A 55,592-nucleotide genomic window follows, 5' to 3' on the forward strand; every position below is an offset into this window, starting at 1 on the left:
CTGGGTGGCGGCGGCCGTGATGGCGGCGAACTGAAGCTCCAGGATGGAGGTCGTTTCGGCCAGAGTGGTCATGTCGGCGGCTTCGTCGGTCAGCGCCGAGATGTCGATGGTGGCCAGCGACACGGTGGTGCCGCCGACCGTCACGTCCCCGTCCAGGATGCCGGCGTTGCCGTTGGCGTCGTAGAGGACGATGTTGGTGATGTCGATGCCGATGTTCTGCACCGAGACTTCGCCGGCCGGCGTGCGGATGAAGGACGACAGGATCTGCTTGACGGCGCCGTAGCCGGCCGTGCTGCTGTCGACCGAAAGCCAGTTCTGGCCGTTGAAGATGGCCGAGTTGGCGATGGTGGAGAGCTGGCCCTGGAGCTGGGTGATGTCGGCCTGGATCTTGGTGCGGTCGATGCCCGGCTGGGCGGCGGCCACGAGCTTGGCCTTCATCTCCTTGACGATGTCCACGGTCGCGTTCAGCGCCGTGTACTGCACGTCCACGGTGGCGGCGCCGAGGCCGAGGGCTTCCTTCACCGCGCCGAGGGCCATGTTGTCGGACCGCATGGTGGTGGCGATCGACCAGTAGGCGGCGTTGTCGGCCGCCTCGCCGACCTTGAGGCCGGTGGAGACGCGGCTCTGGACGACGTCCATGGACTGGGCGATGGAGGAGAGGGTGCGCAGCGCGGTCTGCGCCGAGGCATTGGTCAGAAGGCTTGCCATGAGATGTATGTCCCTGAATTTTAATCACTTTGGGACATACCGGATTGGTCACTACCGGCACGACGGAGGCGGCTTCATGCCTCGAGCCCGCTTCTCTTCGCTGGGGCGTCCGTCGTGATGTCACCCTACCGGTGTTAAGCTTGACACAAGGTTAAGCGCGACGGACGAAATGCGTTTTCTTGCTTGCCGTCCGCCGGATCGCTCCGCGCCTCGCCCCAAACGCGGACCGGCCGCGCCCTTTGCGAGGGCGCGGCCGGAGATGGTGTGAAGCGGCTTCCGCCGGATCAGCGGAACAGCGACAGGATGTTCTGCGTGTTGCCGTTGGCGATCTGCAGAGCCTGGATGCCGAGCTGCTGCTGGACCTGTATGGCCTTGAGGCGGGTGGATTCCGCGTCGAGGTCGGCGTCCACCAGCTGGCCGATGCCGCGGTCGAAGGCGTCGATCAGCGAGGTGACGAAGGTCTTCTGCAGGTCGATGCGCTTCTTGGCCGAGCCGAGCTGGGTGGCGGCGGCCGTGATGGCGGCGAGCTGGGTCTCCACGATGGAGGTGTTCTCCGCCAGCGTGGTCATATCGGCGGCGGAATCGGTCAGCGCCGAAATGTTGATGGTGGAGACGTTGGCGGTGGTGCCGCCCGAGGTCACGTCAACGTCCAGGATGCCGTCGCCCGCGCCGGAGTCGAAGAGCGCCACGTTGGTAATGTCGACCGTGATGGTCTGCACCGAGACGGCGCCCGCCGACGAGCGGGTGAAGGACGACAGGATCTGCTTGGTGGCGCTGTAGCCGGCCGCGCTGCTGTCGACCGAAAGCCAGTTCTGGCCGTTGAAGATGGACGAGTTGGCGACGGTGGAGAGCTGGCCCTGCAGCTGGGTGATGTCGGCCTGGATCTTGGTGCGGTCGACGCCCGGCTGGGCCGCGGCGACGAGCTTGGCCTTGATCTCCGTCATGATGCCCACGGTGGCATTGAGGGCCGTGTACTGCACGTCGACGGTGGCAGCGCCGAGACCGAGGGCGTCCTTCACGGTGGCGAGGGCGGCCGTGTCGGAACGCATGGTGGTGGCGATCGACCAGTAGGCGGCGTTGTCGGCCGCTTCGCCCACCTTCAGGCCGGTGGAGACGCGGCTCTGAACCACGTCCATCGACTTGGCGATGGACGACAGGGTCTGCAGCGCCGTCTGGGCGGACGCATTGGTGAGAAGACTTGCCATGGAGATGTATGTCCCTTGACGCAAAACAGAAGGGGACATACCGGATTGAACACTACCGGCACGAGGGAAGCGGCATCATGCCTTCGTCCCGGGCCCAACAGGCAATCCGGAACGACCATCGTGCCGTCACCCTAGCGATGAGCCGTTGCGGAACCGTTACGCGGCTCCGACGGCAGCGGGGAAACCCGCGCGTCCACCGGCGTGGACGCGCGGGTTTCGATCAGTTGCGGAAGAGCGCCAGGATGTTCTGGCTGTTGCCGTTGGCGATCTGAAGCGCCTGGACGCCCAGCTGCTGCTGCACCTGGATGGCCTTGAGGCGGGTGGATTCCGCGTCGAGGTCGGCGTCCACCAGCTGACCGATGCCGCGGTCGAAGGCGTCCATCAGCGCCTTCACGAAGGTCTGCTGCAGCTGGATGCGCTTCTTGGCCGAACCGAGCTGGGTGGCCGCCGCCGTGATGGCGCCGAGCTGAAGCTCCACGATGGAGGTGGTCTCGGCCAGCGTCGTCATGTCGGCGGCGGAATCGGTCAGCGCCGTGATGTTGATGGTGGCCATCGACACGGTGGTGCCGCCGACCGTCACGTCCTTGTCCAGGATGCCGTCCGCACCAGGGGTGACGCTGGCGTCGTAGAGGCTGACGTCGGTGATGTCGACCGTGATGGTCTGCACCGACACCGCACCGGTGGAGGTGCGGATGAAGGACGACAGCACCTGCTTGTTGGCGCTGTAGCCCGCCGCGCTGCTGTCCACCGAGAGCCAGTTCTGGCCGTTGAACATGGCCGAGGTGGCGATGGTGGAGAGCTGGCCCTGGAGCTGGGTGATATCGGCCTGGATCTTGGAGCGGTCGATGCCCGGCTGCGCCGCGGCCACCAGCTTGGCCTTGATCTCCTTGACGATGTCCACGGTCGCGTTCAGCGCCGTGTACTGCACGTCGACGGTGGCGCCGCCGAGGCCGAGCGCGTCCTTGATGGCCCCGAGCGCCATGTTGTCGGACCGCATGGTGGTGGCGATCGACCAGTAGGCGGCGTTGTCGGCGGCGGTGTCGACCTTGAGGCCGGTGGAGATGCGGTTCTGCACCGTGTCCATCGAACGGGAGATGGCGGCGAGGTTCTGCAGCGCGGTTTGCGCGGAGGCATTGGTCAGCAGGCTGCCCATGGCAGGTTATCCTTGGCGAAGGGAAGATCGCATACCGGATTGCGGTGAGGTACCGGTCCGACGGTGCGGCGTCATGCCGACGGGAGCGCCGGTCGGCGCCTGCCCGTTCCGTCGGTGGGCCTGACCGCCGCCTTGAGGCGGCGGGCGGAAGGCCCGGGATCGTGGGACGGCCGGCCCGGTCGCTTGCGCGACCGTCGGCGTCAGCGCTCGGTGAACAGCGCCAGGAGCGTCTGCGGCGCTCCGTTGGCGATGGTCAGCGATTCCAGGGTCAGTTGCTGGCGGACCTGCAGCGCCTTCTGGCGCGTGGACTCCGCCTCCATGTCGGCGGCCACCAGGCCGGTCGTCACCTCGTCCAGCGTGGCCTTCAGGAAGTCGACGAAGGTGCTCTGCATGTCGACGCGCATCTCGGTGGATCCGAGGATGGACCCGGCCTCCGTGATGTCGACGAGCGTCGCCTCCACGATCGAGAGATAGTTGTCGAGGACCGCAAGGTCCGCCGGCGCGTCCGTGAACCCGCTGATGTCGAGGGTGGCGACGGCGGCCGTGTCGCCGATCGGCAGCGGATGGGTGCGCGGCCGGTCGAGAATCCCGAGGGCGGGGCCGCCCGGCGACTGCGGGTCGAACAGCTTCAGCTGGTCGAGGTCCACGGTCACGAACTGCAGCTCGAAGGCGCCCGTGACCGGATCCCGGCCGGTGCCGCTGAGGATGCGGCGGGTGCTGTCGAAGCCCGGCGCGCCGCTGTCCACCGACAGCCACGGGTCGCCGTCGGCGGCGACGGTTGCCGTGGCGGCGAGCTGCAGCTGCAACTGCGTGATGTCGCTCTGCACCCGCGCGCGGTCCACCCCGACGGTGCGGGCGATCATCAGCTTCCCCTTGATCTCGGTGAGAAGCTTGACGCTCGCGTCGAGGGCGATCGCCTGCGCGTCCACACGGGCGGCCGCCAGGCCGAGGGCGTCGGCGATCGACGACAGGGCACCGGTCTCGGCGCGCATGGTGGTGGCGATCGACCAGTAGCTCGCGTTGTCGGCCGCCGTCTCGATCGCGTAGCCGCTGGACGTCCGCCGGACCGACGCCTCCAGCGCCCGGTCGGTGCTGGCAAGCGTCTGAAGGGCGATCTGGGCGGCGGCGTTGGTCAGGAGGCTCGGCATTGGTCTGGTCCGTTCGTTGCCGGTCTGTCGCCGTAGGATGGGTGTGGCGCCGTCGCCGGCTCGTGTCTTGGTTGCCACCCTAGGCTGCCAGCCTTGCGTGAGGCTGGCGCTTCCTGGCGCGGCTGCCCATGGGCTACCAGTAGGAGCGCACCAACCCGGCGATAAGGATGTTCCACCCGTCGATCAGCACGAAGAAGAGCACCTTGAAGGGCAGCGCCACCACCGCGGGCGGCATCATCATCATGCCCATGGACATCACCATGGTGGCGACGATCAGGTCGATCACCAGGAAGGGCAGGGCGATGAGAAAGCCGATCTCGAAGCCGCGCCGGAGTTCCGACACCATGAAGGCCGGGATGAGCACGGTCAGCGACGGGTTGGCCTCGCTGCCGGGCGGTGGTCCCTCCACGCCGGGGCCGTATTGCAGGTCCTGGAAGAGCGCGAGGTCCTTCTCGCGCACGTGCGCCAGCATGAAGGCCCGGAAGGGATCGACGATCTTGCCGAACGCCTCCTCCTCGTCGATGCGGTTCTCCAGCAGCGGCTGCAACCCGTCCCGCCAGGCCGCCTGGAAGGTCGGCTGCATCACGTAGGCGGTCATGAAGAGGGCGAGGCTGATCAGGATCAGGTTCGACGGCGTGCTCGGCAGGCCGAGGCCGGAGCGCAGGAACGAGAAGGCGATCACGAAGCGGGTGAAGCTCGTCACCATGACGAGGATGCCGGGCGCCAGGGAGAGCACGGTGACGAGCGCCATCACCTGGACGAGCCGCCCGGCCACCGAGCCCTCGCCCGGCGGCAGCACGTCGGAGAGGTCGAACGCCTGGGCCGACGCCGTCGCGGCGGTGAGGCCGAGCATCGCGCCGGCGAGCCCGAGGGCGGCACCCGCGGCGGCGAGCCGGCGCGTCCAGAACCGGGCCGGCGCAGGGGCGGCGTCCGCCGGGACGGCGGCCGGCAACGGATTGCGGGGCATGGGATCGGTCCTCATTGGATCACCAGGGCATGCACGACCACCTCGCGCACCAGTCCGCCGGACTTGGCGGCCGCCCGGATCTCCAGGTCTTCCTTGAGACCGGCGAGGCCGACCGCGCCCTGGATGTCCTGCAGCGACAGGGTGCGCACGAAGGTCAGAAAGTCGCTTTCGATCACCGCCTGGGCGGCCGAACCGCTCTCCGGCGGCCCCTCCAGCAGCAGGCTGGTCTCCAGCCGGATCCAGGCGTTCTGGGGCGCCTTCAGGTTGGCGATGATGGGCTGCAGGCGGACCAGCCGGCTGTCCGTGCCGAAGGTCGTCGGCAGTTGGGTCTTCTCGCGCTCCTCGCGCTGCTGCTTGGCGAGTTCGGTCTTGGCGAACTCGATCAGGTAGAGGCTGGAGCCCACCCCGGCGCCTGCCGCCGAGAGCGACAGCACCACCAGCCAGACGACGGCCATCAGGCCCATGCCCTTGCCGTCCGATGCGCCGCTTGCCGTTGCCATGGGAGATGCCCTCAGTAGGGGGACAGGGTGTCGAAGATCTGCTGGCCGACCGCCGGCTGCTGCACCTCGCTCAGCCGGCCGCGGCCGCCGTAGGAGATGCGCGCCTCGGCGATCTTGTCGTAGGCGATGGTGTTGTCCGACTTGATGTCGCGGGCGCGCACGATGCCGGAGAGCTGGAGCACCCGCATCTCGGCGTTCACCCGCACCTCCTGCACGCCGGAGATCAAAAGGTTGTCCGCCGGCAGCACCTCCACAACCGTCGCCGCCATGGAGAGCTTGATCTCCTCGGACCGGTCCACCGAGCCCTTGCCGCGCGACCGGCTGCTGCCGCTGAGATTGACCTCGCCGTTGGCGCCCACCTCACCGATGTCGTTGCCGAACAGGAAGTCGAGGCCGAACTTGCTGTCGCCGCTGCGCTCCCGGTTGGAGGCGTTGTCCAGGGTGGCGCGGTCGTCGATGGAGATGTTCACCGTCACCACGTCGCCCACCTGGCGGGCGCGGCTGTCGGTGAAGAAGTCCTGGCCGCGCCGCGTCCAGAGGGAGTTGAACGAGCGCAGGCCCGCCGCCTCCACCGGGGCGGGCATGTCGTGGCGGGCAAGCGCGAAGCCGGTGCCGACCGGCGAGAGAGCCGGCTCCTTGCCGATCTGCCGGTCCGTCTGGCAGCCGGCGAGCGCCAGGCTCGCCGCGAGCGCGAGGCCGGGGCCGAGGGGGCGGCTCACGAGTTGTTCTCCCGGGCCCGGTCGTCCTCGCGCCGGAGCTTGGCGACCGCGGTCGCCAACACGCCGGCGCGCGTCGTGTCCATCTCGTTCATGATCGGCCCCACCGCGCGCGGCGGCAGCTTCATCAGGATGGCGACGGCCAGGTCGTTGCCGAGGGTGGAGAGTTGGGCGGCGGCGGCGTCCGGCCGCATCCGGCTGTAGATCGCCACCAGCTTCTCGTCGGCGCGGCCGAGGAGTTCGTGCCGCTTGGCGAGCCAGCCCCTGGCCTCGTCGGTGGCGGCCTTGAGGGCGGTGATGCGCGCCTCGATGCGCTGCTCGGCGAGGATCAGCCGGCGGATCTGGAGCTCCCGGCGGATGTCGTCGGCGCCGCGGCCGTTGCGCAGGCAGAAGTCGCGCGCTTCCACGGCGCCCGCCTCGTCGGCCGCAAGGGTCGGCGCGGCCCCGCCGAGGCCAGCGCCGACGAACACCGCGAGCGCCACGCCGGCGGCGCGGATGGTTGGCCCGCGGCCGGCGGGCCGGCGGTCGGCTCTCTTCTGTCGCATGGGTCAAGGGCTCCGGTTGGGAAGGGCGCCTGCGCGAGGGGCATGGGGTCGCCCGCGTTCGGTCACTGCACCACCAGGTCCGCCTGGAGGGCGCCGGCCGACTTGATGGCCTGGAGGATGGCGATGATGCCGTTCGGCTTCAGACCGATGCGGTTGAGGCCGGAGACGAGGGTGCGCAGGTCGGTGCCGTTGACGAAGGCGATCTGGCCCCCGGCCTCGTCCACGTCCACGAAGGTGCGCGGCACCACTTCGGTCACCCCGTCGCTGAACGGCGCCGGCTGGGACACCATGGGCGTCTCCGTCACCCGCACGGTGAGCGCCCCGTGCGTCACCGCCACCGGCGACACCTGCACGTTGGCGCCGATCACCACCGTCCCCGTTCGCTCGTCGATGACGATGCGGGCCGGCGTGTCGGCGTCCACCTGCAGAAGTTCGATCTCCGCCACGAAGCGGCTCGCCGAAACGCCCGGCGGGATCTGCAGCGCCACCGAGCGGAGGTCGCGGTCGATGGCCATGTTGCCGCCGTAGACCCGCCGGGTGTGGAGGTTGATGGCGTCGGCGATGCGGGCCGCGGTGGCGAAGTCCGGGTTGCGCAGCTCCAGCGTCAGCGCCGGCAGGTCGAGGAAACGGTCCGGCACGGATCGCTCCACGATCGCCCCGTTGGCCACCCGGCCGCTCGTCGCCACCCCTTGCGACACGGTCTCCGCCTCGCCCTCGGCGACGAAGCCGCCGACCGCGACGGGGCCCTGGGCCATGGCGTAGACCTGGTCGTCGAGACCGACGAGGGGCGTCGCGATCAGGGTGCCGCCCTGCAGCGACGAGGCGTCGCCGAGGGAGGAGACCGACACGTCCACCCGGGTGCCCGGGCCGGCGAAGGCCGGCAGTTCGGCCGTCACGGTGACGGCCGCCACGTTCTTCGTCCGCAGCTGCGCGTCGCGCACGTTGACGCCCATGCGGTCCAGCATGGACTGCAGCGCCTGGCCGGCGAACGGCACGTTGCGGATGCCGTCGCCGGTGCCCTTCAGGCCGACCACCAGGCCGAAGCCGACGAGCTGGTTGGAGCGGACGCCCTGCACCTGGGTGATGTCCTTGATGCGGGAGGCGTCCGCCGGTCCGGTCGCCACGAGGCCGAGGAGGAGGGCGAGGGCGGCGCGCATCAGTTGATGCCGATCCGCACGATGCCGTCCTGGCCGACCGTGCCGCTCACCACCACGCCGCTGTCGAGGTTGCGCACCCGGATCATGTCACCGGCCGCGCCGCTCTCCAGGCTCTGGGCCGGGGTGGAGATCTGCAGGCCGCCGTCGACCAGGACCACGGTCACGGTGGCGCCGCGTGCGATCACCGTGGCGGCGGCGGTGGAGCGCATCGGGATCGGCCGGTTCGGCAGGAGCATCCGCTTGGCCGCCCGGCCGACCACGTCGTCGGGCGAGCGGGCGACCGGGTCCCGCTCGGCCACCAGGGCGGCGAACAGGCCGTTGTCCAGCATGTCCTCGGTGATCACCTCGCCCGGATAGATGACGAGGCGGGGCACCGGCAGGGTGAGCGGCTCGTCGGCGAGCGCCGGCACGCCCAGCATCAGCAGCGTCGCGGCGCCGCGCACCGCGGTGTTCAACAGGCCGATCATCGGCGTTTCTCCTCCGGCGGTCAGCGCAGACCCTTGCTGACGACCCCGGCCATTTCGTCGGATGCCTGGATCACCTTCGAGTTCATCTCGTAGGCGCGCTGGGCGGCGATGAGTTCGGTGATCTCCTTCACCGGGTCGACATTGGAGGCCTCCTTGAAGCCCTGGCGCACCCGTCCGAAGCCGGGGTCGCCGCCGAAGCCCGCGATGGGCGCGCCGGAGGCGCCGGTCTCGCGGAAGAGATTGCCGCCGAGGGCCTCCAGGCCCGTGTCGTTGATGAAGACCGCGAGGTTGAACTGGCCGAGCTCCAGCGGCACCCGGCCGTCGCCGTAGCGGGCGAACACGCGGCCGGTCTCGTTCACGGTCACGCCCACCGCGTCGGGCGGCACCGTGATGGCCGGGTCCACCACATAGCCGTCCGCGGTCACCACCTGGCCGGCGTCGTTGGTGTTGAAGGTGCCGGCGCGGCTGTAGAGCATCTCCGCGTTGGGGCCGACCACCTGGAACCAGCCGCGCCCGTCGAGGGCAAGGTCCAGCGGGTTGTCGGTCTGGGCGAGCGAGCCTTGCCGGTGCAAGGTGCGGATCGCCACCGTGCGGGTGCCGAGGCCGATCTGCGCGCCCTCCGGCACCTCCCCCTCGGCGCCCCCGTTCGGCACGCCCTGGAGGCGTTCGGTCTGGTAGATCAGGTCGGAGAACTCCGCCTGCGCCCGCTTGAAGGCGGTGGTGTTGATGTTGGCGATGTTGTTGGCGATGACCTCGACGTTGGTCTGCTGGGCCGCCATGCCCGTCGCCGCGATGGCCAGGGATCTCATCGGTCAAGGCTCCTCAGATCGGCATCCGGGTGATGTCCTGGTAGGCGGCGATCGCCCGGTCGCGCACGGCGACGCCGGTCTGGAGGGTGAGTTCGGCGGCCATCACGGCCTGCGTCACCTCCTGGGCCGAGGCCTTGCCGTTGAGACCGGCGAGGCTGACGCTCTCGGCGGTGCGCAGCTGGTCGTAGGCCGCGCTCGCCACCTCGCGGAACACCTCGCCGAAGCTGGCCTGCGGCGCGCCCGGTGTCTGCACGGGGGCCGCCTGGCCCACGGTGCCGGACAGCTGGCGGAATACCTTCATCACGGATTCGATCATGATCCACTCCTCATGAGGTCGATGATGCGCATCGTCATCGTGCGCGCCTGTTTCATGACCTCCAGATTGGCCTCGAAGGTGCGGTTGGCCTCGCGCATGTCGGCGAGCTCCAACAGCGGGTTGACGTTGGGAAGCTTGACGTAGCCGTCCGTGTCGGCGGCCGGGTGTCCGGGGTTGTGCACCCGCTGGAACGGCTCCGGGTCGCGGCCGATGTCGCCGACCCGGACGAGGTTCGCCTGGACGAGGCGGTCGAACTCGTTGGTGAACGAGATCATCTTGCGCCGGTAGGGGTCGCTGCCGGGGGTCGTGCCGGTCGACTGGGCGTTGGCGAGGTTCTCCGAAACCACGCGCAGGCGCGTCGACTGCGCCCGAAGCCCGTGGGCGGCGATCTGCATGGTGGCGTTGAGCGGATCCTGCATCGGTCAGCCTCGGGTGGTCATGAGCAGCATGCGGTGGAAGGTGCGCATCGACGCGGTGGCGAGGTTCTGCTCCTCGGCGACCCGGGCCTGCTTGATCATCTCCTGCTCCAGCGAGACCGAGTTGCCCGACGCCGACACCGCCCAGGCGCTCGTGTCGGCGCTCACGTCCTCCTCCACGCCGGACCGGCCGCCGGTCATGTGGAGCGGCCGGGTCACGGCCATCTTCAGCCGGTAGCGCCGCAACTCCTCGCTGAAGGGCTCGATCTCCAGGGCGCGGAAGCCCGGCGTGTTGGCGTTCGCCACGTTCTCGGCGACCGCCGCCTGGCGGGTGGAGAGCCACGAGAGCTTCTCGAACCCGAGCTTGAAGAGAAATATGGGCTCCATCGCCTCGCCTCACCGGTCTCATCTGCGGGCACTATGGCGGCACCACCTTGTCCGAGGCTGGCCCGCCCGCTCCCCCGGCCATCCCCTGGTTTGCCCGCGCCTTTGACCCAACCGGCCCGAGCACCGGCACGGCCGGCGGCGCTCAGGTGAGCGCGGCCGCGAGCTCCCGGTAGGCGTCCGTCGAGGGCGGGTCCGACGGGGCCGGATTGAGCGCGTCGTAGAGGCGCGGCACCAAGGCCAGGGCCTGGTCGAGGTCCGGATCGTTGCCGGGCGTATAAGCCCCCATGGCGCGGAGGTCGCGGCTGTCCTCGTAGCGGGCGATCAGGCCGCGCAGGCGCGTGGCGAGCTTCTGCTCGTCCACCGTGCGGGCCTTGGCCGAAAGGCGCGACACCGACTTCAGCACGTTCACGGCCGGAAACCGGCCGGCCTCGGCGATCGCCCGGTCGAGCACGATGTGGCCGTCGAGAATGCCCCGGATGGCGTCCGCGACCGGGTCGTTGTGGTCGTCGCCGTCGACCAGCACCGAGATCACCGCCGTGATCGAGCCCGCGCCCGGACCGCCCGGGCCGGCCCGCTCCATCAGGAGGGGCAGTTCGGTGAAGACGCTCGGCGGATAGCCCCGGCTCACCGGCGGCTCGCCGGCGGCGAGCGCCACGTCGCGGGCGGCGTGGGCGAAGCGGGTGGCGCTGTCGACGACGAGGAGCACCCGCTCGCCCCGGTCGCGGAAGTATTCCGCCACCGTCATGGCGGTGGCGGCGGCGAGCCGGCGGCGCATGGGGCTCTCGTCCGCCGTGGAGACGATCGCCACGGCCCGGTCGCGGTTCAAGGCGAGCGCGTCCTCCACGAACTCGCGCACCTCCCGGCCGCGCTCGCCGACGAGGGCCACCACGATGGTGTCGAACGAGGCGGCCGCCGCCAGCATGGACAGGAGCGTCGTCTTGCCGACGCCGGAGCCGGCGAAGACGCCGATCCGCTGGCCGGCGCAGAGCGGCGTGAAGAGGTCGATCACCCGAAGGCCCGTCCGGACCGGCTCCTGCACCCGCTCGCGGTGCACCGCGGCCGGCGGGGCTGCTCGCAGCGCGCGGGCTTCGGCGCCGACGGAGAGCGGCCCGAGGCCGTCCAGCGGCGCCGCGAAGACGTCGAGGATGCGGCCGCGCCAGGACGGGTCGGGGTGGATCCGAAGGTCGCCCAGCCGGTGGACCGGGTCGCCGATGCGCACGTCGATGCGGGTGTCGAACGGCTTGACCACCGCCACGCCCGCGTCGATCCGCACCACCTCGCCGGCGGCCACGCGGTCGCCGATCGCGCAGCCGAGCCGCTCCTGCAGCCGCACGAAGCGGGAGACGCCCGCCACCGTGAACGAGGACGGGCGCACGTCCACCACCCGCCCGGAGATCGAGAGCGCGGGTTCCGCCGCCATGGCTGTCATGGCGTCGGCGAGGCGGCCGAGGTGGCCGGCCGGCGCGCCGGTCACGAGGCGGCGCCCAGTTCACGTACCACGCGGCCCTGGGTGGACTCGGCGGTTTCCAGCGCCGAGGCGGCGGCCTCGAAGGCGCGCTGGACCATGATCAGACGGGTCATCTCCAGCACGGGCGAGACGTTGGAGGTCTCCACGAAGCCCTGGTGCACGCTGATGCCGGCGAAATCCGTCACCGGCTGTCCGGGCTGGTCGGACACCACCGCGGAATTCTCCGACCGGGTCAGCACCGCGTCCGCCGGTAGTTGGAAGAGGCCGATGGACCCGGTGCGCTGCCCGGCCTGGAGGATCTGCCCCTGGCTGCCGATGGTCGGCGGCCCGCCCGCCGGGTCGATCTCGATCCGCTGGCCGCCGGCGTCCACCACCGGATGGCCGAGCAGCGTCACCAGGCCGCCGGCGGCGTCCAGCTTGAAGCGGCCGTCGCGGGTGTAGACGAGACCGTTCGGCGTCTGGACCCCGAGCCAGGCGTTGCCCGTGATGGCCACGTCCAGTTCGTTGCCGGTCGGGTTGAGGCCCCCTTCGGCGCGATCGATGAAGATGTCGCCCTCGCTCACATAGTCGACCTGATTGTCGCCCTGGCCTTTGAGGACGGCCTCGAAGCGCACGGCGTCGGACTTGAAGCCGACCGTGTTGATGTTGGCCATGTTGTTGGCGATGGTGACCATGCGCCGCTCCAGGGCCATCTGGCCGGAGAGCGCGATATAGCTTGCGACCGACATGGGTCAGCGTCCTCCAAGGCGCAGCGATTGCAGGGAGAGCAGGAGGCTCTCCGTCGCGGCGCCGGTTTCGTTGGTGAAGAGCGCCAGGGCCGGGCTCGTCGGGCCGCTGGACGCGCCGGCGTCGCTGACGCTCCACCGCGCGACGAAGCGGTTGACGAAGGCGTCGAGCGCCCGCGTGTCGCGCTGCAGGGTCGCCGGGTCGAACTTGCCGGCGAGCGCGCGCACCTGGCCGTCGAGACTGCTGCGGGCGGTGTCGGCGGAAAGCCCGACGGCCGTGCGGACCACCGTGGCGAGCGCCGGCTCGGCCAGGAACTTCATGATGTTGTTGGCCTTCACGGCCTCGTCGGTGAGCCCGGTGGCGGTCGTCGGCAGGGCCATGGTGGCGATGCTGCGCCGGAAGTTGAGCGCCAGGCGCACGCCCTCGTCCTCGTCGCCGGCGTTGATTTCCATCACCTGCCGCTTGTAGGCATCCACCACCGGGCCGCGCACGGTGGAGAGCCGGGTGGCGTCCTCGCCGAGTTCGCGAAAATTGAAAGCGGTGGCAAGGGCCCGGAACCGCTCGTCCGAAAGGCGCCGGGCGAAGCTCGCCGGGTCCGCGAGGTCGCTCTGCAACACTTTGCGGATGATGCCCTTGGAGCCGATCATGTCCTCCAGGCCGAAGGCCCGCATGGCGTAGTTGAAGACCCGGCCGCTCTTCAGGAAGTCCTCGATGGAGCCGATCTTGTCCACGTTGGCGAGGTAGAAGGCGGTCTCCCGCTGGACCTTCGGGTTCATCTCGGTGCGCCGATCCACGGCGAGCGCGACATTCGGCGCCGGCGGCGCCTGCCGCTCCACCGCCGCCCGATAGCGCGAGAGCACCGCCTGGCTGACGCTCGTGTTGACCAGCGTGTAGCCCTTGAACACCGGGAAATCGAGGGCGGCCGAAAGCGCCAGGTAACGCTGGTCGTCGATCGTCTGGGCGGCCGACGGCTTGTTTTCGTCGAGCGCCCGCGGGCCCTCGGTGAGCACCCGGCGAAGGAGGCCCTTCGCCCCCGCGGCGTGCTCCAGATCGAACGCCTTCAGCACGATCCCGAGCATCCGCTCGTCGGCCAGGAGCGCGTCGACGCTGGTGATCGAGGCCGCCCGCTGCTTGTAGTAGGCGGTCTCGGCGCCGATCTGGCGGGCCTTGTCCTCGGCGGACGGCGCGGTGGCGGCGGCCGCCTGCCGCTCGGCCTGCCGGTCCAGGTCGCGGACGATCATCCGGTAGCGAAAGCTCGTATCCACCATGGCGCACCTCCGGGCCGGGGTGCCGGACCGGGCGAGGTCGCCAGGTCGATCGGACGTCGCTCCCCGATGACTGGCCGGGCGCGCCCGACCGGTCGTACCGATCCGGCCGGCGTCGGCCCGTCCAGCGGCAGGAGCTTGCCCCGCGAGCCTTGCGCCGGGCTTTCCGGGCTGCCGCTACCGGCGACGGTCGATCCCTCCGGGCGTGGGGGGCGTCGCGGGTGGGCGCGCGACGTCTCGTGGAGACACGAAGTCCCGCGGCTGCCGGGCCCCGGCCGGGCGTCAAGGCCCGCGCAAGCCAGCGCGCCTAGGGTCCCGTCCAAACGCCCTCCGCCCCGTGCGGCGGATTTCCGGAGGATCCGGCGTGAGCATCATCATCGGACTTGTCGTGTCGCTCGCTTCGCTGATCGGCGGATTCATGGCCATGGGCGGCCATGTGGAAGTGCTGATCCAGCCGTTCGAACTTCTCATCCTCGGCGGTGTCGCCAGCGGCATCTTCATCATGGCCAACTCCATGAAGACCATCAAGGACACCATGGTCGGCCTCGGCCAGGCCTTCTCCAACGCCGCGCCCAAGCAGGACTACTACCTGGCCCTGTTCGCGCTGCTCTTCACCTTGATGCGCGAGATGAAGTCGAAGGGGCGCAACGAGATCGAAAAGCACATCGAGAACCCGACGGACTCGGACATCTTCAAGGCGCATCCGAAGATCATGAAGGACAGGGAGATGGTCGTCTTCATCTGCGACTACTTCCGCCTGATCACGATCGGCAACGTGCGGCCGTTCGAGATCGAAGCGCTGATGGACGAGGACATCGCCAGCGTCACGCGCGACCAGATGAAGCCCTACCAGGCGCTTTCCTCCATCGCGGACGGCCTGCCGGCCCTCGGGATCGTGGCGGCGGTGCTCGGCGTCATCAAGGCCATGGGCGCCATCGACCAGTCGCCGGAGGTGCTCGGCTCGCTGATTGCCGCGGCCCTCGTCGGCACCTTCCTCGGCATCTTCCTCAGCTATTCGCTGGTCGCGCCTTTGGCGTTCAAGATCAAGTATGTCCGCGAAAAGAACATCCGCCGCTTCGCCATCGTCAAGCAGACGCTGATCGCCTTCATGAACGGCGCCGCGCCGCAGACGGCCCTCGAATACGGCCGCAAGATGATCTCCACGTCCGAGCGCCCGACCATCGACGACGTGGAGGAGAAGTCCGTCAACGCCAGCTTCGAAAACCCGGCCGTCCTGGCCGAGGCCGCCTGACAGGAGAGACCCCATGTCGAGCAGTTCCTTGAGCGGCCAGGAGCGGTTGCTGGACGCCGGCGGCGTCTCGGTCGACCGCCTGCCGATGCTGAACGTGATCTTCGACCGGCTGGCCAGCCAGTTCGCCGAAAGCCTGCGCCAGCTGTCCGCCACGCCGCCCTACATCTCGGTCAGCATCATCCGCAACGACCGGATCGGCGACACGCTGGAGACCTACGAATCCACCGCCATCGTGGCGGTGATCTACTCGCCCGAGCTCGACGCCCGGCTGCTGCTCGGCTTCGACCGCGACTTCCTCTTCAGCATGGTGGACGTGCTCCTCGGCGCCGACGGCACCGAGCCGCCGCACGAGGAGGACCGCGCCTTCTCCAACATCGAGATGCGGCTCGCCCGCATGCTGTTCGACGAGGGCGCGCAGGCCATGCAGGTGGCGTTCGGCGCCATCATGGCGGTCACCTTCAAGGTGGAGCGGATCGAGACCCGCATGGACTTCGCCGTCCTCGGCCGGCGCAACAACCCGGCCGTGGTGGCGAGCCTCCTCCTCCAAGCCCTCGGCCGCGGCGGCGAGCTCTTCGTGCTCATCCCGCAGTCGGTGCTGACGCCCTTCCGCCACATGCTGGCCCGGGTGGCCTCCGGCGAATCCTCCAACGGCGACCAGAAGTGGTCGCGCCAGCTGCAGACCGAGGTGCAGCGCTCCGCGGTCCGGCTGGACGCCATCCTGGACGAGCGCATGATGACGCTCGCCGACGTGGCCCGCTTCAAGGTGGGGGACGTGATCGAGCTGAGCGCGACGCCGCGCTCCATGGTCCGCATCGACTGCAACCGCCAGTCCCTGTTCCAGTGCCAGCTCGGCCAGTCGGACGGCATGTACACGCTGCAGATCGAGAACGTGGTCACGCCGGACGGCATGTCCGTCCAGGACGTGGCGCTCGGCACGGCCTGACGACCCCGCCCTCCCGGTCCCGCCTTCCTGTCCCGAAGACAGGGGCCGGCTCCGATCCGCATCGCCCCTTCCGGTCCGGCCGACGCCGACCCAACGCTTGCAGGTGAACGATGAAGACTCCCAGCCGCTCCAGCCGGACCAAGGCCGAGCCCGCCGCCGCCGACGGTTCGACGCTGCTCCTGGAGGACGGCGAGCGCCTCGACCAGCATCTCGGCACCGTTCTCGGCATCCCGGTTGAGATCCAGGTGATGCTGGGCTCCGCTACCATGCCGGTGGCGCAGCTCATGAAGCTCAGCCGCGGCGCCGTCATCCCGCTCAACCACCGCATCGGCGAACTGGTCGACATCCTGGTCAACGGCCGGGTGGTGGCCCGCGGCGAGATCGTGGTCGTCGACGACGACAGCTCGCGCTTCGGCGTGTCGCTGACCGAGATCGTGTCGCAGACCGGCCCGGCCGGCACCCTCTGACCGGAGACCCGCCATGTCGGCCACCGCCGCGCTCTCGCCGATCCGCCAGCACCGCCTCGCCGGCCCCGACAAGGTGGCGGCCCTTCTCCTCGCCATCAGCCCGGCGTCGGCGGCCCGCCTCCTCAAGCGGTTCGAGCGGGAGGACATCCTGAAGATCTCCCGCTCGGCCACCGAGCTCGGCAACGTGCCGCCGCACGAGCTCGACAAGGTGATCGACGAATTCCTCGATCGCTTCTCCGACGGCGTCAGCCTGATGGGCAGCATCGACGGGGTGGAGAAGATGCTGAAGGGCGTCCTTGGCGAGGAGGATCTCAACGAAATCATGTCCGACGTCATGGGCAACTCCAACCGCAGCATCTGGGACCGGATCTCGGCGATCTCCGAGCAGGTGCTGGCCAACTACCTCAACAAGGAACACCCGCAGACCGCCGCCTTCATCCTGTCCAAGATCCTGCCGTCCACCTCGGCGCGCATCATGGGCCTGATGACGACGGAGCGGCGCAACGCCCTCACCCGGCGCATCATCAGCCTGAAGCCCATCGTGGAATCGGTGGTGCGGCAGGTGGAGGTGACGCTGCACGAGGACTTCCTCCTCAACTTCGCCCGCACCAGCGGCTCCGACACCCACGCCCGCATGGCCGACATCCTCAACAAGATGGAGCGCACCCACATGGAGGAGGCGCTCGGCGCGCTCGCGGACGTGCGGCCGAAGTCCGCCGAAGTGCTGAAGGGCCTGCTCTTCACCTTCGACGACATCATCAAGCTCAACCCGCGGTCGCTGATGATGGTGTTCGACCAGGTGCCGTCCGACCGGGTGGTGCTCGCCCTCAAGGGCACGCACGAGGCCTTCCGGGAGGTTATCCTCGGCGCCCTCACGGCGCGAACCCGCCGTCTGGTCCAGTCGGAGCTCGCCGTCGGGGCGCCGTCGACCCAGAAGGAGGTGCTCGACGCCCGCCGCGCCATCACGGACCTTGCCCTCGACCTCGGCGCCAAGGGGGTCATCGACCTCAACGCCGAGGAGGAGGCCGGCGCCACCTTCTACTGAGGCGGCCCGCTCGGCGCCAGCGTGAGGCCGGCCGGAAGGGGAGGGCGCATCGGTGGCCGAGAGCCAGGATCGGGACAGCAAGACCGAGGAGCCGACCGAGAAGCGCATCGCCGACGCGGTGGAGAAGGGCGACGTGCCGGTTTCCAAGGAGGCGGCGGTGCTCGCCACCCTGGCCGGCACCACCCTCTACCTCAGCCTGGTGCTGCCGGGCCTTGCCCCCGCCCTGGCCGAGGCGCTGACGGACGCCTTCTCGGCGGCGGCCCTGCGGCCGCTCGGCAACGGGGCGGACACGGTGGCGGCCCTCAAGGCCATCCTCGTCCCGGTCGCCGTCGCGATCGGGCCGCTGTTCGCCATCCTGGCGGTCGCCGGCATCGCGGCGAGCGTCGCCCAGAACCCGCCGCGCATCGTCGGCGAGCGGGTGCGTCCCAAGCGCGACCGCGTGTCGCCCGTCGCCGGCTGGCGCCGCCTGTTCGGCCGCCACGGGCTGATGGAGTTCGGCATCACCCTCCTCAAGGTCGTCACCGTGGCCTCCGTCACGGCGGCGCAGCTTGCCACCGATCACGACAGGATCGTCAGGACCATGCGGACCGACCCCGGTGAGCTGCCCGAATTGATCCTCGTCATCTCCGTCCGCCTGCTCGGCGTGGTGACGGCGGTCACCGTGGTCATCATGGCGATCGACCTCATCCGCTCGCGCATGGCGTGGCGGTCGAACCTGATGATGAGCCGCCAGGATCTCAAGGACGAGTTCAAGCAGGCCGAGGGCGACCCGATCCTGAAGGCGCGGCAGCGATCGCTCGCCCGCGACCGGTCGCGCCGGCGCATGATGGATCAGGTGCCGCGCGCCACCGTGGTGATCACCAACCCCACCCACTACGCGGTGGCCCTCCGCTACCTGCAGGAGGAGGGCGGCGCACCCCTGGTGCTTGCCAAGGGCCAGGACCTGATCGCCCTGAAGATCCGCTCCATCGCCGAGGCGAACGGGATCCCGATCGTGGAGAACGTCGCGCTCGCCCGGTCGCTCCACAAGGGCACCGAGATCGACCAGATGATCCCGCCCGCCTTCTACCGGGCCGTGGCGGAGGTCATCTACCACGTGCACTGCCGGAACGGCGCGTGACCCGGCCCACCCAAGAGACTGCCGCAGCATGCCAACCGACGTCCGACCCGATCCCCCGCCGCACCCCGGCGCCGTTCCGCTCTCCCTGTTCGAACGCCACCTGGCCGAACACATGGTCGGTGTTCTCGCCGAGCTTCGCCGGGTCGACGCCGACGCCCTCGCCGAACTGGTGCTCGCCCAGTCCCATTCCAACATCGAGGATCTGATCGTCTCGTCGGCGGAGCTCTTCTTCCGCGCGCGTGCCGTCGCCTATGCGTGGTCCTGCGCGCTGGAGATCGCCTGGGGCCGGACGCCGGTGATGCACTTCGACCTGGAGTTCCAGCGCGACGGCGTCTTCCTGGCCTTCCGGGCGAGCCTCGGCACGTTCGACGCCGGCGTCTCCGTCCGGGCGCTGATGTTCGACACCGAGCACGCCGTCGGCGGCCCCGCCCAGGTGGACCGCTTCGTCCGCGCCCTGAAGGCCGCCCGGCGGCCGACGCCGGTCGCCTGATCGGCCCCTCGTTCCACCCCCCATCGCCCCTATCCCGCATCCCGCCCGACGCGCCGGCCCTGCGCCGCCGCTTTGGCGTGTCCGTTCGCCGCCCGCCGCCGCGGCCGGTGATCTGGTCCGGCCCGGCCCTCGGCACGGCCGGGGAAAAGCCTCGCACAAGCTCGCTGGGGCGTGATGGGCCCAGCAGCAGATCGGAGCAGTCCATGAGCCTCAACAGCGTCCTCCGCACCGGCGTGTCCGGCATGAATGCCCAGGCCAACAAGCTCGGCACCGTCGCCGACAACATCGCCAACACCAGCACCACCGGCTACAAGCGCTCGTCGGTGGAGTTCTCCTCCCTAGTGCTCGGCTCCGCCGGCGGCGACTACGACAGCGGCGCGGTCCAGACCAGCGTCATCCGGGCGGTGGACACCGCCGGATCCATGCGCTTCACCAAGTCCACCACCGACCTTGCCATCGACGGCGCCGGCTTCTTCATCGTCGCCGACGACGCCGGCACCGCCTATCTGACCCGCGCCGGCTCCTTCGTGCCGAACGCCAGCGGCGAGCTCGTCAACGCCGCCGGCTACAAGCTGCTCGGCGCGCCGCCGAACGGCGCGACCGCGGCCAACAGCGCGGCGGGCCTCGTCCCGGTGGCGGTCACCGAGGTGAATCTCTCCGCCGTGCCGACCACCACCGCCACCCTGTCGGCGAACCTTGCCTCCGCCGCCGCCATCGAGGCGGTCCCGGCCGGGTCGAACCTGGCCACCTCCACCTTCTCGTCGAAGACTTCGCTGGCCGTCTACGACCTTCTCGGCGCGCCGAAGACCCTCGACGTCTTCTACACCAAGACGGCGGCCAGCACCTGGGAGGTGGCCGTCTTCGACGCCGCCGACCGGCCGGCGACCGGCACCTTCCCCTATGCGTCGCCGGCGCTCCAGACCGGCACCCTCACGTTCGACGCCAACGGCGCCCTCACGGCGGGCGGCACGCTTTCCGTACCGGTGCCGGACGGCAACACCGCCACCCTGGACCTCACCTCCACCACCCAGCTCGCCGCCGCGTTCGAGGTCCGCCGGGCCGTCGCCGACGGCAGCGCGCCGGCCAAGCTCCGCGAGACCAAGATCGCCCCCGACGGCACTCTCACCGCCATCTATGACAGCGGCGCCGTGCGGGAGCTGTTCCAGATCGCCCTCGCCAAGGTGGCGGCGCCCAGCAAGCTCACCGCCCTCAGCGGCAACGTCTACGCGCTCAACCAGGAGAGCGGCGCTCTCCAGGTGGGTACGGCCGGAACGTCCGGCCTCGGCACCATCGCGTCCGGCGCCCTGGAGCAGTCCAACGTGGACCTTGCCAGCGAGCTCACCGAGATGATCGAGGCCCAGCGCAGCTACACGGCCAACTCCAAGGTGTTCCAGACCGGCGCCGAGATCCTCACCGAACTCGTCAACCTGAAGCGCTGAGCGATCGGATCCGACGATGAGCCTCTCCAGCGCCTTCAAGGTCGCCACGTCCGCCCTCCTCGCCCGGCAGACGGAAGTCTCGGTCAACGCGCGCAACATCGCCGGCGCCAACCAGCCCGGCTTCTCGCGCAAGACCGTCCTTCTCTCCAACCCGATGTCTGGCCGCGAGACCAGCGGGGTGCGGGTGGACGGCATCGTGAGAGCGCAGGACGCGGCGCTCTTCAACGATCTCACGATCGCCACCGCGGCCGACGCCGCCGCCAAGGCCGTCGACGAGAGCATGACCGTCCTCAAGCAGACCGTCGGCGAGGCGGAGGACCGCATCTCGCCCGCCGCCCGGCTCGCCGACCTCACCGCCGCCCTGCAGCTCCAGGCCGCCCGCCCGTCCGACACGGCGAGCGCCCGCGACACGCTGGAGAAGGCGCGCGCCCTCGTCCGCACCATCAACCAGGCATCCACCACGGTCGACCGTCTGCGCGCCGACACCGACGCGGCGCTCGGGGCCTCGGTCGACCGGGTCAACAGCCTCCTCGCCGACTTTGGCCGGCGCAACACCGAGGTGGTGCAGGGCACCCTCGTCGGCGCCGACACCACGGACGCGGAGGACGCCCGCGACGCGGTGCTCCTGTCGCTCTCCGAGGAGATCGGCGTCCGGGTGCTGCGGCGGGAGAACAACGACCTCGTCCTGTTCGCCGACAGCGGCGCCATGCTGTTCGAGACCTACCCGCGCACCGTCACCATGACGCGGACCGCCACCTACGTGCCCGGCATGGCCGGCGCGGCGGTCACCGTGGACGGGGTCGCGGTCACGGGCGACGGGGCGAAGACGCTTCTGTCCGGCGGCCGCATCGCCGGGCTCGCGGCGATCCGCGACCAGGTGGCGCCCGCCTTCCAGGCGCACCTCGACGAGATCGCCCGCGGCCTCGTCGACACCTTCCGCGAGACCGCCACGGCCCTGCCGGATCAGGCCGGCCTCTTCACCTGGTCGGGCGGTCCCGGCGTGCCCGCCGCCGGCGTCCGCCAGGTCGGGCTTGCCGGCGACCTCCGGCTCAACCCGGCGGCCGATCCCGCCGCCGGCGGTTCGGTCGAGATGATCCGCGACGGCGGCATGGCGGGCGCCGCCTATGTGCTCAACACGGCCGCCGAGGCCGGCTACACCGACCGGCTCCACCATCTGGTGGACGAGATCGGCACGAGCCGTGCCTTCGATCCGGCGGCCGTGGAGGTGGCGAGCAGTTCGGTCAAGGGGCTCACCGCCGCCACCGTGTCGTGGCTGGAGGCCCGCCGCAAGGTGGGCGCCGCGGCCGCCGAGCAGGGCGCCGTGGTTCTTTCCCGCACCACCCAGGCGCTCTCCAACCGCACCGGGGTGAACCTCGACGAGGAACTCCAGCGCATGCTGGAGATCGAGCACGCCTACGGGGCGTCCGCCAAGCTGCTCGGCGCCGTCGACCGCCTCTTTGACGATCTCCTGGCAACCGTACGGTGATCCATGGCCACTCCGTCCATTTCCAACCGCTCCATGTCCGAGGCGATGCGCCTCTCCATCGCCCAGCAGACCCGCTCGCTCAACGAGCTGAAGTCCGAGATGACGACCGGCCGGGTGTTCGACCCCGGCCTGTCGCTCGGCCATCAGGCCGGCGAATCCGTGTCCCTGCGTCACGCCACGTCCATGCTCGAGGGGCAGCAGACCACCACCCGGCTCGCCACCTCGCGCATCGCCCTCGCGCAGGTCGGCCTGAAGACGGTGCTTGACGGCGCCCGCGAGTTCCAGTCGGCGCTGCTCGCCCTTCGGGGTGGCGGCGGCGGCCGGGCGGAGCTTGCCGGCGAGGCGAAGATCCGCCTGGACGACCTGGTCGCGCGCCTCAACCAGACGTTCGACGGCGACTATCTCTTCGCCGGCATCGACACCGGCACGGCCCCCATGGCCGCCTACCACGGCACGCCGGTGCCGGCGCCCCAGCAGGCGGTGCTCAACGCCTTCGGCACCGCCTTCCCGGGCGGGCCCGGCGGCGCCGCGGCCCAGGCGGCGGACGGGGCCACGATGACGGCCTTCATCGACGGGGCCTACACGAGCCTCTTCGACGACGCCGGCTGGAAGGCGAACTGGTCGTCCGCCTCCGACACGGCGCCGATCGTCCGGGTCACCCAGGATCTTTCCGTCGCGACGTCGGTCTCGGCCAACAGCCAGGCTGTGCGCGACCTCGTCGCCGCCTACGCCATGGTGGCGACGTTCGACCTCGGCTTCCTGTCGGAGACCGCCAGCGGCGCCGTCCTCGACGGGGCGATCGCGCGGCTCGGCGCCGGCATCGCCGGCGTCACCGCCCACGTGGCCGATCTCGGCCGGTCCGAGGCGATGGCCAAGGCCGCCGGCAAGGAGACCGACCTCAGGCTCGCCATCACCGAGCAGCGCATCGCCGACCTGGAAGGGGTGGACGAGTTCGAGACGGCCGCCCGCCTCAACACCGTCCAGACCCAGCTGGAAGCCGCCTACCAGATCACCGCCCGGCTCCGCTCGCTCAGCCTCCTGGCCTTCCTGCGCTGATCGCGGATGTCGTCGCGATGCCCATGGACTGGATCGAACCCATGTACAGAATAAACTACGCCGAAACCGTGCAGGACACGTCCGCCGAAGGGCGCGAGGCCGAGCGCCGCGCCTTCGAGGCGGTGATCGAGGGCCTTCGCACCGCGCGCGAGATCGGCCCGAACTCGGTCGAGGCCGTGAAGGCGATCTACCAGCTCCGCCGGCTCTGGGCCATCCTCATCGAGGATCTGGCCAATCCGGAGAACGGCTTCCAGCCGGCGCTGCGCGCCGACCTCATCTCCATCGGCCTCTTCATCCTCAACCACGCCGAGAAGATCCGCCACGGGGAATCGTCGGACTTCGACGTGCTCATCGAACTCAACCAGATCATCGCGGCGGGGCTTGAATGAAGAAACCCATGCAACTGGTCATCCGGGCCGGCGAGCGCCTGTTCGTCAACGGCGCCGTGATCCGCTTCCAGCAGAAGACCTCGATCGAGCTCCTCAACGACGCGATCTTCCTTCTGGAACAGCACGTGCTCCATGCCGAGGACACCACGACGCCGCTCCGCCAGCTCTATTTCGCCGTCCAGGCGATGCTGATCGACCCGGCCAACCGGACCGCTGCCGACGGCCTTTTCGCCTCGCTCTACGGCTCACTGCTCGCCGCCGTGCGCTCCACCGAAATCCGCGCCGGCCTCCTCGATGTGGGCACCCACGTCTCCGACGGCCGCCTCATCGATGCCCTGAAGGCGATCCGCGCCCTCTACCCGCTGGAGGCGGCCGTGCTCGCCGGCGAGCCCCTTCCGACCCCGATCAGCAAGGATGAGACCGATGATCGTCACAAGCGCCACCTCCGCCCCGGCCGCCTCGCCGTCGGCCGTTAAGCCGAGCGCCGACCTCGACTACGACGCCTTCCTGCGCCTTCTCGTCACCCAGATGAAGAACCAGGACCCGATCAATCCCATGGACTCCAGCCAGTACATGGCCCAGTTCGCCCAGTTCAGCCAGGTGGAGCAGTCGATCAAGACCAACGCCAAGCTGGACAGCATCTACGCCAGCCTGTCGCTGGCCAACGTCGACGGGCTGATCGGCCGCACCGTCACACTGCCCGACGGCACCGGTGGCACGGTCGCGTCCGTGAAGATCACCGCCGAGGGGCCGGAGGCGGTGCTGACCTCCGGCGCGGTGGTGACGCTCGGCGAGGGCGTCGTGCTCTCATGACCGAGGGCGACGCGCTCGACCTGATGGGCGAGGCGATCTGGATGGTCGCCATCGGCACCGGCCCGGCGGTCGGCGCCGCCATGCTCCTCGGCATCCTCATCGCGCTCCTCCAGGCGCTCACCCAGATCCAGGAGATCACGCTGACCTTCGTGCCGAAGATCATCGTGGTCCTCCTGGTCGCGGCCTTCACCGGCCCCTACGTCGGCGCCCAACTCGCCACCTTCACCGACGGTCTCATCAGCCGCATCGAAAGCGGCTTCTGACGGCCGGCGGTTCCCCCGCTTCGGAGCAGATCATGACGGATCTCGCCTCAGTGACGCCGGTCGCCCGGGCCGGCGGCAACCGGGACATGGGCTTTGCCATCGGCATCGCCATCATCCTCGGCATCCTCTTCCTGCCGATCCCGTCCTTCATCACCGACGCGGGCCTCGCCATCTCGGTGGCGCTCTCGGTCGTCATCCTGATGGTGGCGCTCTGGATCCCGAAGCCGCTGCACTTCTCGTCCTTCCCGACCGTGCTCCTCATCGCCACCATGCTCCGGCTGGCGCTCAACATCGCCACCACCCGGCTCATCCTCAGCGAGGGACACGAGGGCACCCACGCGGCCGGCCACGTGATCGAGGGCTTCGCCAACCTGGTCATGAGCGGCGACTTCGTGATCGGCCTGATCATCTTCGCCATCCTGGTGACGGTGAACTTCATCGTCATCACCAAGGGCGCCACCCGCATCGCCGAGGTCGGCGCCCGCTTCACGCTCGACGCCATCCCGGGCAAGCAGATGGCCATCGACGCCGATCTCTCCGCCGGCACCATCGACGACCGGGAGGCCCAGCTCCGCCGCCGGGAGCTGGAGGAGGAGAGCTCCTTCTTCGGCGCCATGGACGGCGCGTCCAAGTTCGTGCGCGGCGATGCCATCGCGGGCCTCATCATCACGGCGATCAACATCTTCGGCGGCATCCTCATCGGCGTCACCCGCCACGACATGACGATCGGCGAGGCGGCGGACGTGTTCGTCCGCCTCTCCGTGGGCGACGGCCTCGTCACCCAGATCCCCGCCCTCATCGTGTCGCTCGCCGCCGGCCTCCTGGTCTCCAAGGGCGCCACCCAGGGCGCCGCCAACGCGGCGGTGATCGGCCAGCTCAGCGCCCATCCGCGCGCCCTCACCCTCGCCGGCGGGCTCCTGATGGTGATCGCCGTCGTCCCGGGCCTGCCCTTCCTGCCGTTCGCGCTCCTCGCCGGCGGTCTCCTTGCCGGCGGCTTCATCATCCCGCGCCGGGAGGCGGCCCGCGCGGCGGCCGTGGAGAGCGCCCGCCGGCAGGACGACGAGCGCGCCAAGCTCGCCGGCCGCGACAGCGTCAAGGACACGCTGAAGACCGCCGAGATCGAGCTCGTGCTCGGCAAGCAGCTCTCCGTCAGCATGCTGCCGAACCACTCCGACCTCGCCCACCGGGTCAGCCGCATGCGGCGCAAGTTCGCCGAGCAGTACGGCTTCGTGGTGCCGGAGGTGAAGCTCTCCGACAACCTCTCGGTCGACCCCAAGAGCTACCAGATCAAGATCCACGGCACCGTGGTGTCGAGCCACACCCTGCGCATCGGCGACCTCCTGGTGCTGGCCGACGGCGACGCCCCGCCCGACGTGCCGGCGGACGAGACCCGCGAGCCCGCCTACGGCATGCAGGCCTGGTGGGTCGCCGGCAACTACGCCGCCGAATTGAAGCGGCAGAGCGTCTCCGGCATCGACAACATGTCGGTCATCCTCACCCACCTCAGCGAGACCGTGCGCAACAACCTGCCGCAGCTCCTCTCCTACAAGGACATGCGCGCCCTCCTCGACCGGCTCGACCCGGAGTACAAGCGCCTCGTCGACGACATCTGCCCGTCCAACATCTCCTACTCGGGCCTGCAGGGCATCCTGAAGCGGCTCCTCTCCGAGCGCGTGTCGATCCGCAACCTCGGCCTCATCCTGGAGGCGATCGCCGAGATCGTGCCGCACGTGCGCCGGGCCGAGCAGATCGTGGAGCACGTGCGTCTGCGCATGAGCCAGCAGATCTGCGGCGACATCGCCGAGGGCGGCGTCCTCAAGGTGCTGCGCCTCGGCAACCGCTGGGACCTTGTGTTCCACCAGTCGCTCCGGCGCGACGCCAGCGGCGACGTGGTGGAGTTCGACGTGGACCCGCAGCTCGTCGAGCAGTTCGCCGCCGCGGTGTCCGGCGCGGTGCGCGAGCGGCTCAACCTCGGCAAGCGGTTCGCCCTCCTGGTGGCGCCCGACGCGCGGCCCTACGTGCGCATGCTGGTGGAGCGCATGTTCCCCACGCTGCCGGTGCTCTCCCACGCGGAGATCGCCAAGGGCATCGAGGTCGAGACGCTCGGCCTCCTGTCGTGATCCGCCATGGTCGCCGAAGCGCCGCTCCTCGTCCTGACGGTGCTGCTGGTGTTCTGCCGGATCGGCACCTGCCTGATGGTGCTGCCCGGGTTCGGCAGCGCCCGCGTGCCCGCCCGGGTGCGGCTCTTCCTGGCGCTCGCCGCCACCCTGGCGCTCACCCCCGGCCTGTCGCCGACGCTGCGCCCGGTGATTCTCTCGGCCGGCGAGGCGGGCATGCTCGACCTCATCCTGGTGGAGATCGGCATCGGGCTTCTCATCGGCACCGTCGGCCGCCTGCTTCTCGGCGCCCTGCAGATGATGATGACGGTCGCCAACTCCATGATCGGCATCGCCACCATGCCCGGAATGCCGGTGGAGGACGAGGAGGCGGTGCCGCCGCTCGTGAGCCTCGCGGCCCTCTTCGCCACGCTCCTCCTCTTTGTCCTCGACCTCCACCTGGAGATCCTCAAGGGCCTGTGGGCGAGCTATGCGGCGGTGCCGGTCGGCGGCGGGTTCGCGGGCGACCGGGCGCTCGACTGGCTGGGCCTCCGGCTCGGCGAGGCGTCGGTCGCAGCCCTCCAGGTCACCAGCCCGTTTCTCGTCTACGGCATCCTGGTCAACCTCGGCACCGGCCTCATCAACAAGATCATGCCGGCATTGCCGGTCTTCTTCATCGTCCAGCCGCTGGTGATGATCGGCGGCATCCTGATGATGGCCTCCACCTTGGCCGTCGCCATCCTGCTCTACATGGACGTGTTCGGCGTCTGGCTGCAGTTCGGCTGAGCCGCTCCACCACCGTCCCGTCCCCGCGCCGAGCCCACCGGAGGCCCCATGTCGGACGACCTGAAACGGCTTCAGCGCCTTCTCAAGGTGCAGAGCCAGCTGCACGACCTCGCCGAGCGCCGGCTGCGCCAGACCGACGGGGCCGCGGCGGCGCTCGCCGTGGAGCGGCGGCGCCTGGTGGCGGCGCTCAACGACAGCAGCACCGCGCACGCGGACCTCATCCTGGCCATCACGGCGACGCGTCTCGGCAGCCTCGACCGGCAGATCGCGGCTGCCGATCGGGCCCGGTCGGCGGCGGCCGGCGTCGCCCGCCTTCAGGCCGGGCGCAAGGACGTGCTGGAAGCGCGCCATGCCGCCGCCTCGGACGCGGCGGCCGCTGCGGCCGAGCGGCTCGCCCTGGAAGCGATCGGCCTCGCCGCCGCCCTGTCGGACGCTTCCCCGGCCGGTGCGCATCGGCCCGACGCCACACGGCCCGGCCCGACCCCACCCGACGGCGCCCGGCCGGACGAACCCTCCCTTGCCGGTGCCCCGGAGCCCGTTTCGCCCGCCGGCGACGTGCTGCCGGCGAAAGATCCCGCCGCCGTCGCCGGCCGCGGTCCGGCCGACCCGCGTGCGGGAGGCCAGCCTCGGGCAAGGCGGCGCTCCTAGGCTGAGGTCGACGCTCACACCCAGCAAGGAGGGCCGGTCATGGCGATCCAACCCGTATCGGATCTGGTGCTCGACGTGGCGCGCGCCGCGGATCCGGCCGCAAGCCGCGTCGCGGCGGCCCGTCTCGGCGCCGCCGGACTGGACACGACGGCCTTCGCCGCCGCGCTCGACCGCATGGCGGGCACTGCCAACCTTCCCTTCCTCGATCTCGGCGCCTCGGGCTCCGACGGGCCTGCCGTGGCGGCGGACGTCGCCCTTGCGCCCGATCCGTTCGAGCAGCGGATCCGGCTCGGCGCCGCGTCCGCCGGCTCGGCGCCCATCCTCACGCCGGAGCAGCGGTTCGAGTCCTTCCTCGTCCGCACCTCCGTGGAGACCATGATGGCATCCTCGCCCGACGAGCTCTTCGGCGACCGCACCGCCGGTCCGGTCTGGCGCTCGCTTCTTGCCGAGCAGATCGGCGACGCGGTGGCGGCGCGCGGCAGCCTCGGCGTCGCGGCGCTCCTGCGCCGGCCGGGAGAGGGCGCATGAGCCCGGCGCCGATCCCGCTCCGCCCGGCGGCGCCCGCCCTGCTGCCGACCCCCGCGGAGGACGCGCTCCAGGCCGCGTTCGCCCGGGCCGAGGCGGTGTTCGTCCAGGAGATCACCGCGCTCCGCGCCGCGGCCCCGCTGGATCTCGACGACTTCACCTTCCGCAAGAGCCAGATCTACCTCGACGTGATGCGCCTCGGCCGCGATCCCGGCACCGGCCGCCTCGGCCCGGAGATGGCCGCCCGCGCGGCCAATCTCCGCCAGCTGATCGCCGACGACTTGGCGCTCCTGGCGCTCCACCTGGAGGCAGTCCGACGCATCTCGGAGATCATCGCCGACGCCGTCCGTCAGGACAGCTCGGACGGCACCTACAGCTTCGGCCCGCGCGGAGCAGCCTCGTGAACAAGACCGTCTTCGCCGCGCTCTGGATCGTCCTCGTGGTGATCGGGTCCGGTTTCGCCGGCACCATCTGGTTCCTGCGCTTCGCCGCCAAGCAGGAGAACGCCTACCTCGACGTGATGGAGTACGAGAAGACGCCGCTCCTCTACGTGCCCGTCATCCGCGAGGGCCGCGTCACCGGCTACGTCTACATGCAGCTCGTCTTCACCGTCGACGCCGCCGTCCTCCACGCCATGCGGGTGGAGCCGGGCGCCTATGTGGCGAACTCCGCCTTCCGGTCGATCTACGACGACGAGACGCTGGACTTCGCCAACATCAAGAAGACCGACCTCGGCACCTTGGCGAACCACGTCCGCGACGAGGTGAACGCCCGGTTCGGCAGCAAGATCGTGCACGACGTGCTCATCGAGCAGTTCGGCTATCGCTCGCCCGACGAAGTGGCGAGCTGATCCGCCGGTCGGCCGACCGATCGCCCGGCGGATCGTCCGGTCCGCCGCTCCGTCATCGCCGGACACGCACAGTCCAATTCCTAAGTGAAATCTCTATTGCGATAAACACGGATGCAGTCATTGACCGTATCGCGTTGAGAGAGCATATTTACAGATCAGCTGGATTGGCGTTTCAATCATGAACCGTTGACCGAGCCGACTGCGAGACTTGGGGCGGCGAATGGTTCCGTCCGGTACCGTCGGGGCCAGACCCCAAGGAGGGTCTTCTGTCGAAGAATTTCAGGGCTTGGTCTGAAAAGCGCGACGACGATCTCTGCGCCGCCTTTGTGGAGGTCGTCGGCGAACTGCTCCTCGTGGACTACCCTCTTCTTCGCGAGGAGGTGCGGCGCCAGGCGCACGGCAACATTGCCGATCTCGTCGACAGCGCGGCGGAGTTCTCGTTCTGCCCCGGAACCCTCGTCTATGCGGACGACTGCAGCATCGTCACCGACGCCGGGCAGGAAAGGCTCGCCATCCTGGTCGCCTTCCGCAACCATGGCGTCGAGGCCAGTTTCAGCCTCTCCATCGGGCCGGAGGACGGCCGCATCGATCTGGTCTGGCTGAAACTCGACCGGCCCGGACAGGGCGGCGAGCCTTCGCTGTCGGTCCTGCGCGACGCCATCGGCCGCGCCCGCACGCGCGGCTCGGACAACCGAGGGTCGGGCACCCCGTCCCTGAACTGAGCCGTCCTCACCGGCCGCGCCCCTTGTCGGCACGCATCCAGCAGCAAGGCCCGTCCGCGGATCGCGTTCCGAACCGAACCCCATCGGACGCCAGTTCGCCGCCGACCGACGCACCCGACCGCGCCATGCCGCCGTCCGGGCGCCGCCCGGTCCAGGCGCCAGCGTCGGGCGCCCGGTCCGGCCGGCAGGGCCCGGTGCGCGTCCGGTTCGGTCACGCATCGGCGGTCAGGGTGTAGCCGAGATACCGGCGTGAATCGATCAGGTCGATCCCCGCCGCCGACTTCAGTTTCTTGCGCAGCTTGCTGATGTGGCTTTCGATCACGTTCTCGTCCACGTCTTCGCTGAGGACGCCGTAGACGTTGTTGAAGATCTGCGTCTTGCTCACGCGCCGGCCCACGTTGCGGGCAAGATACTCCAGGATGCGGCGCTCCCGGCGCGGCAGCGCCAGCACGGCGCCGTGCACCTCCGGGTCGCGGCCGTCGAAGAACACCTTCAGCATGGCGACGTCGGCGCTCTCCACGCGGGTGCTCGCCACGGCGCGTCGATGGATGGCCCCGACGCGGGCCTGCAGTTCGGCCACGTGCACCGGCTTGCGGACCACGTCGTCGACCCCGGCGGCGAACAGCTCCAGCGTCTCGTCCAGCGACATGGCCTCGGTCAGCGCGATGATCGGCGCGGTCGAGCCCTGCACCCGGATCTGGCGCGGCCAGCGGGCGCGTTGATCGCAGTTGCCGATGAAGAAGGCATCGACCGCGAACAGATCCGCGTCGGCCGCCGACCGGATCCAGTCGGAAAAGGACGCGGCGTCCAGCCCGAGGGCGGAGATCCCGACCTTCTCGAACCCGTTCGAATAGACCGTTGTGACGAGTTCGCGATTGTCAACAATGACGTACATCTAGAATGCCTCGGGACGGGGGGAGTATGGTTTCTGTCTCGGCGAGACGAACGGATGCGTCCCCCGGACAGGGCGCCTCCGCCGCGGTTCGAATCGGATCCGCCGGTTCTCCGGCGCCTCCCGAAGCAGGTGCGGGGCATGCACGATTTTGCGGGCCGAACACGCCCGGCAACGCGGACCACTCGAACGCTGTCTTCGCCCAATGGCCGCCGACCGCCGGATCCGCCGCCGGGCGGACCGGCGCGCGGGCCGTGCCGTTCCGGTGCGTCTCCGGCCCGTCGGCGGGCAGGGTCCCCGGCGGGGGCGAGGCCGGGCCGGTGTCGGAGGCTCCGATGGCCGCCCCCGCCGGGTCCTCCCCCGCGCCGGTCGTGCTGGCCGGGCGGCGCAAGGCCTCCAGGCGATCCCGAGCCGCCCGGTGGCCGGCGTTCGCCGCCCGCCGATACCAGGCCGAGGCACGGTCGAAGTCGCCGGCGTCCGTGCCGGCGGCATAGAGATCCCCGAGGCGCACCATGGCGTCCAGGTCGCCCCGGGCCGCGGCGCGGCGGAAGTGGCCGTCGGCCTCCTCCACCGAGGGCGGCCGGCCATGGCCTTCCGCGGCCATGATGCCGAGATAGCGCAGCGCCTGGATGTTGCCGGCCGCCACCGCCTTGTCGAAATGGGCCCGGGCGGCCGCCGGATCGACCGTCTCGCCGAGGCCGTAGAGATACTGGAGCCCGATGGAGAGGTGCGCGACGCCGTTGCCGAGGTCGGCGGCGGCGGCGAACCAGCGGCGGGCCGCCTTGTGGTCGGCCGGCCCGACCTGACCGCTCGCCAGCAGCGTGCCGAGCCCGACGGAGGCCTTCGCATGGCCCTTGGCGGCCGCCTCGCGGTACCAGAGCGCGGCCTCGCACGGGTCGGCCGGCCCGCCGATGCCGCCGGCGATGAGGAAGCCGATCGTCGCCTGCGCCTCCGTGTCGCCGGCCTCGGCGGCACGGCGGGCGAGGGCTCTGGCGCGTGCCGGATCCCGCCGCAATGCGGCACCATGCGGATAGAGCCGGGCGAGCGCGGCGCTCCGCCCGGTCAGGCGCGCGGAGCCCTGGTCCATCATCAGGAGCGCGGCGAGCTTGCGGCAGGCGACCGCCGACCCGGCATCGGCCGCCTTCTGGTACCAGTAGGCGGCGTCCGCCAGGTTGGCCACCACGCCGTCCCCGGTCTCGAACCGCCCGGCCAGGTCCAGCATGGCCTCGCAGATGCCCGCTTCCGCGGCCACCTGCACCTGTCGGAGCACGGAGGCGGCCGTGCGGGCTGCCGTATCCCGGTCACCCGCCCCGTCGCCAACCGTCATGCCGTCACCGGGCGTCCCCGCCACACGCGTCCGGCTCGGGCCGGCCACCTGGACAGCGACGGGCATGTCGGCCGCCGGCACGGCCAAGGCGTCGGCCGGCTCACCCGAGGCCGGCCGGATGGCCGATCGGAACGGGTTCCAGTCCCACGGGAAGCGTTTCATGCGCGCGCCACCTTTCTCACCGGTCGCGCCGCCGCGCCCACCCTCCCGGTGTCCGGCGGCCGCTCGTCCCCAAGCCTCTCCTCGGTCAACCGGCCGTCGCGAAGGCGCAGGCGGCGGTCGCAGCGCGGCAGCGTGCCCGCATCGGCGGTGAGGACGAGCACGGTGCGGCGCTCGAACCGGTCCGCCACGCTGGCCAGGACGGTCGCGCGGGTCCCCTCGTCGAGCCCGTCGAGCACGCCGTCGATCACCAGGAGCCCGGCGCCGGACGAGAGCGTGCGGGCGAGCGCCAGCTGCACCCGTTCGCCCGGCGAGAGGGTCGGGGCGCCCGGATCGAGCACGGTGGCGAACCCGTCCGGCAGGCGCTGCAGCAGCCGGTCGGCCCCGACCGCCGCGAGCAGCGCGCGCAGGTCCCCCTCGTCCCGCGTCGGTCCGGTGCCGCCGAGAATGAAGGCCAGGCTGCCGCCGGGCAGGCCGGTTGTGGCCGAAACCACGGCGATCAGCCGGCCCCGGTGGTCGTCGCCGATCGCCCGCAGTTCCACCCCGTCGATCTCGATGCGGCCTTCGTAGTCGCGGATGCGCCCGGCGAGGATTTCCGCCAGCGTGCTCTTGCCGCTGCCGGCGCCGCCGACGATGCCGGTCAGCGTGCCGGCGGCGATCGCCGCCTCCGCGCCGTCGAACACCGGGGCCTCGCCGGTCGCCCGCACGAGGCGAAGATCGCGGACCACCAGGCTGCGGTGCAGCCGCGGCTGGGCCGTCGCGCCGCGCCGCACGGGCAGCATGCGCTCCGGTCGGCCCAGCCGGCGCGCCGCCGCGATGGCGCGCGCGGCGGTCGGCGCAAGGGCGGCCGAGCGGCCGAACGGCAGCACCAGGAGGCCGGCGAGCGTGGCGAGCGCCGCGGCGGCCGCGCTCGCGGAGAGAGGCCACGGCGAGGCGGACCCGGCGGCTGCATCGATTGAACCGACCGCCCCGACCGAAACGGCCGCGACGGCGGTGGCGACGGCGATCGCCAGGATAGCGAGCGCCGGCAGGCTGCCGCCGCCGTTCGCATCCGGCCAGACGATGGCGGCCCGTCGGCGCCACTCGCCCCGGTGCTGGTCGAGCGCGTCCCGCGTCGGCGTCCATCCGATGCTGGCCGGAACCGCCGCCAGATAGGCGAGGCCGTCGTCCAGCCGTCGGCGCGCCTCCGTCTCGGCGCCGATCGCGGCCTTCAGGCCGGCGCCCGCCACCAGAGCGGCGGCAAGGGCGCCGCCGCCCATCACGAGGGCGGTCGGCCCATGGAGGACCGCCACCAGGGCGAGCACCAGCGGCACGGCGGCAATCTCGCTTGCCATCGGCACCAGGTGGGCGGCGTTGCGGTCGGCCAGCCGGTCGGCGTCGGCGAGCGCGCGGACGAGCGGCGCGAGGCCGGCGCCCGGCGGCAGGACGCTGTCGATCACGCTCGCCTGCAGGTCCTCCAGCCGTTCGGCCACCGGGCCGTCGAGCAGCGCCCGGTCGGCGCTCCAGGCGAGGGTGGCGCCGACGCTGCCGGCCGCGATGGCGCCGGCCGCATAGGCCGTGGCCGGCCAGGGCGCGGCGTGGGAGACGAGGTCCACCGCCGCCCCGGTAGCGGCCGCCGCCGAGGCCAGCAGCATCGCCCGCCCCACGGTCGCGATGGCGAGCGGCGGCAGGGCGCCGCTCGCCTTCGCCGCGCGCCAGACGGTGCCGGGTCGGCCTGGCCGTCCGCTGTCGCCTTCGAAAAGCCGGCCGGGCACCAGCACCCGTCCGGTCCAGGCGCCGGCGAGCCGGAACTCGTCCACTTCCACCGGCAGCTCCTGCGGGCTCGCCGGATCGCGGAGGCGAAGGGTGGCGGCCCCCCGCCGGGGCGCGGCGCCGTCGGCGATCAGCGCCTGGCCGTCGCCGAGGATGACGATCACCGGAAACCCGTGGCGACCGGCCGCCAGATCGGCGAAGGTGGTCTGCCGGTCGTCGAGGCGGAGCCCGGCCCCTGCGAGCCGCTGGCCCAGCCGCCCGGCCCGATCGTCTCCTGCCGCCGAGGCGCCGTCCCCGGCAAGCGGCCGGTTCGCCGGACCCACGCCTTTTTGCGCGAGTACCGCGTCGAGGGCGGCAAGCACGGAATCCGTGTCGAGATCGCGGATCATGGTTCACCTCGCCATGGTGGCCAGGAAGATCGTTATTAATGACCTTCTTATTGTTAAAACCTGCGAAACAATGGTTAACGAAAGGTTAACGGCCTGTCCCGGAACGGAAACAGGTAGGAAGATTGTGTTTCCTATTAGAATCCGTGCGGAATGCTCGTTTCCGATAAGCAGTGCAAGGCTATGCGGCCACTTCAGCCTTGACCGACGCTTATGACCAGCCGGTCTGTGGACGTCCCGGCGGTCGGCTCGGCGGTCGGCTCCGCGCAATCGGAGAGCCGGCGAATCACTTCCGCAACCCAGCCCGGCGCAACCCACCGGGCGGCGCCCCGCCGAACGCCGCGGGCTCAGACCGCGTTTCCGCCCACGGTCGCATTGACTTTCGATGTAACCGGTTACAACCTCTCTGCCACGAGCCGATCGACAAGCGCTCGGATCATGGGGAGGACATCATGAAGGCAGCAGTTCTGGCGGCCGGGCTCGCGCTCGCCGCCGTCACGGGCGCCGGCGCCCAGGAGACGTTCACCATCGGCCTCTCCAACGGCTGGGTGGGCAGCGAGTGGCGCACCCAGATGATCGAGGAGGCGCAGGCCGCCGCGGCCGCGTGGGCCGAGCGCGGCGTCACCGTCAACGTGGTGGTGCAGAGCGCCAACGTCGACGTGCAGGGCCAGATCGGCCATGTGCGCAACTACATCAACCAGGGCGTCGACGCGATCATCATCAATCCGAACAGCCCCACGGCGTTCGATCCCATCTTCGCGCAGGCGGCCGCCAAGGGCATCCTGGTTGTCTCCACCGACGCGGAGGTCTCGTCCAAGGACGCCATCTACGTCGGTATCGACCAGAAAGGCTGGGCCATGCAGTCGGCCGAATGGCTGGCCAAGACCCTCGACGGCAAGGGCTCCGTCGTCACCATCAACGGCGTCGCCGGCCATCCGGCGAACCAGATGCGCGTGGAAGGCTATCAGGAGGTCTTCAAGGGCTATCCGGACATCAAGATCCTGAACGAAGCCAACGCCAACTGGGACCAGGCCCAGGGCCAGCAGACCACCCAGACGCTGCTCGCCACCTATCCGGACGTCAACGGCATCTGGGTGCAGGACGGCATGGCGGCCGGTGCCTGGCGCGCCATCATGGCGGCCGACAAGACCAAGTCGATCGTCGCCACCGGCGAGATCCGCAAGGACTTCCTCGACCTCTGGTCCAAGGAGGGCCTCACCTCCGGCGCCTCGGTGAACCCGCCCGGCGTGATGGCGAGCGCCCTCAACGTCGCCGTGCACAAGCTGATGGGCAAGACGTTCAAGGACGGCGTGTTCGGCGGCGTCTACGGCAACGCGATCTACATCCCGATCCCGTTCGTCTCCAACGAGAACCTTGAAGAAAATCTCAAAGCAGCCGAGGGTAAGCCCGGCTACTGGTCGGTGACGGCCGAGGTCTCGCCCGACGAGGCGGCCGCCTTCTTCCAGTGACCTCGTCCGGCCGCCGGTTTCGTCCGGTGGCCGGCCCGACGCCTGATCCCCTCCGTCGGCGCAAGCGCGCGCCGGCGGCGGTCCGCTTGCGCCGTCGCCCCCCTTGGCGGCGTCGGCGCTTCATCCCAGATGCCCGCCGAGCAGGCCCGCCCATGCCCGACGCACCCGACGCCCTGACGGCCACCGGCGTCACCAAGCGCTTCGGCGCCGTGGTCGCCCTCAGCGATGCCCGCCTCAGGGTCGGCCGCGGCGAGGTGCATGCCCTCCTCGGCGCCAACGGCTGCGGCAAGAGCACGCTCTGCAAGATCATCGCCGGCACGGTCGCCCGCGACAGCGGCGACATCCGGGTGGATGGCGAGGCGCGCCCGCTCGCCTCGCCGCGCGCCGCCGAGGCGGCCGGCATCGCCATCTTCTACCAGGAACTCTCCCTCGTCCCGCAGCTCACCGTGGCGGAGAACATCCACCTCGGCCACGAACCGCGCGGCGCCGGCGGCTTCGTCGACCGCACCGCCCGCGACGAGAGCACGGACCACCTGATCGGCCGCTTCGCCGGGGTGGCGGGCGACACCTTCTCGGCGAAGACGCGGGTCGCCGACCTTTCGCCCGATCAGCGGCAGATCACCGAAATCCTGAAGGTGCTCGCCCGCCGGCCGCGGCTCATCATCTTCGACGAGGCGACCGCCGCCCTCGACCGCCGGCAGGTGGACGTCTTCTTCAGCATCGTCCGCGATCTGCGGGCCGAGGGCGTCTCCTCCATCTTCATCTCACACCGGCTCGACGAGGTGTTCGCCGTCGCCGACCGCATCACCGTCATGCGCAACGGCGAGACCGTCGGCGACTTCGCCGTCGCCGAGACCGATCCGGAGGCCATCGTGCGCGAGATGGTCGGCGACGTCCGCCTCGGGCCGAGGCCCGGCAAGCGCCCGGCCGCCGGCGGCGAGCCCCGGCTCGTGGTCGACGGGGTCGGCGGCGGCCGGCTGAAGGACGTCCGCTTCACCGCCCGCAAGGGCGAGATCCTCGGCCTCGGCGGCCTCCAGGGCCAGGGCCAGAAGCGGCTCCTCGCCGGCCTCTTCGGCGCCGAGCCCTTCACCAGCGGCGCGGTCCTCCTCGACGGCGCGCCGGTGGCGCCGCGCCGGCCGGCGGACGCCATCCGCGCCGGCTTCGGCCTCGTCTCCGGCGACCGCGGCCGCGACGCCGCCTTCCCGGGCCGCTCCATCCTGGAGAACGCCGCCATGGCGAGTCTGGTGCGCGAAAAGGCGCACCTCATCCTCGCCCGCCGGCTCTCCGCCCGCTTCGACCGCATGCTCGCTGGCCTGAAGACGCGCTACGCCGGGCTCGGCGCGCCCATCGGCTCGCTCTCCGGCGGCAACCAGCAGAAGATCTTCATCGCCCGCTGGCTCGCCGCCCGCCCCTTGGTGCTCCTCCTCGACGATCCCACCAAGGGCATCGACCTCGGCGCCAAGGCGGACTTCTTCGCCATCATCCGGGCGCTCGCCGAGACCGGCACCACGGTCCTCATCTACTCCTCCGAGGACGCCGACCTCCTCAGCCTCTGCCAGCGGGTGCTCGTCTTCAACGGCGGGCGGATCACGGCGGACCTCTCCGGCCCCGCGCTCGACGCGGTCGGCCTCACCCGCGCCGCCTACGGGGAGGCCGCCTGACCATGCAGGCTCTTCTCGACGGCCGGCTCTGGCTGATCACCCTCGGCGCCCTCCTGGTGCTCGTCGGCGTCAACACGGCCCTGCAGCCGAACTTCCTCGATCCGTCGGTGCTCCAGTCCAACCTCACCACCTTCCTGCCGCTGGTGCTGGTGGCGGTGGGGCAGACCTATGTGGTGCTCGGCGGCGACATCGATCTTTCGGTCGGCGCCATCGTGGCGCTCGTCAACGTCACCACCGTGTCGGTGATCGCCGCGCTCGGCGGCACCAACGAGGCGGTGCTGGCCGGCCTTGCCGCCGGCATCGGCGTCGGGCTTGCCTGCGGCCTCGTCAACGGCCTCGTGGTGGCGGTCCTCCGCTTCCAGCCGATCGTCACCACCTTCGCCACCGGCATCGTCTTCTCCGGCCTGGCGCTCCGCATCCTGCCGGACGCCGGCCTGCCGGTGCCGGAGGTGTTCTGGCGCGGCTACGCGGGCGGCGCCTTCGGCCTGCCGACCGTGGTGATCGTGCTCGCCGCCGTCGTCGCCGTCACCGCGGTCGTCGCCCGCCGGCCCTTCGCCATCCGGCTGAAGGCGGTCGGCGGCCAGCGGGCGGCGGCCTTCCAGACCGGGCTTGCGGTCGGGCGCCTGCGCGTCGGCGCCTATCTGCTCTCCGGCCTCTTCGCCGCGCTCGCCAGCCTCTGCCTCACCGGCGAGACGGCGAGCGGCGATCCCCTGATGGGCCAGACCCTGGCGCTCTCGTCAATCTCGGCGGTGGTGCTCGGCGGCACGGCGCTTGCCGGCGGCGTCGGCGGCCCGCTCGGCTCGCTCCTCGGCGCCCTCGTGCTCGGCATGATCGGCAACGTCATCTTCTTCGCCGGCCTGCCCTTCGAATACCAGACCCTCGTCCAGGGCCTCATCGTCCTTGCCGCCCTGGCCGGCGGCGTGCTCGTCGCCCGGCGCTGAGGAGGCGCAAGATGGACCGCGTCACCGCCATCCTCAAGGACCCGCTCCTCCTCGCCGCCCTCGCGGTGCTGGCGCTCCTCGGGCTCGGCGAGCTCCTGTCGCCGGGCTTTGCCCGCGGCGACCAGATCGTGCGCCTGCTCACGGTGGCGGCCATCCTCGGCATCGTGGCCGCCGGCCAGAACCTCGTCATCCTCGGCGGCCGGGAGGGCATCGACCTTTCGGTCGGCGCCGTCATCTCGCTCGGCGCGGTCATCGCCGGCAACGTCATGAGCGGCGACGACGCCATGATCCTGCCGGCGCTGCTTGCCGCCGGCGGCGTCGGCTTCCTCGTCGGCATCGTCAACGGCCTCGGCGTCACCGTGGTGCGCATCCCGCCCCTCGTCATGACGCTCGGCATGATGGGCGTCGTCCAGGGCGCCCTCGTGGTCCTGTCGCGCGGCGTTCCGTCCGGCAACGCGGCGCCGGCCCTGATGGCCTTCGTCAACCAGCCGCTTGTCGCCGGCATCCCGGGGATCCTCTTCGTCTGGGCGGCCATCGCCGTCCTGATGGCCTTCGTCCTTCGCCGCACCTTGTTCGGCTGGTCGGTCTACGCCATCGGGGCGAACGAGCGGGCGGCCGTCCTCACCGGCCTCCCGGCCGGCCGCATCCGCACCATCCTCTACGGCCTCAGCGGCCTCTTCGCCGGCATCACCGGCGTCTGCGTCATCGGCTACACGGGCAACAGCTTCATCAGCGTCGGCGACCAGTACGTGCTCCCCTCGGTGATCGCGGTCGTGATCGGCGGCACCTCGCTCGCCGGCGGGTCGGGCAGCTACACCGGCACCATCCTCGGCGCCATCGCGCTCGTGCTTCTTCAGAGCGTGCTCACCACCCTGCAGATGGAGTTCTGGAGCCGGCAGGTGATCTTCGGCGCCACGCTCCTCCTCCTCATGCTGCTCTACGGCCGCCAGGCGCGCCTCAGGGTCTGAGCCATGCCCACGCGCCCGCCCATTCCCACCATCCGCACGGTCGCCAGCCGCGTCGGCGTCTCGGTCGCCACCGTGTCCCGCACCCTGAAGAACCCCGACAAGGTGCGCCCGGACACCCGCGACGCGGTGCTGCGGGCCGTCGCCGACCTCGGCTTCGTGCCGAACGCCCAGGCCCGCAACTTCCGCCGCCAGGCGAGCGACACGGTCATCCTGCTCGTCCGCGACATCGGCAACCCCTTCTATCTCGACGTCTACAAGGGTGTGGAGGAAGCCGCCTCCGCCGCCGGCTACAAGGTGCTGATGGGCGACGCCCGGCGCGATCCCGCCCGGGTCGCCCTCCATGTGGACATGGTCCGCGCGCGCCACGCGGACGGCCTCATCCTGATGACCGGCTCGCTGCCGCCCAGCCTTCCGGGCGACTTCCTTCCGCCCATCGTCGCTGCTCTCGAGTACCCCGCCGCCGGCCCGCTGCCCTTGGTGCGGATCGACAACGCCGCCGCCGCCGAGACCGCCGTCTCCTATCTCGTCGGCCTCGGCCACCGGCGCATCGCCCATGTGAGCGGCCCGATCCCGGAGGTGATGAGCGCCGCCCGGGCGGACGGCTGGCGCCGGGCGCTCGAAGCCGCCGGCGAGGCGGTCGACCCGGCCCTCATGGTGTGGGGCGACTTCAGCCTCGACGCCGGCCGCCGCGCCGTCGATCACCTTCTCGACGCGGGCGTCCGCTTCACCGCCCTCTTCGCCGCCAACGACGAGATGGCGGCCGGCGCCCTCAATGCGCTCCGCGCCCGCGGCCTTCGCGTGCCGGAGGACGTCTCCGTGGTGGGCTTCGACGACACCGTGTTCGCCACCGCCGTCGACCCGCCGCTCACCACCATCCGCCAGCCGAAGCGCGAGATCGGCGCCGCCGCCATGCGGCTGATGGTGCAGCGGCTCGCCGAAGGGCCGCGCTTCCGCGCCGAGGTGGTGGTGCCGACCGAACTCGTCATCCGCCGCTCCGCGTCGCCGCCGGGCCAGCCGGCCCGCGAGGCGGAGCGTCCCGCCGCCGCGCTCGCGACGCCCTGAGCCCCCGCATCCCGGCGGCGCCCGACCGCCCTGTCCGGCGGCGCCCGATCGCCGGACACGACCCGGACACGTCAAGAGAGGAGACCCGCCCATGACCCCCGCCTTCCCGCGGAAGATCCTGCGCATCGGCTTCGTCGGCAGCGGCTTCATCGCCCATTTCCACCTGAAGGCGCTCGTCGGCGTGCGCAACGTGGAGGTCACCGGCGTCTACTCGCCGACGCCGGCCAAGCGCGCGGCCTTCGCCGCCGCCGTCGCGGACCTCGACCTCGGCGCCTGCACCGTCCACGACAGCCTGGAGGCCCTGGTGACCGCCCCGGACGTGGACGCCGTCTGGATCCTCTCGCCCAACGACACCCGGCTCGCCGTCATGCGCACCCTCGCCGAGGCGGTCGAGGCCGGCCGCAGCCCGGTGTTCGCCGTCGCCTGCGAGAAGCCGCTCGCCCGCACGCTGAAGGAGGCGAAGGCCATGCTGGCGCTGGCGGAGGGCGCCAAGCTCAACCACGGCTACCTGGAGAACCAGGTTTTCTCCACCGCGGTCCAGCGCGGCAAGGACATCATCTGGCGCCGCGCGGTGCCGTCCGCCGGCCGGCCCTATCTCGCCCGCGCCGCCGAGGAGCACGCCGGCCCGCACGAGCCCTGGTTCTGGCGGGGCGAGACGCAGGGCGGCGGCGTCCTTCTCGACATGATGTGCCATTCGGTGGAGGTCGGCCGCTATCTCCTCACCGCTCCCGGAGCCCGGCGCGACAGCTTGCGCCTGAAGTCCGCCACTGGCGCCGTCGCCAACCTGAAGTGGACCCGTCCGGCCTACGCGGCGGACCTCAAGGCCCGCATGGGGCCGTCGGTCGACTACACGCGCCGCCCGGCTGAGGACTTCGCCCGCGGCATGCTCACCCTGGTGGACGAGGAGGGCCAGGAGGTGGTGATCGAGGCCACCACCTCCTGGGCCTATGTGGGCGCGGGCCTCCGGATCCAGCTGGAACTCCTCGGCCCGGAATACGCCCTGGAGTTCTCCTCCCTCTCCACCGGCCTCAAGGTCTTCCTCTCCCGGCGCATCGGCGGCGGGGAGGGGGAGGATCTGGTCGAAAAGCAGAATGCCGAGCAGGGCCTGATGCCGGTGCTCGAGGACGAGGCCGGCATCTACGGCTACGTCGACGAGAACCGCCACATGGTGGAGTGCTTCCGGCGCGGCGAGACGCCGCTGGAGACCTTCCACGACGGCGTCGCCGTGGTGGAGATGCTGATGGCCCTCTACCGGAGCGCCGAGGAGGGCCGTACGGTGCTCGCCGGCGAGAATCTGGACGACTACGTGCCGGCGGTGGCCCGGCCGGTTGCCTGAACGCGCCGCCCATTCGGCCCGCAGGCGAGAAAAAATCAAAAAAAGATTCGCAGGCGCGGAACCAACCTTTGCGCCGGCCGTTGTTGGAGTAGCAGCGCTCGCAGTTATCGCCCCCCACCGCCGCGGGCGCTCTCTCGGAAACCGTCGCCCCTCGGGGCGGCGGTTTCTTCGTTTTTGCCGCCTTGCGCAGAACCCGTTAGGGTTAATCAAGCCTCTGATTTTGCTGGGAAATTGTCTTAACATCGGCCCGAGCGTCGGCTAGGCGCTTGTTTTTATGTCTGTTTTTCTCCCGCTATCGCGTATAAATCCGCACTTGATATCGCCGATCCGAACCCGCAGAAGGTCCGGGTCATATGAATGGTTCATACGGCGAGTGACCAAGCCCCGCGGCCGTAAGAGGCGACGGCCCCGGGCGGACCGGCACTCGTTGGCGTGCAGAATGGCGGGAGCGCGACCGGAGATGAGCGAGAGTCTGCAGTTCTTCTATTGCGTTGCCGTGCTGGCGGCGGCCGGCGCGGCGGCGGTCCGGGTCCTGTTGCCGAACGGTCCGACCTTCGCGACCGACAAGGCGCAGCTGGAAATGCTGGCGTGGATGTTCTCGGCCGGCGCTCTCGTGGTCCTGGCGACCCTGATCCTGGTCGGCGGCGGGCCGATCCGCCTCTGAACCGACCGATCCCCCAGGCGGCCGCACCTTTCGCCGCCGGGCGAGGACCCGACCCGGACGGCCGGTCCCATGCCGACCATCCGGTCCCAGCGGTCGCCCTCCATGCTGTCGGGCGGCCTCTTGCGGACCGGTGGTCCGCCGCTACCATCGGGCGCCCTGCGATTCCCCGGCGCGCGATCGGAGCCAAGATGCCCCAGCCCCCCTCCTTGCCCTCCGTGGCCTTCCTCGGTCTCGGCCTGATGGGCAGCCGCCAGGCGCTCCGGATCGCGGTCGCCGGCCATCCGCTCACCGTCTGGAACCGCAGCCCCGGCAAGGCCGACGCCATCGTGGCGGCGGGCGGCGTCGTCCGCCACACCCCGGCCGAGGCGGTCGCCGGGGCGGACGTGATCTTCACCATGCTGACCAAGGGCGCGACGGTGGCGTCCGTCCTCTTCGACGGCGGCGCCGCGGCGGCGATGCGGCCGGGCGCGGTCGTCGTCGACATGAGTTCGATCACCCCGGCCGAGGCGCGCGACCACGCGGGCCGGCTCGCCCGGCGCGGGATCTTCCACCTGGACGCCCCCGTCAGCGGCGGCACGGTCGGCGCCGAGGAAGGCACGCTCGCCATCATGGCGGGCGGACCGGAGGCGGTGTTCGACAAGGTGGCGCCCCTCCTCGCCCTCATGGGCCGGGCGGTCCGGGTGGGCGAGAGCGGCGCCGGGCAGGTGGCCAAGCTCGCCAACCAGATGATCGTCGGCATCACCATCGGGGCGGTGGCCGAGGCGCTCGCCTTCGCGGCGAAGGCCGGCGCCGACCCGGCGCTGGTGCGCACCGCCCTTCGCGGCGGCTTTGCGGAAAGCCGCATCCTGGATCTTCACGGCGAGCGCATGGTCCGCCGCGACTTCACGCCCTTCGGCCGGACCTCCATCCAGATCAAGGATCTCGACAACGCCCTGTCGACCGGCGCGCCGGCCGGCGCCGCGCAGCCCTTCGCCGACCTCGCCCGCACGCTCTTTCGCGATCTTCTCGCCCGCCACGGCGACCTCGACCACAGCGCCCTCATCCTCGCTCTGGAAGACAGGGCGGCGGCCGAGCCGATGCCGGACGACCCGACCGGCGGATGATCAGTAGCCCGGGTAAGGGTTCTCTTTCAGAAGCCGCGCCACATGCACGGTGTTCTTCACCAGCATGCGGTTGGTGGTCGACACCGTCTCCGGCACGGCCTCGAGGTCCTTGAAGTCGGTCCTGCCCATCGCCTCGCCCACCCAGTAGGACGGGCCGCCGGCCGGAATGGTGAAGCCCACGTCGGCGAGCGCCTGGTAGAGTTCCGCCGACACGTGGTGCGCCCCGTCCTCGTTGCCGACCACCGCCACCGCCGCCACCTTGCCGTAGGCGGGCGTGCGGCTGGCGTCGTCGGTCTCGCCGAGGAAGGCGTCGAGCCGTTCCAGCACCCGCTTGGAGACGCTGGACGGCTGGCCCATCCAGATCGGCGTGCCGATGAGGAGGATGTCGGCGGCCAGCACCTTGGCGCGGATCGCCGGCCAGGCATCGCCGTCGCCCTCGTCGGACGAAACCCCCGGCTTCACGTCGTGGGCCGCCACCCGGACCACCTCGCCGGTCACGCCCTCCGCCTGGAAGGCGTCGAGGACGAGGGAGAGGAAGGCGTCGGTGGATGAGGCGCCGGTCGGCTTCAGGGTGCAGTTGAGGGCAAGGAGCGTCAGGGACATTGCTTTGGGTCTCTTCGACGAGGGGGAGCGGCGGGTCAGGCGTGGCCGGGGCGGACCCGGGCGGCCTCGAACAGGAACCAGGCGCGCTTCTCCGCCTGATCGATCAGCTCTTCCAGGAGGCTCGCAGTGCCGACGTCCTCGTGCTCGTCGCAAAGGCCGTGGGTCTCGCGCAGGTGCGCCACGAAGTCCTTGGTGTCGCCGTGCAACTCGGCCAGCATGTCCTGCGGGTCCACATAGTCCGCGTCATTGTCCTCCAGGCGCTGCAGCCGGCCCACGTGGCCGATGGAGCGCAGCGTGGTGCCGCCGATCTTGCGCACGCGCTCGGCGATCTCGTCGGTGCTCGCCAGGATCTCGGCCGCCTGCTCCTCGAAGAGCAGGTGGTAGTCGCGAAAGTGCGGCCCGCTCACGTGCCAGTGGAAATTCTTGGTCTTCATGTAGAGCGCGAAGGTGTCGGCAAGGAGCGCGTTCAGCGCCGCCGAGACATCGCGCGTGGCGTTGTCGGAGAGATCCGACGGGGTGGCGAGTTCGGGGCGGACGCGGGTGGTGGTCGACTTGGCCATGGACGGGACGTCCCTCGGTTCGTTGCGGCGGGCGATGAAGGGGTGCGGCGGGCGTCGGCACCCCGGTGGCGTCGCCGATGGTGGGATGCCTGGACGGCGGTGATGATCGGAGCGGCAACGCGCCGTCCCGCTCCGCTGTTCCGACCATCCGGCATCGATTTCGCTCACGCTTTCGCGAACCCGGCGGATCCGCCGGCGCGTTCGCGCGTTGATGGCGGTCCGTTCCCTTTAAGAACGGCGACCCGTCCCGGGTCCTTCTCCATCCCCTTGGGTGACGCTTTCATGGACTCCGACATCGCCGTTTCGGACGACGGCCGCGCGTCCGGCCGCCGGAACGTGGTGGACACCACCGCCCTCGTCGCCCTCTGCCTGATGATCGTGGCGGTGCTCTCCGTCGCCCGCGAACTCCTGGTGCCGCTGGCGCTCGCCATCCTGCTCAGCTTCGTGCTTGCCCCGCTGGTGCGGCTCCTGCGCGCCGCCGGCCTGCCGCGCGCGTTCGCGGTGGTGATGTCCGTGCTCTCCGCCTTCGCGCTCCTCTTCGCGCTCGGCTGGCTGATCACCGCCCAGGTCTCCGAACTCGTGCGCGACCTGCCCCGCTACCAGGACACGGTGCAGGCGAAGATCACGTCGCTGAAGGGGGCCACCGCCACCAGCGAGGCGCTTCGCCAGGTGTCGGGCTTCCTCGACACGGTCGGCGCCGAGCTGGAGACCGCGGCCCCGGAGGAGGCGCCCGCCGCCGGCGCCGCGCCGGCGGCCCCGCGGCCGCTGCCCGTCCAGGTGCTTGAGCCGCAGCCCGGGCCGCTCTCCACCCTGGCGGCGCTGATCGCCCCGCTCCTGCACCCGTTCGCCATCACGGGCATCGTCATCATCTTCGTCATCTTCATCCTCCTGCAGCGGGAGGATCTCAGGAACCGCTTCATCCGCCTGATCGGCACCCGCGACCTGCAGCGCACCACCGACGCCCTCGACGACGCCGCGCGGCGGTTGAGCCGTCTCCTCCTCATCCAGCTCGCCATGAACACCCTGTTCGGCATCGCCATCGGGGCGGGCCTCTGGCTGATCGGCGTGCCCATCCCGGTGCTCTGGGGCATCCTCGCCGCCGTCATGCGCTTCGTGCCCTACGTGGGTGCCGTCATCAGCGCGGCCCTGCCGCTCGCGCTCGCCGCGGCGGTCGATCCCGGCTGGTCCATGCTGATGTGGACGGCCATCCTCTTTGCTATCATCGAGCCGGCGGTCGGCCACTTCATCGAGCCGCTCGCCTACGGGCGCACCACCGGCCTCTCGCCCGTCGCCGTCGTGGTGGCGGCCACCTTCTGGACCTGGCTCTGGGGGCCGATCGGCCTCATCCTCGCCACCCCGCTCACGGTCTGCCTGGTGGTCATCGGCCGCCACGTGAAGGGCCTCTCCTTCCTCGAAGTGCTGCTCGGCGACCGGCCGGCCCTGTCGCCGCCGCAGCTCTTCTACCAGCGGGCGCTCGCCGGCGACGCGGCCGAGATGGTGGGCGTCGCCGAGGAGGTGCTGCGCGCCCGCTCGCTCAGCGAATACTACGACCAGATCGCCGTGCCGGGCCTGCGCCTCGCCCTCGACGACAGCGAGCGCGGCCTCCTCGGCGACGACCGGGCGCGCCGAATCCGCGCCACCGTGGAGGACCTGGTGGAGGACCTCGACGGCTACGACGACGTGCAGCCGGACGGCATCCGTCCGCCCGGCCCGGAAGGCGCCGCCGCCCTGGAGGCGACCGCGGACCGGCCGGAGGTGGCCGTGCTCGCCCCGGACGGTCTTGCCGACGACTGGCGCGGCGAGGCGTCCGTGCTGGCCGTCGCGGCGGAAAGCCCGCTCGACGAGGCGGCCGCCCTGATGCTCCGCCAGCTGATCGCCAAGCACGGCATCTCGGCCCGCGCCGAGGCGGCGGACGCGCTCTCGGCCCGCCGGGTGTTCCAGCTCGGCGCCTCCGGCACCCGGCTCGTCTGCCTCGTCGCCATGGGCGCCGCACGGCCGCTGCCGCTCCGCCATGCCGCAAGGCGCCTGCGCCGCCGCCTGCCCGGCGTGCGCGTCGTCCTCCTCACGCCCGGCGAGGCCGCCGGCGGCCGTCTCTCCGCCGCCGACGTGGGCGTCGACGAGACCGCCGCGAGCTTCCAGGAGGCCCTCGGCCTCATCGTCGCCGCCGCCGGCCGGCCGCCGGAAGCCCGCGTGTCCGCTTCGGCGGAGGGGGCCGCGGCGGATCTGGCGTCCGCCGACGCGGCCATCGGCCCGCAGGCCCCGCCGGTCGTCCGGCAGCGCGTCTGAGCCGGCGCGCGTCTCGGGCCTTCAAGCCGCCCAGATCGGATGGTGCAAGAGGGCCCTTCCGATAGGCGGCCCTCGGGGGCCGCACCGCGCCGGCCCTTTGGCGCCGCACGAGGAGAGACACAGCATCGTGCCGTTCCGGATCCGCCGCCCGGCCCTTCTTCTCCTCGCCGCCGTCCTTGCGGCGGGCCTCCCGCTCGGGCCGGCCCGTTCGCAGGACTTCGACCCCTGGGCCTTCCCCGGCGGCCGGGTGATCGACCCGCCGGTCGACCGCGCGCCGCTCGCCCCGCCCGACGGCTGGGGCTCCGGCCCCTACGACGGCCCGGACGACGGCTTTTCCGAGGAACCGCCCGGTCCGCCCGACGACCGTTTCGACCCGGAAGGCCTGCCCGAGGACTCGTTCGACCCCGAACCCCTCGAGCCCGAGCCCCTCGAGCCCGAACCCTTCGACCCTTACGCGACAGATCCTGGCGCCATCGACCCTTACGCCGACGACCCCGACGCGCCCGAAGCCCCGCTCCCCGGCGAGCCCACCCCGCCGGCCGACGCCGGCGACCCGCCCGCCGCGCCGCCCTCCGCCGCCCCCGCCGCGCCGGAGACCCGCGTCCCGGAAGTCGCCGCCCCGGCGACGCCCGGTGTCGCGGCTCGCCCGACGCTTGCCCCGGCGGCGCTGATCGAGGCCGTGCTGGCGGCCCGCTTCGCCGTCGACGCCGACCTCGGCAACCGGGTGCCGGGCAAGCTCGCCCAGAGCCCGCTGGTGGTGAAGATGCAGATTCTCCTCGACCGGGCGGGTCTCTCGCCCGGCGTCATCGACGGCTACATGGGCCTCAACGTGCAGAAGGCGATCGTCGCCTTCGAGGCCAAGCACGGGCTGCCGGTGGACGGCCTGATGGACGGCGCGGTCTGGTCGGCCCTCGCCCTCTACGAGACCGAGCCGGTCCTCGGGTCCTACACCCTCACCGAGGCGGACGTCGCCGGCCCGTTCGTGCCGCACCTGCCGTCGGACTACGGCGAGATGGCGAGGCTCCCCGGCCTCTCCTACCGGGACGCCGCCGAGATGCTGGCCGAACGCACCCACATGGACCTGGAATTCCTCCTCCAGATCAACCCTGGCGCCGACTTCACCCGCGCCGGCACCGTGGTCACCGTGGCGGCGCCCGGCCGGCCGGCGCGCACCAAGGTGGCGCACGTGGTGGCCGACAAGCGGTCCAAGCAGGTGGTCGGCTATGACGCCGAAGGCCGCATCGTGGTCGCCTACCCGGCCACCATCGGCAGCGCCAGCCTGCCGTCGCCCATCGGCCGGCACGTGGTGGAGGGCGTCGCCATCAACCCGGACTACTGGTACCGCCCCGACGTCAACTTCGTGCAGGGCAACAACCGCAAGGCCCTCCGCCTGCCGCCCGGTCCGAACGGCCCGGTCGGATCGGTCTGGATCGACCTCAGCGCGCCCACCTACGGCATCCACGGCACGCCGAACCCGGACGCCATCGACAAGGGCTTCAGCCACGGCTGCGTCCGGCTCACCAACTGGGACGCCGACGAACTCGCCCATCTGGTGGCCAAGGGCGTTCCGGTGGATTTCGTCGACTGATACCCGGCTCTTCAGCTTGGCACGACCCCGCGCCCGAACCGGCGCCGACCCGTCGGGCCGCGCCCCGGGGGAGGACCGATCCGGTCCCGCGCGCGGCCGGACGGCGGCCTCGCGCGCCGGCCTCCTTCGCACTGCGAAAGGGCGCGTCTTGTTCCGATCCGCATAAGTCTTCTTTGATGCATCATGCATACGAAGGGTGATCCGCTGGCTCAACCGGTTCGATCATCCCATGGTTCTGAAAAGACTTTTCGCCGTTCGATCCGCACTTCAGGCTGTCATCGGCGATCGTCGCGGTAATGTCGGGCTGATCTTCGCGCTGACCGTCATCCCGGTCGCCATGGCGACCGGCGCGGCGATCGACTACGGCCACGCCACGCGCGAGCAGAGCCGGCTGCAGAGCGCGCTCGACATGGGCACGCTCGCCGCCCTCGGGTCCGCCACGCCGACCACCACCACCGCCGAGGCGCGCGCCGTCATGGAGCGCTACATCGCCGGCGACTTCGGGTCCGGCTACACGGTGGAAAGCTTCGAGGCCTCGCTCGGCCGCACCGGCGAGCGGCTCGTGCGGGCGCGGGTGACGGCGAACGTGCCGACCAGCTTCCTCTCGCTTGCGGGGCTGCGCCAAGTGCCGGTGGCGGCCACGTCGGAGACCCGGATCGGCGACGACGAGATCGAGATCGTCATGGTGCTCGACAACTCCGGCTCCATGAAGGACGACAACAAGATCGGCCGTCTGCGCGATGCCGCCAAGAGCCTGGTGACGACCGTGGAGGGCGAGGCGCGGGGCAAGGTGCGCTACGGCCTCGTGCCGTTCGCCGCCCTCGTCAACGTGGGCAGCACCCGGTCGGGGGCGAGCTGGATCGACACCAGCGCCACCTCGCCGGTGCACGCCACCCATTTCGACAAGACCATCAGCCGCCTGACGCTCTATTCCAAGATGAAGGGCACCACCTGGGGCGGCTGCGTGGAGGCGCGCCCGAACGGCCACGACGTCACCGACGCGGCGCCCACCAGCGCCGACAAGGCCACCCTGTTCGTACCGTCCTTCGCGCCCGACGAGCCGGACCCGGAGGAGGTCTGCAACACCTTCTACGGCTACAAATACTGCCGCCAGGTGGCAAATTATGAGAATAGCTACCTGAAGGACGACGGCGGCTCCACCTGCACGGCCGTCTCGTCCACCACCAGCGACACCGTCCGCCAGTCCGCCACCTGCAAGTACATGGGTACCACGCCGGCCTCCACGGCCGTCGGCGCCGGTCCGAACCGCATGTGCGACAGCCGGCCGATCCAGCCGCTCACCAGCGACACCGTGGTGATCGAGACGGCCATCGGGGCGATGATCGCCCAGGGCGGCACCAACATCGCCGAGGGCCTCGCCTGGGGCTGGCGGGTCGTCTCGCCCGGCGAGCCCTTCACCGAGGGCAAGGCCTACGGCTCCCGCGGCGTCCGCAAGGTGATCGTGCTGATGACAGACGGCGAGAACCAGATGATCGGCGTCTCCAACACCAAGAACGTCAACCGGTCCTACTACTCGGCCTACGGCTTTGCGGCCGACAACCGGCTCGGCACCACCTCGCGCGACGGCACCGTGCTGAAGGGGGCGATCGACAGCCGGCTTGCCACCACCTGCACCAACGTGAAGGCGGCGGGCATCGACATCTACACCATCACCTACGACCTCACCGACACGACCACGCGGGCGTTGATGCGCGCCTGCGCCACCAGCACCAGCCACGCCTACTTCCCGTCCACCAGCGACAACCTGACGAGCGTGTTCCAGGCGATCGGCCGCTCGGTCGGCAAGATCCGCCTCGCCGAGTGACCGCGTCGGAGCGGCCGGTCGCCCGTCCCGGTCTGGCGGAGTACGACCGGGACGGGCGGGATGTCAGGCGGGCTTCAGCCAGACCGTGGCGAGCGGCGGCACCGTGAGGGCGAGGCTCTGCGGATGGCCGTGGGCCGGGATGGGTTCGCTCTCCCGGCCGCCGCCGTTGCCGAGGCCGGACCCGCCGTAGGCGGCCGCGTCGGTGTTGACGATCTCCCGCCAGAAGCCCGGCCGCGGCACGCCGATGCGGTAGTCGTGGCGCGGCACCGGCGTGAAGTTGGAGACCGCCAGCACCGGTCCGCTCCCCTCCGCCGTGCCGGCTGCCGGCGGGTTGCGCAGGAAGGCGAACACGGAATTCTCCCGGTCGTCGCCCACCGCCCAGGTGAAGCCGGCCGGCTCCGCGTCGGTCGCGTGGAGCGCCGGCTCGGCCGTGTAGAGCCGGTTGAGGTCGCGCACCAGCGCCTGGATGCCCGCGTGGCCCGGGTCGTCCAAAAGGTGCCAGTCGAGCGAGGCGTCGTGGTTCCACTCCCGCCACTGGCCGATCTCGCAGCCCATGAACAACAGCTTCTTGCCCGGATGGGCCCACATGAAGCCGTAGTAGGCCCGAAGGTTCGCCCGCTTCTGCCACGGGTCGCCCGGCATCTTGTTGAGGAGCGAGCCCTTGCCGTGCACCACCTCGTCGTGGCTCAAAGGCAGCATGAACTTTTCCGACCAGGCATAGACCATGCCGAAGGTCATGCTGTCGTGGTGCCAGCGCCGGTTGATCGGATCCTCCTCCATGTAATGGAGGCTGTCGTGCATCCAGCCCATGTTCCACTTGTACTGGAAGCCGAGGCCGCCGGCTTCCAGCGGCGCCGACACGCCCGGCCAGGCGGTGGATTCCTCCGCGATGGTCATGGCGCCGGGGTTGCGGTCGCGCACGATGCCGTTGAGGTGCTTCAGGAAGTCCACCGACTCCAGGTTCTCCCGGCCGCCGTACTTGTTCGGCACCCACTCGCCGGCCTTGCGGGAATAGTCGCGGTAGAGCATGGACGCCACCGCGTCCACCCGCAGGCCGTCGATGTGCCATCGCTCCAGCCACTCGCAGGCGCTCGCCAGCAGGAAACCCCGCACCTCGTTGCGGCCGAGGTTGTAGATGAGGGTGTTCCAGTCCTGGTGATAGCCCTCGCGCGGGTCGGCGTGCTCGTAGAGCGGGGTGCCGTCGAAGCGGACGAGGCCGTGGGCGTCGGTCGGGAAGTGGGCCGGCACCCAGTCGAGGATCACGCCGACGCCGGCCGCGTGGCAGCGGTCGACGAAGCGGGCGAAGTCCTCCTGCCGGCCGTAGCGGCCGGTCGGGGCGAACAGGCCGAGCGGCTGATAGCCCCAGGAGCCGCCGAACGGATGCTCCATAATGGGGAGAAGCTCCACATGGGTGAAGCCCATGCCGGCCACGTAAGGCACCAGCCGGTCGATCATCTCGTCCCAGTCCAGGCTGCGGCCGTCCACCATCAGCCACGACCCGGCGTGGATCTCGTAGACCGAGATGGGCGCGTCCGGCCGGTGGCGGGCGGCGCGCCCCTCCATCCAGGCCTGGTCGGTCCAGGCGTAGGCCTCCGCGCGCGCCACGATGGACGCGGTGGCGGGCGCCGCCTCGCTCGCCCGTGCCATCGGGTCCGCCTTCTGCGGCAGCACCTGGCCGTCCGGGCCGGTCAGCTCGAACTTGTAGCGCTCGCCGACGCCGACGCGCGGCACGAACAGCTCCCACACGCCCGCTTCGGCGCGCAGCCGCATCGGGTGGCGGCGGCCGTCCCAGCTGTTGAAGTCGCCGATCACCGACACGCGCCGGGCGTTCGGCGCCCACACGGAAAAGCGGGTGCCGGCAACGCCCTCCACGGCCATCGGCTGGGCGCCGAGCACCCGGCCGAGCTCATAGTGGTTGCCCTCGGCGAAGAGGTGCAGGTCGAGTTCGCCGAGGAGGAGGCCGAAGCTGTAGGGGTCCTCGGTCTCCTGCACGGCGTCCGGCCAGCGCACGTGGAACACGTAAGGTCCCCCGCGCGACAGCGGCCCGGCGAAGAGGCCGGCCGGGTGCACCAGGCCGAGCGTGCCGAGGCTGTCGCCGCCGCCGCGCGCCCGCACCTCCACGGCGTCGGCGCCGGGAAAGAAGGCCCGCACCAGCGGCGTGTCGCCGATCGGATGCGGCCCGAGCAGGCTGAAGGGGTCGCCGTGACGGGCGTGGACGAGCGCGTCCACCGCGTCCGGGTTGAGGCCGGTGGCGGGGTCGAGCGTGGTCGTCGCCATCAGGTCTGTCCTTTCTCTGAAAGCAGGCGGCCGGCGATGGCGGCAAGGCCGCGGAGCGGAATGGCGAGCCATTTCGGCCGGTTGGCGGCCTCGTAGCGCACCTCGTAGGCGACCTTCTCCAGGCGGAAGAGCTCCAGGAGCGCGCCCTCGGCGTCGGCACCCACCCATGGGTGCTCCGCCTCGGCGAGCGCCGACCGGTAGCCGCCCAGCACCGCCGCCTCCGCGTCGGCGCGGAAGCGGTCGAGGAGGGCGTCGCGCCGGTCGCGGACCACCGGGTTGGCGTCCTCGTCCGGCAGCGGCACGGTGGCGGCCGCATAGTCGAGCGAACGCAGGAGCCCGGCGACGTCGCGGATCGGGCTCGATTTCGACCGCCGGTCGTCGAGCGAGCGGGCCGGCTCGCCCTCGAAGTCGATCAGGAAGGCGTCGCCTTGCGCCACCAGGATCTGGCCGAGGTGGAAGTCGCCGTGGATGCGGGTGGCGAGCGCGCCGCGGCCCGCCTCCGCCAGCCGGTCCACCGCCGCCTCGATGGCGGCCCGGTCGGCGAGCACCCGGTCGATCGCCGCCTTCAGGCCTTCGTCCTCGCCCGCGTCTTGGGCCGCGAGCACGTCGAACGCGCCGGAGAGCTGGCCGCGGGCGCTGTCGGCGATCGCGGCGATCTCCGCGTCCCCCATCACCACCGGCGCGAAGGCCGGGTCGTCGGAGGGTCGGGCGAGCACCGCGTGCAGTTCGCCGAGGCGGCGGCCGAGCACGCGGGCAAAGCTCGCCGCGCTCTCGAACACCCCGTCGGCCCGTCCGCCGGAGGGCGGCGCGCCGCCGTCGCCGGCGTTGGCGCCGGTGAGGAGCGCGTCCTCCATGGCTCGCTTCAGGGTCTCCATCATCCAGGTCCAGGCGTCGCCCTGGTTGCGGATGAAGCCCTGCACCACGATCAGCATGTGGCAGGTGCCGTCGCCGTCGAAGCGCGCCACCGATCCGATCAGCGGCGCCGTGTTGGCATAGCCCGCCTCGGTCAGGTGGCGGGTCATCTCCACCTCCGGGTGGATGCCCCCGAAGGTGTGGCGCACCACCTTCACCACCACCTTGTCGCCGAGGATGAGCGAGGAGTTGGACTGCTCCGCCGACAGCCACTTGATCTCCGCGTCGGCCGGGATGTCGAGACCCTCCACCCGGCTCGTCGGCATGAAGCGGATCTCGCCGCCGTCCGCCGCCACCGTGGTCTTCAGGCCGAGATGGCGGATCACGCCGCGGGCGAGCGCCTCGCCGGAGAAGGCGTCGGTGAGGAAGCCCACCTTGCGCACCTGCCGCACCCGGGCGAGCGCCAACTGCTGGGGCAGCGGCGGCGCGTTCGCCTCCTCCCAGGAAATCTCCAAGGGCATCAGGTAGTGCTCGGTGCGGTCGGGCAGCGCCGCCTCGATGTCGGCCAGCACGACCCCGGTGTCCGGGATGGCCGCGAGCCCCGCGATGCGGGCGCCCGCAAGCGCCTCGTTCTTGGCCCCGAACCAGCGCCGCATGGGCAGGTAGGCCGGCAGGATCTCGCTCTCCAGCACCTTGCGGTGCTTGGCCTCGGCGATCTCCTCGATGCCCTTGCGAAGGACCAGCGTGGTGAACTCCGGCAGCTGCTGCGGCGCCGTCACGTGCCAGGCGGGCTGTGCCGCCTCGGTCATCAGCTCGAACCAGTAGAAGCCGTAGGGCGGCAGGGTCAGCAGATAGGTGAGCTGGCCGATCGGCGGGAAGGGCGATCCGCCGGTCATCTCCACCGGCACCCGGCCGGCGAAGGCGGAGAGGTCCAGCTCCACCGCCTGCGGCGTCCGCGACAGGTTGACCACGCAGAGGATGGTCTCCTCCCCGTGCTCGCGCAGATACGCGAGGATCTTGCGGTTGCCCGGGTAGAGGAAGCGCAGCGTGCCGCGGCCGAACGCCTGCCGCTGGCGCCGGAGCGCCAGCATCCGCCGCATCCAGTTGAGAAGCGAGTGCGGGTCGCGGCTCTGGGCCTCCACGTTCACGGCCTCGAAGCCGTAGAGCGGGTCCATGATGGACGGAAGCACCAGGTTGGCCGGGTCCGCGCGCGAGAAGCCGCCGTTGCGGTCCGGGCTCCACTGCATCGGCGTGCGCACCCCGTCCCGGTCGCCCAGGTGGATGTTGTCGCCCATGCCGATCTCGTCGCCGTAATAGATGACGGGCGTCCCCGGCATGGAAAGGAGCAGCGCGTTCATCAGCTCGATGCGCCGCCGGTCCCGCTCCAGGAGCGGCGCCAGCCGTCGGCGGATGCCGAGGTTGATGCGCGCCCGCCGGTCGGCGGCGTAGAAGTTCCAGAGGTAGTCGCGCTCCTGGTCGGTCACCATCTCGAGCGTCAGCTCGTCATGGTTCCTGAGGAAGATCGCCCACTGGCAGCT

General features: G+C 70.9%; 55 protein-coding genes (1 of these 55 running past the window's edge). 31 read left to right on the forward strand and 24 right to left on the reverse strand.

Going from position 1 to position 55,592, the window contains the following annotated elements; all coding sequences use genetic code 11:
• From BUQ68_RS11675 to BUQ68_RS11755, 17 genes are all read right to left on the reverse strand, one after another.
• Positions 1-708: flagellin N-terminal helical domain-containing protein (locus tag BUQ68_RS11675; RefSeq protein WP_075216159.1), on the reverse strand; the 708-nt coding region annotated here is incomplete at its 3' end.
• A gap of 284 nt (positions 709-992) precedes the next feature.
• Entirely contained in the window at positions 993-1,913 is a 921-nt protein-coding gene (locus BUQ68_RS11680; RefSeq protein ID WP_175577800.1) for a flagellin N-terminal helical domain-containing protein, read from the reverse strand.
• Positions 1,914-2,133: 220 nt separating this feature from the next.
• Positions 2,134-3,066, reverse strand: coding sequence for a flagellin N-terminal helical domain-containing protein (locus tag BUQ68_RS11685; protein WP_075216160.1), 933 nt, complete (start codon positions 3,064-3,066; stop codon positions 2,134-2,136).
• 200 nt (positions 3,067-3,266) lie between these two features.
• Positions 3,267-4,214, reverse strand: coding sequence for a flagellin N-terminal helical domain-containing protein (locus BUQ68_RS11690; RefSeq protein WP_075216161.1), 948 nt, complete (start codon positions 4,212-4,214; stop codon positions 3,267-3,269).
• A 133-nt stretch (positions 4,215-4,347) separates the two neighbouring features.
• A complete protein-coding gene (gene fliP / locus BUQ68_RS11695) occupies positions 4,348-5,067 on the reverse strand; it encodes a flagellar type III secretion system pore protein FliP (RefSeq protein WP_075216355.1) in 720 nt (239 codons plus the stop codon).
• A 125-nt stretch (positions 5,068-5,192) separates the two neighbouring features.
• Positions 5,193-5,681 (reverse strand): flagellar basal body-associated FliL family protein, encoded by a 489-nt coding sequence (locus BUQ68_RS11700; RefSeq protein ID WP_083656518.1) that lies wholly within the window; start codon positions 5,679-5,681, stop codon positions 5,193-5,195.
• A gap of 11 nt (positions 5,682-5,692) precedes the next feature.
• Positions 5,693-6,400, reverse strand: a complete 708-nt coding sequence (flgH, locus tag BUQ68_RS11705) for a flagellar basal body L-ring protein FlgH (protein ID WP_075216162.1) — start codon at positions 6,398-6,400, stop codon at positions 5,693-5,695.
• Positions 6,397-6,942 carry a MotE family protein gene (locus BUQ68_RS23065; RefSeq protein ID WP_075216163.1) on the reverse strand — a complete coding sequence of 182 codons (546 nt, stop codon included), beginning with the start codon at positions 6,940-6,942 and terminating at the stop codon, positions 6,397-6,399. Before BUQ68_RS23065 ends, flgH begins: the two co-directional genes overlap by 4 nt.
• Before the next feature lie 62 nt (positions 6,943-7,004).
• Entirely contained in the window at positions 7,005-8,099 is a 1,095-nt protein-coding gene (locus BUQ68_RS11715; protein ID WP_075216164.1) for a flagellar basal body P-ring protein FlgI, read from the reverse strand.
• Positions 8,099-8,566, reverse strand: coding sequence for a flagellar basal body P-ring formation chaperone FlgA (flgA, locus tag BUQ68_RS11720; RefSeq protein ID WP_075216165.1), 468 nt, complete (start codon positions 8,564-8,566; stop codon positions 8,099-8,101). The genes BUQ68_RS11715 and flgA overlap by 1 nt, the downstream gene beginning before the upstream one ends.
• Before the next feature lie 20 nt (positions 8,567-8,586).
• Complete coding sequence (gene flgG / locus BUQ68_RS11725) at positions 8,587-9,375, reverse strand: flagellar basal-body rod protein FlgG (RefSeq protein ID WP_075216166.1); 789 nt, start codon at positions 9,373-9,375, stop codon at positions 8,587-8,589.
• Positions 9,376-9,388: 13 nt separating this feature from the next.
• The gene (fliE, locus tag BUQ68_RS11730; protein ID WP_075216167.1) at positions 9,389-9,691 is read right to left on the reverse strand and encodes a flagellar hook-basal body complex protein FliE; all 303 of its coding nucleotides are present in this window, start codon (positions 9,689-9,691) and stop codon (positions 9,389-9,391) included.
• On the reverse strand, positions 9,688-10,110 hold the full coding sequence (flgC, locus tag BUQ68_RS11735) for a flagellar basal body rod protein FlgC (RefSeq protein WP_075216168.1): 423 nt from the start codon (positions 10,108-10,110) through the stop codon (positions 9,688-9,690). Before flgC ends, fliE begins: the two co-directional genes overlap by 4 nt.
• 3 nt (positions 10,111-10,113) lie before the next feature.
• Entirely contained in the window at positions 10,114-10,494 is a 381-nt protein-coding gene (locus BUQ68_RS11740) for a flagellar basal body protein (RefSeq protein WP_075216169.1), read from the reverse strand.
• A 142-nt stretch (positions 10,495-10,636) separates the two neighbouring features.
• Complete coding sequence (locus tag BUQ68_RS11745) at positions 10,637-11,923, reverse strand: FliI/YscN family ATPase (protein WP_075216357.1); 1,287 nt, start codon at positions 11,921-11,923, stop codon at positions 10,637-10,639.
• Positions 11,924-11,964: 41 nt separating this feature from the next.
• Complete coding sequence (flgF, locus tag BUQ68_RS11750; protein ID WP_075216170.1) at positions 11,965-12,690, reverse strand: flagellar basal-body rod protein FlgF; 726 nt, start codon at positions 12,688-12,690, stop codon at positions 11,965-11,967.
• A 3-nt stretch (positions 12,691-12,693) separates the two neighbouring features.
• A complete protein-coding gene (locus BUQ68_RS11755; RefSeq protein WP_075216171.1) occupies positions 12,694-13,956 on the reverse strand; it encodes a DUF1217 domain-containing protein in 1,263 nt (420 codons plus the stop codon).
• 361 nt (positions 13,957-14,317) lie between these two features.
• Between BUQ68_RS11755 and motA the strand changes: the two genes are divergently transcribed.
• The 20 genes from motA (at position 14,318) to BUQ68_RS23755 (ending at position 30,343) form a co-directional block, all read left to right on the forward strand.
• The gene (gene motA / locus BUQ68_RS11760) at positions 14,318-15,205 is read left to right on the forward strand and encodes a flagellar motor stator protein MotA (protein ID WP_075216172.1); all 888 of its coding nucleotides are present in this window, start codon (positions 14,318-14,320) and stop codon (positions 15,203-15,205) included.
• Between the two features lie 13 nt (positions 15,206-15,218).
• The gene (locus BUQ68_RS11765; protein ID WP_075216173.1) at positions 15,219-16,148 is read left to right on the forward strand and encodes a flagellar motor switch protein FliM; all 930 of its coding nucleotides are present in this window, start codon (positions 15,219-15,221) and stop codon (positions 16,146-16,148) included.
• A 110-nt stretch (positions 16,149-16,258) separates the two neighbouring features.
• A complete protein-coding gene (fliN, locus tag BUQ68_RS11770; protein ID WP_075216174.1) occupies positions 16,259-16,615 on the forward strand; it encodes a flagellar motor switch protein FliN in 357 nt (118 codons plus the stop codon).
• Positions 16,616-16,628: 13 nt separating this feature from the next.
• The gene (locus BUQ68_RS11775; RefSeq protein WP_075216175.1) at positions 16,629-17,660 is read left to right on the forward strand and encodes a flagellar motor switch protein FliG; all 1,032 of its coding nucleotides are present in this window, start codon (positions 16,629-16,631) and stop codon (positions 17,658-17,660) included.
• A gap of 52 nt (positions 17,661-17,712) precedes the next feature.
• Complete coding sequence (locus BUQ68_RS11780) at positions 17,713-18,780, forward strand: EscU/YscU/HrcU family type III secretion system export apparatus switch protein (RefSeq protein WP_075216176.1); 1,068 nt, start codon at positions 17,713-17,715, stop codon at positions 18,778-18,780.
• Positions 18,781-18,808: 28 nt separating this feature from the next.
• Entirely contained in the window at positions 18,809-19,270 is a 462-nt protein-coding gene (locus BUQ68_RS11785) for a hypothetical protein (RefSeq protein ID WP_075216177.1), read from the forward strand.
• Positions 19,271-19,473: 203 nt separating this feature from the next.
• Entirely contained in the window at positions 19,474-20,709 is a 1,236-nt protein-coding gene (locus BUQ68_RS11790; protein ID WP_075216178.1) for a flagellar hook protein FlgE, read from the forward strand.
• Positions 20,710-20,725: 16 nt separating this feature from the next.
• Positions 20,726-22,195 (forward strand): flagellar hook-associated protein FlgK, encoded by a 1,470-nt coding sequence (gene flgK / locus BUQ68_RS11795; protein ID WP_075216179.1) that lies wholly within the window; start codon positions 20,726-20,728, stop codon positions 22,193-22,195.
• Between the two features lie 3 nt (positions 22,196-22,198).
• A complete protein-coding gene (locus tag BUQ68_RS11800) occupies positions 22,199-23,251 on the forward strand; it encodes a flagellar hook-associated family protein (RefSeq protein ID WP_075216180.1) in 1,053 nt (350 codons plus the stop codon).
• A 41-nt stretch (positions 23,252-23,292) separates the two neighbouring features.
• The gene (gene flaF, locus BUQ68_RS11805; RefSeq protein WP_075216358.1) at positions 23,293-23,640 is read left to right on the forward strand and encodes a flagellar biosynthesis regulator FlaF; all 348 of its coding nucleotides are present in this window, start codon (positions 23,293-23,295) and stop codon (positions 23,638-23,640) included.
• A gap of 8 nt (positions 23,641-23,648) precedes the next feature.
• Positions 23,649-24,116 carry a flagellar biosynthesis repressor FlbT gene (gene flbT / locus BUQ68_RS11810; RefSeq protein WP_075216181.1) on the forward strand — a complete coding sequence of 156 codons (468 nt, stop codon included), beginning with the start codon at positions 23,649-23,651 and terminating at the stop codon, positions 24,114-24,116.
• Complete coding sequence (flgD, locus tag BUQ68_RS11815; RefSeq protein ID WP_075216182.1) at positions 24,064-24,453, forward strand: flagellar hook assembly protein FlgD; 390 nt, start codon at positions 24,064-24,066, stop codon at positions 24,451-24,453. The genes flbT and flgD overlap by 53 nt, the downstream gene beginning before the upstream one ends.
• Positions 24,450-24,716, forward strand: a complete 267-nt coding sequence (gene fliQ / locus BUQ68_RS11820) for a flagellar biosynthesis protein FliQ (RefSeq protein WP_075216183.1) — start codon at positions 24,450-24,452, stop codon at positions 24,714-24,716. Before flgD ends, fliQ begins: the two co-directional genes overlap by 4 nt.
• A 32-nt stretch (positions 24,717-24,748) precedes the next feature.
• The gene (gene flhA / locus BUQ68_RS11825) at positions 24,749-26,836 is read left to right on the forward strand and encodes a flagellar biosynthesis protein FlhA (RefSeq protein WP_075216184.1); all 2,088 of its coding nucleotides are present in this window, start codon (positions 24,749-24,751) and stop codon (positions 26,834-26,836) included.
• A gap of 6 nt (positions 26,837-26,842) precedes the next feature.
• Positions 26,843-27,598 carry a flagellar biosynthetic protein FliR gene (locus BUQ68_RS11830; RefSeq protein ID WP_075216185.1) on the forward strand — a complete coding sequence of 252 codons (756 nt, stop codon included), beginning with the start codon at positions 26,843-26,845 and terminating at the stop codon, positions 27,596-27,598.
• A gap of 48 nt (positions 27,599-27,646) precedes the next feature.
• Positions 27,647-28,246 carry a hypothetical protein gene (locus BUQ68_RS11835; RefSeq protein WP_075216186.1) on the forward strand — a complete coding sequence of 200 codons (600 nt, stop codon included), beginning with the start codon at positions 27,647-27,649 and terminating at the stop codon, positions 28,244-28,246.
• 39 nt (positions 28,247-28,285) lie between these two features.
• On the forward strand, positions 28,286-28,774 hold the full coding sequence (locus tag BUQ68_RS11840; protein WP_075216187.1) for a rod-binding protein: 489 nt from the start codon (positions 28,286-28,288) through the stop codon (positions 28,772-28,774).
• The gene (locus BUQ68_RS11845; RefSeq protein ID WP_083656521.1) at positions 28,771-29,175 is read left to right on the forward strand and encodes a hypothetical protein; all 405 of its coding nucleotides are present in this window, start codon (positions 28,771-28,773) and stop codon (positions 29,173-29,175) included. The genes BUQ68_RS11840 and BUQ68_RS11845 overlap by 4 nt, the downstream gene beginning before the upstream one ends.
• Entirely contained in the window at positions 29,172-29,621 is a 450-nt protein-coding gene (locus BUQ68_RS11850; RefSeq protein WP_075216188.1) for a hypothetical protein, read from the forward strand. The genes BUQ68_RS11845 and BUQ68_RS11850 overlap by 4 nt, the downstream gene beginning before the upstream one ends.
• Before the next feature lie 353 nt (positions 29,622-29,974).
• Complete coding sequence (locus tag BUQ68_RS23755) at positions 29,975-30,343, forward strand: hypothetical protein (RefSeq protein WP_175577801.1); 369 nt, start codon at positions 29,975-29,977, stop codon at positions 30,341-30,343.
• A 211-nt stretch (positions 30,344-30,554) separates the two neighbouring features.
• Here the strand turns inward: BUQ68_RS23755 and BUQ68_RS11860 are convergent, their stop codons facing one another.
• Genes BUQ68_RS11860 through BUQ68_RS11870 form a run of 3 tightly spaced genes read right to left on the reverse strand, consistent with a single transcriptional unit; the run spans position 30,555 to position 34,862 of the window.
• The gene (locus BUQ68_RS11860) at positions 30,555-31,238 is read right to left on the reverse strand and encodes a response regulator transcription factor (RefSeq protein WP_075216190.1); all 684 of its coding nucleotides are present in this window, start codon (positions 31,236-31,238) and stop codon (positions 30,555-30,557) included.
• Positions 31,222-32,724 (reverse strand): SEL1-like repeat protein, encoded by a 1,503-nt coding sequence (locus BUQ68_RS11865; protein ID WP_075216191.1) that lies wholly within the window; start codon positions 32,722-32,724, stop codon positions 31,222-31,224. The genes BUQ68_RS11860 and BUQ68_RS11865 overlap by 17 nt, the downstream gene beginning before the upstream one ends.
• Positions 32,721-34,862 carry an ATP-binding cassette domain-containing protein gene (locus BUQ68_RS11870; protein ID WP_075216192.1) on the reverse strand — a complete coding sequence of 714 codons (2,142 nt, stop codon included), beginning with the start codon at positions 34,860-34,862 and terminating at the stop codon, positions 32,721-32,723. Before BUQ68_RS11870 ends, BUQ68_RS11865 begins: the two co-directional genes overlap by 4 nt.
• Before the next feature lie 449 nt (positions 34,863-35,311).
• Here BUQ68_RS11870 and BUQ68_RS11875 point away from each other — a divergent pair, with 449 nt between their 5' ends.
• The 8 genes from BUQ68_RS11875 (at position 35,312) to BUQ68_RS11910 (ending at position 44,063) form a co-directional block, all read left to right on the forward strand.
• A complete protein-coding gene (locus BUQ68_RS11875) occupies positions 35,312-36,328 on the forward strand; it encodes a substrate-binding domain-containing protein (RefSeq protein WP_210215631.1) in 1,017 nt (338 codons plus the stop codon).
• 152 nt (positions 36,329-36,480) lie between these two features.
• Positions 36,481-37,989 carry a sugar ABC transporter ATP-binding protein gene (locus tag BUQ68_RS11880; protein WP_075216193.1) on the forward strand — a complete coding sequence of 503 codons (1,509 nt, stop codon included), beginning with the start codon at positions 36,481-36,483 and terminating at the stop codon, positions 37,987-37,989.
• A 2-nt stretch (positions 37,990-37,991) separates the two neighbouring features.
• Positions 37,992-38,930 (forward strand): ABC transporter permease, encoded by a 939-nt coding sequence (locus BUQ68_RS11885; RefSeq protein ID WP_075216194.1) that lies wholly within the window; start codon positions 37,992-37,994, stop codon positions 38,928-38,930.
• A gap of 11 nt (positions 38,931-38,941) precedes the next feature.
• Positions 38,942-39,898, forward strand: coding sequence for an ABC transporter permease (locus tag BUQ68_RS11890; protein ID WP_075216195.1), 957 nt, complete (start codon positions 38,942-38,944; stop codon positions 39,896-39,898).
• A gap of 3 nt (positions 39,899-39,901) precedes the next feature.
• Positions 39,902-40,960, forward strand: a complete 1,059-nt coding sequence (locus BUQ68_RS11895) for a LacI family DNA-binding transcriptional regulator (RefSeq protein ID WP_075216196.1) — start codon at positions 39,902-39,904, stop codon at positions 40,958-40,960.
• Positions 40,961-41,051: 91 nt separating this feature from the next.
• The gene (locus BUQ68_RS11900) at positions 41,052-42,296 is read left to right on the forward strand and encodes a Gfo/Idh/MocA family protein (protein WP_075216197.1); all 1,245 of its coding nucleotides are present in this window, start codon (positions 41,052-41,054) and stop codon (positions 42,294-42,296) included.
• A gap of 460 nt (positions 42,297-42,756) precedes the next feature.
• Positions 42,757-42,960, forward strand: coding sequence for a hypothetical protein (locus BUQ68_RS11905; RefSeq protein ID WP_075216198.1), 204 nt, complete (start codon positions 42,757-42,759; stop codon positions 42,958-42,960).
• Between the two features lie 188 nt (positions 42,961-43,148).
• A complete protein-coding gene (locus BUQ68_RS11910; RefSeq protein ID WP_075216199.1) occupies positions 43,149-44,063 on the forward strand; it encodes an NAD(P)-dependent oxidoreductase in 915 nt (304 codons plus the stop codon).
• On the opposite strand, the gene BUQ68_RS11915 is transcribed toward BUQ68_RS11910, so the two are convergent.
• Positions 44,064-44,666 carry a flavodoxin family protein gene (locus BUQ68_RS11915; RefSeq protein ID WP_075216200.1) on the reverse strand — a complete coding sequence of 201 codons (603 nt, stop codon included), beginning with the start codon at positions 44,664-44,666 and terminating at the stop codon, positions 44,064-44,066.
• A gap of 35 nt (positions 44,667-44,701) precedes the next feature.
• Positions 44,702-45,226, reverse strand: coding sequence for a Dps family protein (locus BUQ68_RS11920; protein ID WP_075216201.1), 525 nt, complete (start codon positions 45,224-45,226; stop codon positions 44,702-44,704).
• 282 nt (positions 45,227-45,508) lie between these two features.
• On the opposite strand from BUQ68_RS11920, the gene BUQ68_RS11925 reads away from it, so the two are divergent.
• The 3 genes from BUQ68_RS11925 (at position 45,509) to BUQ68_RS11935 (ending at position 50,925) form a co-directional block, all read left to right on the forward strand.
• Positions 45,509-47,512 carry an AI-2E family transporter gene (locus tag BUQ68_RS11925; RefSeq protein WP_075216202.1) on the forward strand — a complete coding sequence of 668 codons (2,004 nt, stop codon included), beginning with the start codon at positions 45,509-45,511 and terminating at the stop codon, positions 47,510-47,512.
• Positions 47,513-47,639: 127 nt separating this feature from the next.
• Positions 47,640-49,100: a L,D-transpeptidase family protein gene (locus BUQ68_RS11930; protein WP_139315229.1), complete on the forward strand. Its 1,461-nt coding sequence runs from the start codon at positions 47,640-47,642 to the stop codon at positions 49,098-49,100.
• A 229-nt stretch (positions 49,101-49,329) separates the two neighbouring features.
• Positions 49,330-50,925: a pilus assembly protein gene (locus BUQ68_RS11935; protein ID WP_139315230.1), complete on the forward strand. Its 1,596-nt coding sequence runs from the start codon at positions 49,330-49,332 to the stop codon at positions 50,923-50,925.
• Positions 50,926-50,988: 63 nt separating this feature from the next.
• Here BUQ68_RS11935 and glgB read toward each other — a convergent pair whose 3' ends face one another.
• Positions 50,989-53,202, reverse strand: coding sequence for a 1,4-alpha-glucan branching protein GlgB (gene glgB, locus BUQ68_RS11940; protein WP_075216205.1), 2,214 nt, complete (start codon positions 53,200-53,202; stop codon positions 50,989-50,991).
• Positions 53,202-55,592, reverse strand: the 3' portion of a protein-coding gene (gene treS, locus BUQ68_RS23070; protein WP_075216206.1) for a maltose alpha-D-glucosyltransferase. 933 nt of this gene lie beyond the right edge of the window; 2,391 of the gene's 3,324 nt are visible here — the last part of the coding sequence; its start codon lies off the right edge, out of view; its stop codon occupies positions 53,202-53,204. The genes glgB and treS overlap by 1 nt, the downstream gene beginning before the upstream one ends.

It is taken from the genome of Mongoliimonas terrestris, assembly GCF_001927285.1.
Classification (GTDB): domain Bacteria; phylum Pseudomonadota; class Alphaproteobacteria; order Rhizobiales; family Pleomorphomonadaceae; genus Chthonobacter; species Chthonobacter terrestris.

What these genes read in the sequence shown, in the direction of transcription:
- BUQ68_RS11800 (WP_075216180.1), top strand. Translation starts at nt 22,199, where the DNA reads ATGGCCACTCCGTCCATTTCCAACCGCTCCATGTCCGAGGCGATGCGC.
- BUQ68_RS11830 (WP_075216185.1), top strand. Translation starts at nt 26,843, where the DNA reads ATGGTCGCCGAAGCGCCGCTCCTCGTCCTGACGGTGCTGCTGGTGTTC.
- BUQ68_RS11765 (WP_075216173.1), top strand. Translation starts at nt 15,219, where the DNA reads ATGTCGAGCAGTTCCTTGAGCGGCCAGGAGCGGTTGCTGGACGCCGGC.
- BUQ68_RS11790 (WP_075216178.1), top strand. Translation starts at nt 19,474, where the DNA reads ATGAGCCTCAACAGCGTCCTCCGCACCGGCGTGTCCGGCATGAATGCC.
- BUQ68_RS11875 (WP_210215631.1), top strand. Translation starts at nt 35,312, where the DNA reads ATGAAGGCAGCAGTTCTGGCGGCCGGGCTCGCGCTCGCCGCCGTCACG.
- BUQ68_RS11755 (WP_075216171.1), bottom strand. Translation starts at nt 13,956, where the DNA reads ATGGTGGATACGAGCTTTCGCTACCGGATGATCGTCCGCGACCTGGAC.
- BUQ68_RS11845 (WP_083656521.1), top strand. Translation starts at nt 28,771, where the DNA reads ATGAGCCCGGCGCCGATCCCGCTCCGCCCGGCGGCGCCCGCCCTGCTG.
- BUQ68_RS11680 (WP_175577800.1), bottom strand. Translation starts at nt 1,913, where the DNA reads ATGGCAAGTCTTCTCACCAATGCGTCCGCCCAGACGGCGCTGCAGACC.
- BUQ68_RS11740 (WP_075216169.1), bottom strand. Translation starts at nt 10,494, where the DNA reads ATGGAGCCCATATTTCTCTTCAAGCTCGGGTTCGAGAAGCTCTCGTGG.
- flhA (WP_075216184.1), top strand. Translation starts at nt 24,749, where the DNA reads ATGACGGATCTCGCCTCAGTGACGCCGGTCGCCCGGGCCGGCGGCAAC.
- flaF (WP_075216358.1), top strand. Translation starts at nt 23,293, where the DNA reads ATGTACAGAATAAACTACGCCGAAACCGTGCAGGACACGTCCGCCGAA.
- flgA (WP_075216165.1), bottom strand. Translation starts at nt 8,566, where the DNA reads ATGATCGGCCTGTTGAACACCGCGGTGCGCGGCGCCGCGACGCTGCTG.
- BUQ68_RS11775 (WP_075216175.1), top strand. Translation starts at nt 16,629, where the DNA reads ATGTCGGCCACCGCCGCGCTCTCGCCGATCCGCCAGCACCGCCTCGCC.
- BUQ68_RS11925 (WP_075216202.1), top strand. Translation starts at nt 45,509, where the DNA reads ATGGACTCCGACATCGCCGTTTCGGACGACGGCCGCGCGTCCGGCCGC.
- flgK (WP_075216179.1), top strand. Translation starts at nt 20,726, where the DNA reads ATGAGCCTCTCCAGCGCCTTCAAGGTCGCCACGTCCGCCCTCCTCGCC.
- BUQ68_RS11910 (WP_075216199.1), top strand. Translation starts at nt 43,149, where the DNA reads ATGCCCCAGCCCCCCTCCTTGCCCTCCGTGGCCTTCCTCGGTCTCGGC.
- flgF (WP_075216170.1), bottom strand. Translation starts at nt 12,690, where the DNA reads ATGTCGGTCGCAAGCTATATCGCGCTCTCCGGCCAGATGGCCCTGGAG.
- BUQ68_RS11895 (WP_075216196.1), top strand. Translation starts at nt 39,902, where the DNA reads ATGCCCACGCGCCCGCCCATTCCCACCATCCGCACGGTCGCCAGCCGC.
- BUQ68_RS11900 (WP_075216197.1), top strand. Translation starts at nt 41,052, where the DNA reads ATGACCCCCGCCTTCCCGCGGAAGATCCTGCGCATCGGCTTCGTCGGC.
- BUQ68_RS11745 (WP_075216357.1), bottom strand. Translation starts at nt 11,923, where the DNA reads ATGACAGCCATGGCGGCGGAACCCGCGCTCTCGATCTCCGGGCGGGTG.
- BUQ68_RS11700 (WP_083656518.1), bottom strand. Translation starts at nt 5,681, where the DNA reads ATGGCAACGGCAAGCGGCGCATCGGACGGCAAGGGCATGGGCCTGATG.
- BUQ68_RS11685 (WP_075216160.1), bottom strand. Translation starts at nt 3,066, where the DNA reads ATGGGCAGCCTGCTGACCAATGCCTCCGCGCAAACCGCGCTGCAGAAC.
- BUQ68_RS11690 (WP_075216161.1), bottom strand. Translation starts at nt 4,214, where the DNA reads ATGCCGAGCCTCCTGACCAACGCCGCCGCCCAGATCGCCCTTCAGACG.
- BUQ68_RS11935 (WP_139315230.1), top strand. Translation starts at nt 49,330, where the DNA reads ATGGTTCTGAAAAGACTTTTCGCCGTTCGATCCGCACTTCAGGCTGTC.
- fliP (WP_075216355.1), bottom strand. Translation starts at nt 5,067, where the DNA reads ATGCTCGGCCTCACCGCCGCGACGGCGTCGGCCCAGGCGTTCGACCTC.
- BUQ68_RS11860 (WP_075216190.1), bottom strand. Translation starts at nt 31,238, where the DNA reads ATGTACGTCATTGTTGACAATCGCGAACTCGTCACAACGGTCTATTCG.
- fliN (WP_075216174.1), top strand. Translation starts at nt 16,259, where the DNA reads ATGAAGACTCCCAGCCGCTCCAGCCGGACCAAGGCCGAGCCCGCCGCC.
- flbT (WP_075216181.1), top strand. Translation starts at nt 23,649, where the DNA reads ATGCAACTGGTCATCCGGGCCGGCGAGCGCCTGTTCGTCAACGGCGCC.
- BUQ68_RS11885 (WP_075216194.1), top strand. Translation starts at nt 37,992, where the DNA reads ATGCAGGCTCTTCTCGACGGCCGGCTCTGGCTGATCACCCTCGGCGCC.
- BUQ68_RS11920 (WP_075216201.1), bottom strand. Translation starts at nt 45,226, where the DNA reads ATGGCCAAGTCGACCACCACCCGCGTCCGCCCCGAACTCGCCACCCCG.
- BUQ68_RS23065 (WP_075216163.1), bottom strand. Translation starts at nt 6,942, where the DNA reads ATGCGACAGAAGAGAGCCGACCGCCGGCCCGCCGGCCGCGGGCCAACC.
- BUQ68_RS11915 (WP_075216200.1), bottom strand. Translation starts at nt 44,666, where the DNA reads ATGTCCCTGACGCTCCTTGCCCTCAACTGCACCCTGAAGCCGACCGGC.
- BUQ68_RS11835 (WP_075216186.1), top strand. Translation starts at nt 27,647, where the DNA reads ATGTCGGACGACCTGAAACGGCTTCAGCGCCTTCTCAAGGTGCAGAGC.
- fliQ (WP_075216183.1), top strand. Translation starts at nt 24,450, where the DNA reads ATGACCGAGGGCGACGCGCTCGACCTGATGGGCGAGGCGATCTGGATG.
- BUQ68_RS11785 (WP_075216177.1), top strand. Translation starts at nt 18,809, where the DNA reads ATGCCAACCGACGTCCGACCCGATCCCCCGCCGCACCCCGGCGCCGTT.
- BUQ68_RS11840 (WP_075216187.1), top strand. Translation starts at nt 28,286, where the DNA reads ATGGCGATCCAACCCGTATCGGATCTGGTGCTCGACGTGGCGCGCGCC.
- BUQ68_RS11890 (WP_075216195.1), top strand. Translation starts at nt 38,942, where the DNA reads ATGGACCGCGTCACCGCCATCCTCAAGGACCCGCTCCTCCTCGCCGCC.
- BUQ68_RS11715 (WP_075216164.1), bottom strand. Translation starts at nt 8,099, where the DNA reads ATGCGCGCCGCCCTCGCCCTCCTCCTCGGCCTCGTGGCGACCGGACCG.
- BUQ68_RS11870 (WP_075216192.1), bottom strand. Translation starts at nt 34,862, where the DNA reads ATGATCCGCGATCTCGACACGGATTCCGTGCTTGCCGCCCTCGACGCG.
- BUQ68_RS11905 (WP_075216198.1), top strand. Translation starts at nt 42,757, where the DNA reads ATGAGCGAGAGTCTGCAGTTCTTCTATTGCGTTGCCGTGCTGGCGGCG.
- BUQ68_RS11865 (WP_075216191.1), bottom strand. Translation starts at nt 32,724, where the DNA reads ATGAAACGCTTCCCGTGGGACTGGAACCCGTTCCGATCGGCCATCCGG.
- flgG (WP_075216166.1), bottom strand. Translation starts at nt 9,375, where the DNA reads ATGAGATCCCTGGCCATCGCGGCGACGGGCATGGCGGCCCAGCAGACC.
- glgB (WP_075216205.1), bottom strand. Translation starts at nt 53,202, where the DNA reads ATGGCGACGACCACGCTCGACCCCGCCACCGGCCTCAACCCGGACGCG.
- fliE (WP_075216167.1), bottom strand. Translation starts at nt 9,691, where the DNA reads ATGATCGAATCCGTGATGAAGGTATTCCGCCAGCTGTCCGGCACCGTG.
- flgC (WP_075216168.1), bottom strand. Translation starts at nt 10,110, where the DNA reads ATGCAGGATCCGCTCAACGCCACCATGCAGATCGCCGCCCACGGGCTT.
- BUQ68_RS11880 (WP_075216193.1), top strand. Translation starts at nt 36,481, where the DNA reads ATGCCCGACGCACCCGACGCCCTGACGGCCACCGGCGTCACCAAGCGC.
- flgD (WP_075216182.1), top strand. Translation starts at nt 24,064, where the DNA reads ATGATCGTCACAAGCGCCACCTCCGCCCCGGCCGCCTCGCCGTCGGCC.